Raw genomic sequence first — 57671 nt, forward strand, 5'->3', positions numbered from 1 at the left:
GCGCCTTTTCCACAACCGCTGCGGCGTTCTCGCCATCCTTGGACGTCGCCTTGCGATTCTCCAATGTGTCGACGTGCGTGAACAACTCCTTCTCGAAGTTCTGCAGGAACAACCGCGCACGCGCGCACTGCACCGGATCAGGCGGCATCAACTGCGGATGCGGGAAACGCTCATCGATATATTCGTTGATGATGTTCGACTCATACAGAATCAAATCGCGCTCGACCAGGATGGGTACCTGGCCATAAGGGTTCATCACCGCGATGTCTTCAGGCTTGTTGAACAAGTCCACATCACGAATTTCAAAATCCATGCCCTTTTCAAACAACACCAAACGGCAACGCTGCGAGAACGGGCACGTCGTGCCCGAGTACAAAACCATCATGTCCGGAATCCTCTGAAAACCGAATGGGCGCAGCTATGCCACGGTACGACATCGCTGTGTCACCGTGGTCAACCCGCGCACCTCAGACGCGTATTATGCCTATTTGGTTCGCAAAAGTCGCGCTTTTCCTGCAACGCCCCTTCATCTGCATTCAATTAATATTAAACAACCGACTTTTTGTCGACATTGCGTCATAACGTGATTTTCAGAAAAAGCGGGAATCTGGCCATTTCCCCGTGCCCTGACGCGCCTAACGCACCCGCTAATTTTGTTGATTCGATGGCTTTTTACGACGCCAATATGCGCGTGCAAGTCGCCAGGACGAAAAGCAGAACAGCGCCAGAAACCCGATGACCCACGGCCCGATCCGATGGCGATCGATCATCGACGGATCGGAAATCCATCCAAGATACGCCACCAAATCCGATAACGCATCGTCATATGCGTCAGCAGTCATCGATCCGGGCGCGAGCTGTTTAAAACCCACAAACTTCCTTGTTGGCAACGCACCGGGCGATGCAGCAGCGCCATCCTGCTCGTGAAACACGGCGAGGCGCGGGCCGTGCAAACCCGCCAGGACATCGGGCATTGCGACATCGGGAACAAGCAGATTATTCGCCCCCATCGGTCGCGACGGGTCGGTGTAGAAGCTGCGCAGATAGGTGTACACCCAGTCAGCGCCGCGAGCCTGGACGATCGATGACAAGTCCGGGGGCACCACGCCGAACGCGGCTTGTGCCGCGGAGGCGGGCATCGCCGGCACCATCGGCGCCGACATCGCCGCTCCCGACGGATTCAAGGCCTTCATCACCTCATCGCGACTGAACCCCAAATCCTGTAATTGCCCCACACGGACCGATGACACGGCATGGCAGCCCGCGCAGTACGTCGCATACATCCGTGCCCCGCGACGCAGCGCGGCAAGATCAGCATGCTGGCTTGTCGGTGCCACCAGCGAAATGGGCGCCTGCGCGACGACCGTTGCAGAGGCGGAAACCGACGTACCAACATCGGCGGCATGGCCGTTCGTCAGCGCACCGAGTATCAATCCCATCGCCAGCAGCATTGCCCAGACCGCCCGCGCTGCGCGCGGTCCCGCCACGACACCTCGGGCCTCCGATCGCCGCCAAGCGTCGGACCATGGCAATGCACCTGACACCAACGCCATTGCAAACCGTTCCGCAGTACGACTCACTGTTGCGCCTCCGTGTTCCCCGGGTCTCGCGCATGGGCCGCGCTCCCACCATCGCCGCTAACAAGACGCGTCGGAACCGGTTGGAACGGGCCTCGGACACTCCAGTACGGCATACCCAGGAAGAATGCGAAATACACGCATACCGCCGCCTGCGACAGCACCGTCACCGCCCCCCCTGCCGGCAGGCCGCCAAGGATGCCCAATCCGACGAAGGCCATGGCCACCGCCCCATACCAGATACGTTGATACAGCGGCCGATACCGAATCGAGCGCACCGGCGAACGGTCGAGCCACGGCACGACGCACCACACACCCACCGCGCCGAACATCAGTAAGACACCCCAAAGCTTCGCCTGCGTCGACAGTAGCGCCGCCGCCAGCAACAAGGCAATGACCGCGCGCCTAATGGCGCAACGTCGACCATCCTTGCCGCTGACACGTTTTCCCGTCAGCAGACCCGACACGCCCCACAACGCCGCCACCGCCGTCATGCCCCATTGAAAGGGCTCGGTCACCGCGCGCAACACCGCATAGAACGGCATGAAATACCAGACCGGCGTGATGTCTTCCGGGGTACTTAACGGATCCGCAGGCAGCGCGTTAAGCGGTTCGACGAAGTAACCCTGCATCGTCGGCGCGTAGAAGACGATGACGGCGAAGAGCAACAGGAAGAGCGCCGCCGCGAGCAGGTCCTTTACGACAAAGTACGGATGAAACGGCAGCGTATCCGCCTCCCGCGCGGCACGGCTCGCGGCGTCTTCACCGGACGGTAGATCAATGCCGTCCGGGTTATTCGATCCCACCTGCCGCAACGTGGTGAGGTGCAAGCCGACGATCAGCAGCAAGGCGATCGGCACGGCTACCACGTGAAAAGCGAAAAAACGATTCAGCGTGGCATCGGAAATCGTGGCGCCGCCCCGGAGCCAGGTGGCAAAACCCTCCCCCACGCCCGGAATCGCCGAGAAAAGATGAACGATGACCTGCGCGCCCCAATACGACATCTGCCCCCACGGCAGCAAGTAACCAAAGAACGCCTCGGCCATGACCAGCAAAAACGTCAGGCACCCGGCCAGCCATACCAGCTCGCGAGGCCGCTGATACGAGCCATAGAGCAAACCGCGAAACAGATGGAGGTACAGCACGACGAAGAACAACGATGCGCCCGTGGTATGCACATACCGAATCAACCAGCCCCAACGCACATCGCGCATGATGCGGTCGATCGAGGCGAATGCCAGCCCGGCATCAGGCTTGTAGTGCATCGTCAGAAACAGGCCGCTGACGTACTGGATCACCAGCACCAACGTCGCGAGCGACCCGAACACGTACCAGAAATTGAGATTCCTCGGTACACGATAGTGGCTCATGTGCTTACGCCAGAACGCGCGCACCGGCAAACGCGCATCAACCCAATCGATCAACGCATGCGCCCAGGAACGATCCGGATCACCATCGATTTTCACGCGTCCCCCTGTTCGTCGCGCCCAATCAGCAATCGCGTGGGCGTTTCATACATATGGCGCGGGATATCCAGATTCTGTGGCGCAGGCTTGTTCTTGAATACCCGCCCCGCCAGATCGAACGTCGATCCATGACAGGGACAGAGCCAGCCGCCAGGCCAATCGTTGGGCAGATGGGGCTGCGCGCCCGGCGTGAAACGTGGCGCGGGTGTGCAGCCCAGATGCGTACACACCCCCACCAGCACGATGATCTCCGGATGCTCGGCGCGCGAACGATAAGGGTTGGCGCAGTATGCCGGCAGTGGCATCGAATACGGATGCGCCGTCAACGGGTCCACCAAGTCCGGCACAGCGGCAAGGACGTCTCGCATCATCTCGGGCGTGCGATGCAACACCCACACCGGCACGCCTCGCCAGCGCACCGTCACCATCTTGCCGGGTGCCAGTCCAGCGATATCCACCGTCACCGGACCCGCTGCTTCCTGTGCGGCCTCCGTTGGTGACAGCGATCGCACCAGCGGGATCACTGCAACGACACCGCCAGCAGCCGCGAGCGCGGTCGTGGTGGCCATCCACATCCGACGCGCACGATGGACGCCCTCTATGCGGTCATCATCGCCAGTGCCCCGCGTGCCTTCGGCATGGGGGTCCGGTTGTTCGTGCCGCCGGGGGTCGGGCGATTCATCTGGATACGGCATCAAAGCCCAAAAAGAAAGCAGTGTCGGAAACAGCGCCCACGCACGCGATGTCGCCAGGCCGGGCGCGTCGTCGTGCCGCCGATTCACACCGGATTGAAGACATCGAAGAATTGGTGCGTGACACCAAACATATCGGCGATACGCTCGCCGACAGCCTGCACACCGTAGCGTTCGGTGGCATGATGCCCCGCAGCAATATACGCCACCCCGGTCTCACGTGCGATATGCGTGGTTTGCTCCGAGATTTCGCCGCTGATATAGACATCGACGCCGGCAGCCACCGCCTCGTCGAAATAGCCTTGCGCGCCGCCGGTACACCAGGCCACGCGACGCACCTCCACTTGGGCGTCGCCAATCACCAACGGCGCACGGCCCAGCGTGTTCTCGATGTGCTTCGTCAACGATTCGAGGGTGACCGGAAACGGCAGCGCCGATGACCACCCCATGTCATCCGGCCCGAACCGGCCATCGGCGATCCAGCCAAGGCGCTTGGCCAATTGCACGTTGTTGCCCAGCTCCGGATGCGAATCGAGCGGTAAATGATAGGCAAACAAACTGACGTCCGCCTGCATCAGCCTACGCAGGCGCGCGGCCTTCATACCGGTGATGGCGGGGCGCTCGTTCTTCCAGAAATAGCCGTGGTGCACCAGGATCGCGTCCGCGCCCCATTCGAGCGCCTGGTCCAGCAACTCCATGGACGCCGTGACACCGGTGGCAAGCTTCGCGACCTTGCGGCGGCCTTCAACCTGCAAGCCATTCGGGGCGTAGTCGCGGAACCGCCCGATTTCCAGTAGATTGTTCAGATACAATTCCAGTTCATTTCGGTCCACAATGCCGTCCACGATTCGGTCCTCGATTCGATAAAAGCGTTAATTCGTCAGGTCGGTCATGCCCGAACACCCCGAAATTCAGGTTATTCGTCTCGATGCTCAAGCGCTGCTGGTTATTGTTCGCACAGGCGGTCACCGTCCTGCTGGCCATACTCTTCGTGATCTCCACGTTGAAGCCGGAGTGGCTGCCGCATCGCGGCTGGTCCTCGCATCCCGCCGGTTCCGCTGAAACCGGCCCGGATACGGCCGACACCGCCTCCAGCGCCGCCGGCCGCGTCGGAAACCCTGCGCAAGGGCCACCGTCTCTGGCGGACCAATTGTTGCACGGACGGCAGCGCGCGGACAGCGGTACGTCCTACGCGGACGCGGCGCAGAAAGCCATGCCCGCCGTCGTCAACGTCTATTCCACGAAAGGCGCGCCCAAGAGCAAGGCACACGATCCGCGGTTGAACGATCCGCTGTACCGCTACCTCTACGGCAAGCGCCGCCAGGAACGCGCGCCTTCCGCAAACCTCGGCTCCGGCGTCATCGTCAGCCCAGAAGGATACATCCTGACGAACCAGCACGTGATCGATGGCGCGGACGAAATCGAGATCGCATTGGCCGATGGCCGCAAGACGCACGCCAAAGTCATCGGTTCCGATCCGGATACGGACCTCGCCGTGCTGAAGATCGACCTGCAGCACCTGCCGACCGTCAGTTGGGGCGATCTCGATCACACACGCGTGGGCGACGTCGTGCTCGCCATCGGCAACCCGTTCGCCGTCGGCGAAACGGTAACGATGGGGATCGTCAGCGCGCTCGGCCGCAATCACCTGGGGATCACCCCGTTCGAGAACTTCATCCAGACCGACGCGGCGATCAATCCGGGCAATTCAGGGGGCGCGCTGATCAATACCGACGGCGACGTCATCGGCATCAATACGGCCATCTACTCGCGCAGCGGCGGTTCACTCGGCATTGGTTTCGCTACCCCGGTGACCACGGCACGAATGGTCCTCGACAGCATCATCAAGACCGGAAGCGTGACACGTGGCTGGATCGGTGTCGAACCGCAAGATCTGACGAAGCAAGTCGCGCAAGCGTTTCACCTGGATCAGCATAGCGGCGCCATTGTCGCCGGTTTGCTGCAGGGCGGACCGGCGGACAAGGCCGGCATCCGTCCGGGCGATATTATCGTCGGCGTGAACGACACGAAAGTGACGGAGACCGTTTCCCTGCTCAATGCCGTGGCGCAGATTGCACCGGGCACGGATGCGACGATGCATATCATCCGCAAGGGCAAGCCGATGGATATCACCGTCCAGATCGGCAAGCGCCCACGGCCCTTGAAGAGCAGCAACGACGACGAGTAAGCCATTTGCCGCAATGGAGCGGCACCGATGGCCGTGAGCCGCCACAGCAAAATGCCGCGTCTGGCGCGGCATTTTGCATTGCCCCCCCGATCATCAGCGCTTAGTCACGACGCACGGGCAGGGTTTCCGCAGGTGCGTCATCCCGCTTGGGCACAAAGAAACGCGCGGCTATCAGGCCTACCTCGTAGAGCAACACCAGCGGCACGGCGAGGATCAGTTGGGACACCACGTCAGGCGGCGTTACCACCGCGGCAATGATGAAGGCGCCTACCACGACGTACGCGCGGATTTCCTTCAGCTTCTTCAGCTCGACAAATCCCATCCGCACCAGCAGGACGACGAGAATCGGCACCTCGAACGTCACGCCGAAGCACAGGAACATCGTCAACGCGAAGCTCAGATAGTTGTCGATGTCCGTGGTCATTTCCGCGCCCAATGGTGCGTTGTAATGCGCCATGACACGGAAAATCGTCGGGAACACGACAAAGTAGGCAAATGCCATCCCGCTCAGGAACAAGATGTAGCTGCTGCTGACCAAGGGCATGATCAGCCGCTTTTCGTGCAGGTACAGTCCCGGCGCGACAAAGGCCCACAATTGATACAGGACAATGGGCAGCGCGATGACAAAGGCAACCATCATCGTTACTTTCATCGGCACGAAAAAAGAGCCGGTGACGTCGGTGACGATCATCTTGCCGTCCGCCGGCAGGTTCTGCAGCAATGGCCGCGCCAACAGCTTGAAGATGTCCGGTGCCCAGTAGACCAAACTGACGAAAACGACGATCACGGCGATACCCGCCCGCATGATCCGATCTCGTAATTCGACCAGATGCGAAATGAAACTTTCCTCGCCCACCGAGCCATCGGCGGCAGCGTTCTGCTGCGATGGGTGTTCTGATTTATTCGGGTCGCTCACGCCTGCCTCGCGCCTACTGCAATGCTTTTGGAAACCACGTCTTGAAGACCCCGGTCAGAGAAAACGCGTCGGCGGACGGCTGCTGTCCACCGCGCGATGACGCGCCACGCGCGCGGCACCCGACTGCAGTTGCGAACGGATGCCTTGTGCACGCTTGTACCACACCGGTTGTGTCGCCTGTTTGACGCGCCAATTCCGTCGACGGGCGGGCAGCGGGCCCGCCCTATAGCGCAGACCGTCGTTTTCACGTGCGGCCGCGTCACGCAGGTCGCTGGCAGCCAGGTTCGCCGCATGCTCGGCCGCAGGCAGCGATGATCCACCAAAAGGTATCGTTGCCCCCGTATCCGTCTCGTCATAGACACTATAGCCGGAGGGGTTCAGCCCGCCACCGATGTGGCTCGATTCCCCGGTGTGCGTGGACAGCGCCGCCTGGGTACCGGGAGCGGGGTCGGGGGATAACGATCGCCACGTATCATTCAATGACGATTCCGCCTCTTTCATCGATGCACCGACACCACGCAGCGATTCCTCGGTCGCACGCATATGCGTGTTGACGGAGCCGTGCATGTCCCGGGCCGCGTCTTCAAACTGGGATTTGGCCGCCTTCAGGTCGGACATGTCCATCTCGCGCGCGACCTCGGCCTTGACATCGTTGATATAGCGTTGAGCACGCCCGAGCAACAGGCCTGCCGCGCGTGCCACGCGAGGCAGGCGCTCCGGCCCGATCACGACAAGCGCAACAACGCCGATGATCGCGAGTTTTGACAATCCAAGATCAAGCATGGCGTTTTGTGGCGTTCGTTAGGACGTTGACGTGAGAGGATCATACCTGGGACATTGGCGCGCATGCGGCAAGGCGATCGCGTCGGCCGGTGCGGTCATCGCGTCGTCCACGCAATCAAGCGTCCGAACGGCGATTGCATCTGACCGTGCATCACGCCGCCGGCCCTCGGATCGCCGGCTCACTTGGCCGGCCACCATGCAACAGCCAGTCAAAACCGGGGGAATCGCCCAAAGCGAAGGCGTCCGAAACCACCTCCCACTCGAACACTGCCCTGGCAACCTGGCGTGTGCAGCATGCGACGCCGCCACCCACGCGGCCTGGTGCGACACCACGCCAACGCGCGCGATGGCGCGGGCTGGCGGCAACCGCTTAATGTTGGCTGCTACGCTCTTTCGCGTCGACGTCGACGGTGTCCTTCGCGCGCGCGATCGACTCGCCACGCGGGGGTGCATTTTCGCCGTTTGCTGGCGCGTCGGCGTCTTTCATGCCTTCCTTGAAGCCCTTGACCGCACCGCCGAGGTCGGAACCCATGTTACGGAGTTTCTTCGTGCCGAATACCAACGCCACGATAACCAGCACGATCAGCCAATGCCAAATACTCAGCGAACCCATTACCCTTCTCCGATTACTTCCCGCCGAAAAGGCGGCAAGCCTTACCTGCCATGCGTCGCGGTCCGCCCGTCATACCCGCATCCCGCGACGTCAGGGACTATGCCACAGGGAAAATACCTTGTCGCATGATCGTGTTATGCACACAACGGCCGTCAAACCAGCCTATCCATCGCGCGATGTCAGTTCATTCGCGCCCAGGGACGTGGGCCACCGAGAATATGCGCGTGCAAATGATATACCTCTTGTCCACCATTGGGTCCGGTATTGATGACCGTCCGGAACCCCGTTTCACCGCCCGTATAGGCACATCCCAATTCGGCGGCCAGGCGGGATGTCAGGACCAGCATTCTACCAAGCAACGGCGCGTCGGCATCCGTCACCGCCGAAAGCGTCTCGATGTGCCGTTTCGGAATCACCAGGGCATGGGTCGGTGCGGCAGGCCGGATGTCATGAAATGCATAAAACTCGTCGTCCTCGTAGATCTTCTTGCTCGGAATCTCACCACGGACGATTTTGCAGAAAATGCAGTCGTGTTCGCTCATCGGTTTCTCGCTAAAGCCGGTTTCGTGATTCCCGGTCACATCCGCCGGTCAGAACCAGCGTCCCAACACCGGCTTGCTTTCCAACAGGCGCAACCATCCTTTGACACAGCGGTAGATATACCAGATTGAAACGACAAACAGGAGTCCGGCACCGAAATGGTTCCAAAACATCGACCATCCAACGACACTCCCGACCAGCGTCCACCAGAAGGTTCGGGTCCTCCAGACGGAATGGGATAAATAGACGGTGCCCCGCATCGCGGGCCGACGCACGTAGTCGATGATGAGCGCCACGATGCCGGCCAATCCCCCCGTGAACGGGCTGAAGGCGTATAAGGCGTACAGGATGTGCGATAACGTCCGGAGCGTCGCAATATCCTCGCCTCCGGACGATACGTCACGGTAATCGGCGCCGCCAAGACCTGAGCCACCGCCGCCGAACCGGGCATCAAAGGTGTCATCGCCCGGACCGCGGCCACCAAACCGGCCATCCCCTCGCCCGCCTGGGCCACCCTGCGCCTCCGCGCGCGCTTGCTCGCGTTGGCGGCGAGTCCTATCGTCCAGGACGACTTCACTGACAATCTCGACCGTTTCGGCTTCCTGCTTCCTGCGTTCGAACTCGCTCATCTGCCCCTCGCTTTTGGTCAGTGACCGGATTGCTCTCGTTCCTTGACCTTCCGCAACGCCTTTTCCTCAAGACCCGGCAGGCCTTCGCGTCGCGCCAGTTCCGCCACCACATCCGCCGGGGTCAGGTCGAAACGGGATAGGGCAATCAAGCAATGGAACCACAGATCGGCGACCTCGCCGACCAATCCGGCGGGCGCGGCGCCATGACGCACGTCCTTCGCCGCCATGACCACCTCGCAGGCTTCCTCGCCGATCTTCTTCAGGATCGCGTCATCGCCCTTGTGGAACAGGCGCGCCACGTACGAGGCATCGGGGTCCCCCCCTTTTCTGCCGTCGATCGTCGCGCCGAGGCGCGCCAACACGTCACCCAGCGCGATCTGGGATGATGCCTCCCCCGGCTCGGCGCCCGATATCGTAACGGCCGCAGCCTTGTCATTACTCATTTGTAGATCTGCTCCGGGTCTTTCAGGACAGGGTCGACGCTCACCCAACCACCAGTCTGCGGGTCGCCCTGGAATTGCTGGAAAAAGCAGGAATGCCGTCCGGTATGGCAGGCGATGCCGGATACCTGCTCGACTTTCAGCAGGACGACGTCCTCATCGCAGTCCAGACGCACGTCATGCACATGCTGTACATGGCCGGATTCCTCCCCTTTGAACCACAGCCGTTTGCGTGATCGGGAGTAATACACCGCGCGGCGCAACGCCACCGTCTTCGCAAGTGCCTCGCGGTCCATCCACGCGAACATCAGTACGTCATTGCTCTTATGATCCTGCGCGATCACCGGCACCAGCCCGGCTGCGTCCCATTTGATGCAATCGAGCCAGACAGGAAGCGTCGGCGCGTTGCTCGATACATTTACCGCGGTACGGTTGTCCATCATGTGCTCTCGGAGTCCGGCATGGAGATGTCATGGCCCGTGGGCCTTTAATCGATACTTACAAACGTACCGGAATCCCGCGCTCGGCCATGAAACGCTTCGCCTCGCCGACGGAATATTCGCCGTAATGGAAGATACTCGCGGCCAGCACGGCATCGGCATGACCTTCCGTGATGCCTTCCGCCAGATGCGCAAGATTGCCCACGCCGCCGGAAGCAATCACGGGGACCGATACCGCATCTGAGACAGCGCGTGTCAGTGCGAGATCAAAGCCCCGCTTCGTACCGTCCTGATCCATGCTGGTCAGCAGGATTTCGCCGGCACCCAGTTGCGCCATTTTGACTGCCCACGCGACCGCATCCAGGCCGGTGGCGCGACGACCGCCATGCGTGAAGACTTCCCAGCGCGGCGCAGCATCGACGCCCTCATCGCTTACCCGCTTGGCGTCGATGGCCACGACAATGCATTGGGAGCCGTATTTGTCCGCGGCGTCCGCAACCAGTTGCGGATTGGCGATGGCCGACGAGTTGACGCTGATCTTGTCCGCACCGGCATTCAGCAGGCGACGATAGTCCTCCACCGCGCGCACGCCGCCGCCGACTGTCAGGGGAATGAACACCTGCGAGGCAACGGCCTCGATGATCGGCAGGATCAGGCCGCGCTCATCCGAGCTTGCGGTGATATCGAGGAATGTCAGTTCGTCGGCCCCTTCGGCATCGTAGCGGCGGGCAATCTCCACCGGGTCGCCCGCGTCACGCAACTCGAGGAAGTTGACGCCCTTGACGACGCGACCGGCGTTGACGTCCAGGCACGGGATGATGCGTTTCGCGAGCGCCATCGCCCTCAACTCCCCAAGCCGTTTGCGTCACCCAGTTCGTCCGCGCGCACTTGCGCGGCGGCGAAATCCAGGTCACCCGAATAGATCGCACGGCCGCAGATCACGCCTTGCACGCCTTCCGATTCAACCGCGCACAGCGCATCGATATCCGCCATGTTCGACAGGCCTCCGCTGGCGATCACCGGAATCTTGACCGCTTGCGCCAGTCGTACCGTAGCGTCGATATTGAGCCCCTGCAGCATGCCATCACGGCCAATATCGGTATAGATAATACCCTCGCAGCCGTAATCCTCGAATTTTCGGGCCAGATCCACCACTTCATGGCCGGTCAGCTTGCTCCAGCCATCCGTGGCGACCTTGCCGTCCTTCGCGTCCAGGCCAACGATCACGTGCCCGGCGAAAGCCGTGCAGGCGTCCTTCAGCAGCCCCGGGTTCTTCACCGCGGCAGTGCCGATGATGACGTACGACAGACCGTCATCCAGATAGCGCTCGATCGTGTTCAGATCGCGGATGCCACCCCCTAACTGCACGGGAATGTCACTGCCGACCTCCTGGATAATCGCCCGAATGGCCGCCTCGTTGCGCGGCTTGCCGGCGAATGCGCCGTTCAGATCGACCAGATGGAGTCGACGGGCACCACGGTCCACCCAATGTCGCGCCGCAGCAGCGGGATCTTCGTTGAACACGGTGACCTGGTCCATGTCGCCTTGCTTGAGACGGACGCACTGACCGTCCTTGAGATCGATGGCCGGAATGAGCAGCATAAAATCGGTGAGCGTAGAACGTTGCGGTTCAAAAAATTCCGTCGTCTTCTGCTTTGGCGAAACGCCGGCACCCAAAGGGCACGGCGGCCATTTCAACCACAGGCGACGCGGACAGCAGGGACAGCAGTAACAACGGCGAAGCGCCGGACTGACCCGGCGCTTCGCGCCAGCAGGCTTACCGGTGCGGTTGCCAATCGACGAAATTGCGGTAGAGCCGCAATCCGGCCCCCGCGCTCTTCTCCGGATGGAACTGCGTCGCGAAGATATTGCCGCGCGCCACCGCCGATGTGAAGGGGGCGCCGTACTCGGTCACCCCCACCGCATCCTCGGTATTCGCCGGTACGACATAATAACTGTGGACGAAGTAGAAATACGACTCGTCCGGAATGCCATCCCACAGTGGGTGTGACATCGCCTGGCGCACACGGTTCCATCCCATTTGCGGCGTCTTGAAGCGTGAACCGTCACTCTGCACCTTGCCGTCGAGCTGGAAACGCACCACGCGCCCCGGCAAAAGACCGAGACCCGGCGTGTCGCCCTCGTCACTGCGGTCGAATAGCATCTGCTCACCGATACAGACACCCAGCAACGGTTTATGCTGCGCGGCAGCATAAACCGCTTGCTGCAGACCGGAGTCGCGCAGCGAGCGCATGCAATCGGGCATCGCACCCTGGCCTGGCAATACGATACGGTCGGCGGCCGCGATTTCAGACGGTGCCGTCACCAGGCGGACATCGGCTTCGGGCGCCGCGTGACGCACGGCCTGCGCGACAGAGCGCAGATTGCCGGAGCCATAATCGACAATCGCGATGATCTTGCTCATAGGCTGCCTTTCGTCGACGGGATCTGGCCCGCGGCACGCTCATCCTGGGTAACGGCCATGCGCAATGCGCGGCCAAACGCCTTGAACACGGTTTCCACCTGATGGTGGGCATTCAGGCCACGGATATTGTCGATATGCAAGGTCACGCCCGCATGGTTGACGAAACCACGAAAGAATTCGATCGTCAGGTCGACATCGAATGTCCCGACGCGAGCACGCGTGAACGGCACGTGGAACTCCAGGCCCGGACGACCGGAAAAATCGATGACGACCCGTGACAGGCACTCGTCGAGCGGCACGTAGGCATGACCATAACGGTTGATGCCCTTCCGGTCGCCGATGGCCTGCGCCACTGCCTGGCCGAGCGTGATGCCGACGTCTTCCACGGTGTGATGGTCGTCGATGTGCGTATCGCCCTTCGCCTCCACCTCGAGGTCGACAAGACCATGGCGTGCGATCTGGTCCAGCATATGGTCGAGAAAAGGCACGCCGGAGGCCAAGGCAGGACGGCCCGTGCCGTCCAGGTTCAACTTCACTCGGATTTGCGTCTCGCTGGTATTGCGGACGACTTCGGCGGTACGCATGATCTTCTGCTCAATAAAGGACGACATCAAGGGACGAATTTTGGTGCCGGCGACCCGCTTAAGCTGATATCGGCGGCAGGCCGTGGACACGGATCACGGCTTTATCCATGCATTCTACTTGCTCCGCAGACCTTCAATACGCAACTCTGCGCTGCGCGCGTGGGCTTGCAGACCCTCGCCGTACGCCAGTTCGGCGGCAATGCGGCCCAGCGTCACGGCGCCGCCCTCGCTGACCTGGATCAGGCTCGAGCGCTTGATGAAATCGTATACGCCGAGGGGCGACGAGAATCGGGCCGTGCGCGACGTCGGCAGCACGTGGTTCGGGCCGGCGCAATAATCCCCAATGCTTTCGCTGCTGAAACGGCCGAGAAAGATTGCGCCGGCGTGGCGAATGCGATCGGCCCATTCCTGCGGTGCGGCTGCCGAGATTTCCAAATGTTCGGGCGCAATCTGGTTCGCGATCTCACAGGCTTCCGGCATGTCACGGACCTTGACCAGGGCGCCACGACCTTCGAGCGACGCGCGGATCGTGTCGCGCCGCGGCATGGCGTCAAGCAAGGTATTGAGCGAGGCTTCCACGCGGGCGATATAGGCGTCGTCAGGGCACAGAAGGATCGATTGGGCGAGTTCGTCGTGCTCGGCCTGCGAGAACAGGTCCATCGCCACCCAGTCCGGATCGGTCGTGCCGTCGCAGATCACCAGGATCTCGGACGGTCCTGCGATCATGTCGATACCAACGGTGCCGAATACACGGCGCTTCGCACAAGCGACATAGGCATTGCCCGGCCCTACGATCTTGTCGACCGGAGGCACCGTTTGCGTGCCGTACGCCAATGCGCCGACAGCCTGCGCCCCCCCGATCGTGAAGACGCGGTGCACGCCGCCCAACCGGGCCGCCGCCAACACGAGATCGTTCCGTACGCCGTCCGGCGTCGGCACGACCATGACAATCTCACCGACCCCCGCCACGGACGCCGGAATCGCATTCATCAGCACCGACGACGGATACGCTGCCTTGCCGCCCGGAACGTAGATCCCGACACGGTCCAGCGGGGTGACCTTCTGGCCCAATACCGTGCCGTCGGCTTCGGTGTACTGCCAGCCATGGACGCCACACTCCGCTTTTTGCCGCTCGTGATAGAGGCGCACACGGTTCGCGGCGGTTTCGAGCGCGGTGCGACGCACCGGATCGAGCCCTGCCAGGGCCACCTCCAGCGCCGATTGCGGCAGCTCTAGCGCGGCCATGCCAGGTTCGCCGGTGTTATCCAGCCGGTCGAAACGGCGCGTGTATTCGAGCACGGCGGCGTCGCCACGCGTCTTCACGTCCGCAAGGATGCCGGCCACGGCATCGTCAACGGCCGCGTCGTCGTCCGCCTCGAAGGCGAGGACCGTCGCCAGCGCGGCAAGAAAGTCCGGCGTGCGCGAATCCAGTTTGCGAATTGTCAGTGCCATTGTCGTATCCATCGAGATCGCATTACCCGGTTGAAACCGATCTTGCTAGGCGCCGCGGATCGCCGTCTCAAATGCGGAAAGCAGCGGCGCCAGCGCGTCGCGCTTGATTTTCAACGCCGCCTGGTTCACGACCAGCCGTGACGAGATCTCCATTACCTCTTCCACTTCGACAAGATTGTTCGCACGCAACGTACCGCCCGAACTGACCAGATCGACGATGGCATCAGCCAGGCCGACCAGCGGCGCCAGTTCCATCGAGCCATACAGCTTGATCAAGTCGACGTGCATGCCCTTTGCCGCAAAATGCTCACGCGCCATCTGCACATATTTGGTCGCCACGCGCAAACGGGCGCCCTGTCGTACCGCGCCGGCATAGTCGAATCCCGCTTGCACCGCCACCGACATCCGGCAACGCGCAATCTCGAGGTCGATCGGCTGATAAAGGCCCGCGCCACCATGCTCGAGCAGCACATCCTTGCCGGCCACGCCGAAATCGGCCGCGCCATACTGCACATAAGTGGGGACATCCGTCGCGCGAACCACGATCACGCGCAAATTCGGATTGGTAGTCGGCAGGATCAGCTTGCGCGACGTTTCAGGGTCCTCCGTGACCTCGATGCCGGCCGCCGCCAGCAGCGGCCGCGTTTCCTCGAAAATCCGCCCTTTCGACAGGGCCAGCGTCAGCTTGGCGCCGTTCGATGTGGCGGCATTCCGCGATTCGGTCAACTGCGTCATGCCGGGCTCCCGTCCCCGTGAATACGACGTACGGCGGCGCCGATACCGCTCAGCTTTCGCTCCATCCGGTCATACCCGCGATCGAGGTGATAGATACGATCGATGGTCGTTTCCCCATCGGCAACCAGCGCCGCGATCACCAGGGACGCCGATGCGCGCAAATCCGTCGCCATCACCGTCGCGCCGGACAACGCCTGCACACCACTGACAAAAGCCGTGTTGCCGTCGATCGTGACATTCGCACCCAGGCGGTTCAATTCCTGCACATGCATGAAGCGATTTTCGAAGATCGTCTCCACCACTTGCGCCGCGCCCTCCGCAATACAATTCAACGCCATGAACTGTGCCTGCATGTCGGTCGGGAAGGCCGGGTATTCTGACGTACGGAAGCTTACCGCGCGTGGCCTGCCCTGCATCGCCACACGTAACCAGTTGTCGCCTTTATCGGCGCCACTGCCCCCCGCTTCGATCGTCACCCCCGCCTCGCGCAGCTTTTCGATCACGGCGTCGAGGAGACCCGGGGTCACGTTGCGAAGTGTCACGTCACCACCCGCGGCAGCCACCGCGCAAAGGAAGGTGCCCGCCTCGATACGGTCCGAGATGACCCGATGCTCGGCACCATGCAATTTGTCGACGCCCTGGATCACCAGGCGATCGGTGCCGATGCCCTCGATCTTCGCGCCCATCTTGACCAGCAGATTCGCGAGGTCCGTGACTTCGGGTTCGCGCGCGGCGTTCTCGAGTACGGTCTCACCGTCCGCCAGCGTTGCGGCCATCAGCAAGTTTTCCGTGCCGGTGACAGTGATCATGTCGGTGACGACCAGCGCCCCCTTCAAGCGTGATGCGCGTGCTTCGATATAACCATGTTCGATGGCGATCTCGGCACCCATCGTCTGCAGGCCCTTGATGTGCTGGTCAACCGGCCGTGCGCCAATCGCGCAACCGCCGGGCAGGGACACGCGCGCATGGCCGAAACGCGCCAGCAACGGCCCGAGCACCAGGATCGATGCACGCATCGTCTTGACCAACTCGTACGGCGCCAGGGGGTTGTCCACGGCACCGGCATCCAGCGTCACCGTGTCCACATCGACGGTGACCTTCACGCCCATCTGACGCAGCAACGCGAGGATCGTGCGGACATCGTTCAAGTTGGGAACATTGTGCAGACGCACCGGTTCGGCGCTCAGCAGGGCTGCGCACAGGATCGGCAGCGATGCGTTTTTTGCGCCCGACACGATTACCTCGCCGTGAAGCCGACGTCCGCCTTCGATGCAGAGCTTGTCCATCCGCGTCTCCTCCTGTTGGGTGGCAACCGGCACGGTGTTCCGGATGCGCTCGGGTACAGTGGCAACCGTACCGGGTTTGTCTTCAATCCACACGCTGCTATCCTGTCCTTACATACCCGGCGCGGTCGCCTGGCCGCCTGCGGCAGCGAATTCCGCCGGCGTCAGCGTCTTCATGCTTAGCGCGTGAATCTCCTCGCGCATCCGATCACCCAGCGCGGCATATACCAGCTTGTGACGCGCGATGTGACGCTTGCCCTCGAACGCCGGACTGACGATGGTCGCGAAGAAATGCTGTCCGTCCCCCTCGACATCGAGGTGTTCACAGGACAGGCCGGCCGCGATGTAAGTGCGGATCTGATCAGGCGTCGGCAACATGAGGCGCTCCACCGGTGGGGTTATATTGCGTCGTTAATGCCTGAGCTTGAAACCGCTGGCGAGCATGCGCACGGCCAGTCCGGCAAGCACGACAAAGAAGAAACCGACAATCGACAAACTCAACAACGGCGAGCAGTCTGATTGACCGAAAAAGCCGTAACGGAACCCGTCGATCATGTAGAAAAACGGGTTGAAATGCGACGCATGCCGCCAGAAGGGCGGGAGCGAACGCGTCGAATAGAACACGCCGGACAAGAAGGTCAGCGGCATGATCAGGAAATTCTGGAACGCTGCCAATTGGTCGAACTTACTGGCGACAATGCCGGCAATCAGGCCCAGCACGCCGAGGATGGCGGCACCCAACAGCCCGAATGCGGCGATATAGAGCAGCGACGCGCAATGGAGCGACACGAAGTAGATCGTGACGATGAACACACCGAGCCCCACCACCAGGCCGCGCACGACCGATGCCAGCGTGTACGCGGCAAACAGATCCCAATGCGACAGCGGCGGCAGTAACACGAAAATCAAATTCCCTGTGATTTTCGACTGGATCAACGACGACGAGCTGTTAGCGAACGCATTCTGCAATACGCTCATCATCACAAGGCCGGGCACCAGGAACGAGACGTAATCGATGCCCGCATACACATCAACCCGATGCTGCAACGCATGACCGAAGATGGCCAGGTATAGCAAGGCGGTGATAACAGGTGCGGCAACGGTCTGGAACGAGACCTTCCAGAAACGCAGCAGTTCCTTGTACAACAGCACGCGGAAACCGGTGAACCGACTGTATGGCGCACGCGCCACACCGATGGCGACATCATCGGCGCTCCCACCCCGACCATTGGAAGACGAAGAAACAGGTATCACGATAAAACCTCGCCTGCTTCAGGCTCGCGGGTCAGTTGCAGGAATACGTCCTCGAGATCGGTCTTGCGAATTTCGACATCCTCCAGCACACAGCCGGCCTCGCGGCAGCGCGCCAGCAGCGGCTCGATGTCGTCATAACTGTTCAGACGCAGCACATAATGGCGCGCCTGCGACCCGCCAATGCTAGCCATGCCATGTCCAAGCGCGTCCGTCTGCACGACGGCGCGTGCATCGCCCGCGGCAATCGCGACGGACCCGCTTGCTCCCGCCGCCTCGACTTCCAAGGCGCGCAGACTCTCAGGCAACGCCGCGCCGCGAATGCGCAACGCCAGTTGCAGCCCGGCAAAGCGTTGCAACAGTTGATCGGTGCGCTCCAGCGCCACCACTTCACCGCGCCGCATCATGGCAATTCGATTGCACAGCGACTCCGCTTCCTCGAGATAGTGCGTGGTCAGAATGATTGTGTGACCCGCACGATTCAACCGCGCAATGAACTCCCAGAGCGTCTGGCGCAATTCCACATCAACGCCAGCCGTCGGCTCGTCGAGCACGATGACCGGCGGACGGTGCACAAGCGCCTGCGCCACGAGGACGCGCCGCTTCATGCCGCCGGACAACGCGCGGGTATTGGTATCAGCCTTGTCGGTAAGCCCCAGGTTGTGGAGAATCTCATCGATCCATGCATCGTTGCGGGTCAAGCCAAAATAGCCAGACTGGATGCGCAACGTCTCACGCACGGTAAAAAAAGGATCGAAAACCAGCTCTTGCGGAACAACCCCCACCAGCTGCCGCGCGGCCCGGAAATCGTGCACGACGTCGTGGCCGAGCACTTGGACGGAACCGGCGTCGGCGCGGGCGAGACCGGCCAGGATACTGATCAACGTGGTCTTACCGGCGCCATTCGGGCCGAGGAGACCGAAAAATTCGCCCTGTTCGATCGTGAGGTCAACGCCCTTGAGTGCCTGCAGCGCGTGATAGTGCTTCTTCACGCTACGGATGTCGATGGCAGGAAGCTTGCTGCTGGGCATGGAAAGTGGGGATGAGCGCCTGGCACAAAAATGATGGCGAGGTCTGCGTCTGAAAACCCCGTATTATAAGCGAAAAACGCTTTGCCCTTTCAAAGGCTTGCCGCCCCACCCGCTCGGAGTTGCCCCTACGCCGAAATTGGGGCTACGGAAACAACAAAGGCCCGTCCGGCGTATCCCCGACGAGCCCCGATCTGCCGACATCATCGGCGCCCTCAGTGTCCGAACACCATTGCATCTATTCCATAGGCGCGCGCAAGGCTTTGCAAGGCCGGTGGCGCGTGCTCGACGTGCAGGTCGTCGCCGCGCTGCAGCGCGGCGCGGCGCCACGCCATCAACACCGCGAGCGCGGACGAGTCAAACCGCACGAGACCCTGGCAGTCAAGACGCGTCTCGCCATCGGCAATCCGCTTCAGGCCACGCTGCAACACCGCTTTCGCGACGTCGTGAGTAATGTCCTCACCGGATTCGAACATATCAACCCTTGGCTTGCGCCAATTGCTGGTTACGCGAGGTCAGGAACTGGATCAGTCCGTCGACACCATGTTGCTGGACTTGCTCCGCGAACTGCTGCTGATAGGCCTGGATCAGCCACGCGCCCAGCACGTTCAGGTCATAGACCTTCCAGCCATTTGGCGTCTTGCCCAGACGATAATCGAGCTCGATCGGCTGACCTTGGTTCACCACGCGCGTGCGCACGACTACATCATCTGCCCCCGGGTCCGCGCGGAACGGCAGGTATTCGATCTGCTGGTTACGCACTTGCGCAATGGCGCCAGAGTAGGTACGAATCAACAGCAGCTTGAACTGTTCCACGATCTGCTGCCGTTGCTGCGGCGATGCCTGGCGCCAATAACGTCCCATCACCAGGCGTGTCGTGCGTTCGAAATCCGTATAGGGGAGGATCTTCTGGTTGACCAGCGCGATGATACGGTTAATGTCGCCTGATTGCAGCGCGGGATCGGACTTCACCGCGTTCATCACGTCCGAGGTCACTTGCTTGATCAATGCATCGGGTTGCGCCGATGCCGCGACGGGCGCTGCCTGCGCCACCGACTGTGCAGACGCGGCCACGGGCACGCCCAGCACCAATGCACCCGCCACCATCGCAGCCGCCACGGCAGACATGCGCCGCGACAATTGTGTTGCTTCCTTCATTCGATTCTCCTGATCTTGCCCGAGTACCGCACATCGGCACTCCCGGATCCCGTACCGCTGGACTGCACGCGCCGGACTCCTTCCAATAGTGCCTTATGTTCGCCCGTCTCGTCTCGACGGACAACATCGGTTGCCAACTGTTGCGAACGTTACGCTTCGCGTGAACTCGCGCCCATTCGCCGTTCGGACCGTGGCGGGTACCCGCCACGGATCTCGGCGCACCGGCAAGAGGCGTATCAGCGTGCCGGGGCGGCAGACGCACCCGAGGCACCAGCCGGCGCGGCGGCGGGTGCCACCGTTGCAGACGCAGCGCCAGGGGCCGCCGCGCCACCCTCCGTACCGCCGTCATCACCGTAATCCGGCAGCGCACCCGAATCCTGGTTCTTGCCCAACATGTACTGACGGCGCTGCAGATACGCATTACGCACAAAAGAGTACTGGTCGAGGGCCGCACTTTGCAGCAGGTCCGTTGCATTCAGGTAGGCAGCACGCACGCTGACCGCCTTGACGCCGACCAGCGTGAAGCGAATCCAATTAGGCCGAACATACGTGATCGGGCTCATGTACGCATCCGGCACCATGCCAACGGCGTCACGCACCGTGCTCGGACCGAAGAAAGGCAGCACCAGATAAGGGCCTGCCGGCACGCCATAATGCCCGAGCGTCAAGCCAAAGTCCGCCTGTTGTTTCGGCAACCTCGCCTGCGTCGCGATATCGAATATGCCGCCCAGCCCAAAGACCGTGTTGATCGCGATCCGCATGATCGTCTCCACACCGCCCGTCACATTGCCCTGCAATAGCTTGTTCGCCGCGACGGTGACATCACCAACGTTCGAGAAGACATTGGAAATACCCGTCCGGATCGGCTGCGGCAGTACCCAGTTATAGGCCTTTGCCACCGGGCGGAAAGCATACTGATCGACCTTGTCATTGACAGTGAACATGGTCCGATTGAAGCCTTCCAGCGGATCCTGCTTGATGGGCGTCTGAACCGTCGAGCACGCCGACAGCAGCATTCCCCCGGCCAGCACCGCGACAATGCCGCGCGATTTGATCATGGTGTGTTTACTCTGTTATTCGTTTGCTTGTGATACCGCCGCATCACATTATTTGTTAGAACAAATGTGGTGCGGCGGTATTGTGTCGCTGCCGTCGTCGGCACGTCCTTGGCACGTCCGGCTGGCCTCATTGAGGGATCATTATGGGGCGCTTGCGGCCACCGGGGCACTGGTACCCATTGCCGCCCCCACGCCAGGGAAACCACCGCCATGCGCACCGCTACTGGATGCCGCGCTGGCGCCACCGCCCGCCGCGCCACCACCGCCCCCATTATTGCCACCTGCATCCGCCGCCTTGCTGTACAGAAACTGTCCGATCAGGTTTTCAAGCACGATGGCCGACTGCGTCATCGTTATCGTATCCCCTGACTTCAAATTCTGCTCTGAACCACCCGGTTCAAGCCCGACATACTGCTCGCCCAGCAATCCGGACGTCAGGATCTTTGCCGACGAGTCACTGGGAAACTGGTATTGCTGATCAAGATCCAGCGTGACCAGCGCCTGGAACGTGTGATCATCAAACGTGATCGATTTCACACGACCCACGGTCACGCCCGCGCTCTTGACGGGCGCACTGGCCTTCAGTCCGCCGATATTGTCGAAGCGCATCTTGACCTGATAGGTCGGCTGGAACGAGAACGTGCTCATGTTACCGGCCTTCAGCGCCAGGAACAGCAGCGCCACGAAGCCCAGGATCACGAACAGGCCGACCCAGAAGTCGAGAACAGTTTTCTTCATCCTTACGTCTCTCGTATTCTTTCTCGAAATAAGATTCCTTGCACGGAATCCTACGCTGACTTACTTGCCGAACATCAGCGCAGTCAGCAGGAAATCCAAACCCAACACCGCCAATGACGCGTAGACCACCGTCCGCGTGGTGGCGCGCGAAACCCCTTCGGGTGTCGCCTTTGCCTCGAAACCCTGGAATAGCGCGATGAAGGTGACCGCGAAACCAAACACCACGCTCTTGATCACGCCGTTACCCACATCCCGCCATACATTTACGCCGCCCTGCATCTGCGACCAGAACGCACCAGGGTCCACGCCAATCAGAATGACGCCGACGATATAGCCACCGATGATTCCCACCGCGCTGAAAATGGCAGCCAACAGCGGCATGGCGATAACACCGGCCCAAAAGCGTGGCGCCACGACAAAACGCAACGGATCGACCGCCATCATTTCCATCGCCATCAACTGCTCACCGGCCTTCATCAGTCCGATTTCAGCGGTCAACGACGTACCCGCGCGACCCGCGAACAGCAACGCGGCCACCACGGGACCCAATTCGCGCACCAGCGACAGCGCTACCAGCAATCCCAACGCCTGCTCCGAGCCATAGCGGGCCAGCGTGTAGTACCCCTGCAGCCCGAGCACGAACCCAACGAACAGACCCGACACGGCAATAATCAGCAGTGAATAATTGCCGACGAAGAAAATCTGCCGCGTGACCAGCCGTGGGCGCAGCAGCATCGCGCCAAACAACCCCAGCAAACGGAAGAACATCCGCGTGGCGTGGCCAGTCAATGCAAACAGGCTCAACACCCGACGGCCCAACGCACTGACCATCATGGCCGCCCTCCTTTCCTGTCGCTAGGCGCATCCGGCTCCCGACCTGCCTGCACCGCGCGCTCATAAGCGGCATGGCCCAGCGCGGCCGCTTCGACGAGACCGAAGTCGGCATCGATTGGCTCACCCGGATAGTGGAAGCGGAACGGACCATCCGGCGCGGCATCGATGAATTGCCGCACCGCCGGGTCCTTGGATGCACGCAACTGCTCTGGCGTGCCCTCGGCGGCAATGCCGCCATTGGCAATGAAATAGACGTAGTCGGCAATCGCGAACGATTCAGGCACGTCATGCGTGACCAGGATCGAAGTGGCGCCCAAGGCCTGATTGAACGTACGGATCAGGTTTGCCGTGATTCCGAGCGAAATGGGGTCGAGGCCAGCAAACGGCTCGTCGTACATCATCAACTCGGGATCGAGTGCCGTCGCCCGCGCCAATGCGACACGGCGCGCCATGCCGCCGGAGATTTCAGATGGCAGTAGGTCGCGCGCGCCCCGTAAACCAACGGCATTCAACTTCATCAACACGAGATCGTGGATCAGCGCTTCCGGCAGGTTGGTATGCTCGCGCAACGGAAATGCAACATTCTCGAAGACGGACATATCAGTAAACAGCGCGCCGAACTGGAACAGCATCCCCATCCTGCGGCGCATCCGATACATGGCCTTCGCATTGAAGCCGCCGATGTCGTCTCCATTGACGAGAACCTGCCCACTGCTCGCGCGCACGAGGCCACCGATCAGTTTCAGCACCGTGGTCTTGCCGCAACCGGAGCCCCCCATCACCGCGACGACCTGGCCGCGCTGAAAGCGCATATTCAGCCCCGACAGGACGGGGCGATCACCATAGCCGAATGCGACATCGCGCAATTCTAGGACGGTTTCGGAACTAACGATGGGCACGGCGCGGACCATTCCTCATTACGGTTCAAATAACAATAAAAAAGCGAAAAATGCTCAATGCGCCAGCAGTCTCGTCTCAATGACCAACAATACGCATGAGTGCGGCATTATAGGCCATCAGCCAATTTCCGACTCCGCGCCTGCCTGGGGGTCACGTCTGTCAGACCACCCCACTTCCCATTTAGCACAACGCCACATGCGTCCAGACGGAGCGCTTTACGTCGTATCGCCATGGTGGACGGCCTGGTTGGTCACGGACTCAGCCCAAAACGGTCACTTACATCATCGCCACCACCTCGATTGCCGCCCATGCTGCGGCGCGGCGAGAGTCTTATTATCCGTTGAAAGCGACTTGTAGTGCTAAGACCGTTTCCTTTAGTGCATTTCGGTCGATTTCAGTGACGGAATTGACGACGGCACCAACAACCGCCGCCGACGCGGCTCCCGTGGCACGCACCGCCGTCACGTTTGCCAGACCAATGCCGCCGATGGCGACCGCCGGGACCGGGGGTACGGCATCCCGAAGCAATCGACAGTACGCTGCAAGTCGACGCACCCCTTGCGGCGGCACCGCAACCGACTTTGTTGTCGTGGCAAACACAGGACCGCACGCGATGTAGCTGGGTCGGAATCGCAGCGCCAACAACATCTCGTAATATCCGTGCGTTGAGAGGCCAAGCCGCAAACCCGCCGTTGCGATGGCGTCGAGCGCGAAAGCCGGTAGCGCCGCCAAATCCTCCTGTCCAAGGTGCACCCCATAAGCATCGGCCTCGATGGCCAGATGCCAATGGTCGTTGATGAACAGCTGCACCGGTACGGGTGCCTGCTTGCAATAGGCGACGGCGCGGTGGATTTCATCGCGCAACCTCGCTTGCGAGGAGGCGATGCGATCGGAACTGAAAGATGGCTTATCCGATGCCGTGTCCGGCGGGGCTAAGTCGCTCGCGGCATGGGGCGCAACATCGGCATGCGTATACGGCGTTTTGATCCGCAACTGGATCGTACGGGCACCCGCTTCGACAAGGCGACGTACCCACTCGGCGCTTGGTGCGATCGGATATATTCCTAGCACGTCCGTGCAACGCGGAAAGGCCGTCAGCACCGACGATGGTGTCGGTGTCGGTGTCGGTGTCGCCGGCATCCTCGCTTCGGATGCGGGCGCCATCGGAAAGCCGCCGGTCCCGGCAACCGTTTCATCAAATGGCGAGTCGGGGACGCCCGCGGCGACACCGTCGGTGATGCGGCACGGCGCCATGACATCCGGAAACGCCGCGAGCGGGGGCACGGGGCGCATGACGACATCACGACGCACGTCGCCGAGATCATCGTCGACGCCGGTGGCCCAGCCTTCGACGCGCGGCTCCCCATTGGTGCCTCGCGGGACGCGACGGCCCGATGACGCCATGCCTGCCACGTGCGCCAGCGCCAGGCACAGCGCATCATGCAACGCAAAACCGTCTTCCACGAACGCCGCGCACACGCCGAGCCAGGCGTCATCGGCATCTCGCGTTGCCGCGTAAAAAAAATCCCACCCATCCCGCAACAACCGGGTCCGGCCGGGAGCCGATGCGTCGATCACCGCGCAGGCCCCAGCTTGCCTCCCATTTTGCCGTCCGAGATACAACGACCGGGCCGACACGCCTGCGGCGACAACCACCAGAACGTCCCGTACCCCCGTCGCCTCGCCGCTTTCGGCCAATGCAGTGGCCTGCCTCGGCTCAACTGGCCAGGCGTCGCGAAAAAAGCGCGTGATGCGACCAGAGGGTTCCCTGACCTGCAAGGGGCGCACCGGCATCTCGGGCAAAGCGCGAGTCATGCGTCGGCGTCCGGCTGGTGCCAGAACGGCATGCCAACCATCGGCGTACTGGCGTGTGCGGCTTCGCGCACCGGCATCGGTCCCGCCCGCCAAGCGACGCGCCCAGCGTCGACGGCTGCGGCAAACGCAGCCGCCATGCGCACTGGATCATCGGCTTGAGACACCGCAGTGTTGAGCAGCACACCGTCGAACCCCCACTCCATGACCTGACATGCATGCGATGGCACGCCAAGACCGGCATCGACGATTAACGGCATATCGACAGGCAAGCGATCGCGCAATTGCCGCATCGCATGGGGATTCGCCACGCCGCGCCCGGTTCCGATGGGGGCCGCCCAGGGCATCAATGCCTGGCAACCGGCATCGATCAGGCGACGAGCGACCACCAGATCCTCGGTGCAGTACGGCAGGACACGAAACCCATCATCGATCAAAATCCGCGCCGCCTCGATCAACGCAACCGAATCCGGCTGCAGCGTAACATCGTCACCGATCAACTCCAGCTTGACCCAATCGGTCTCGAACAACTCCCGCGCCATCCGCGCGGTGGTAACCGCCTCGTCAACCGATTGACACCCGGCGGTATTCGGCAGCAACGGCACGCCGGTGCGACGCAACGCCGCATAAAAATCGGCACCTTGAGGCGCCGCGTCACCCTCGTCTCGCGCCGGCTCGGCCGCGCCAATACCGGACATCTGCCGTCGTAATGCCACCGTGATCATCGCGGGGCGCGACACCGAGACCGCCTGAAGCAGGATCGCCAATGACGGATAGCGCGCGGTGCCCAATAAAAGACGACTGTGGAAAGCCTCGCCGTACAGCACGAACCCCTCGGGCGAAGGCTCTGGCGCGATCCCTGACGGTAGGTGGAAAGATTCGGACATGTCAGCCTCCTGTGACCGGTTGCACGACATCAAGCCGATCGTTTTGAGACAGCGCTTGCGCGGTATAGCGGTTGCGCGCGACGAATTGTCCGTTCAGGGCAACCGCGAACGGCGGCTTGGCTCCAAAGGCTTGCAGCGCATCGACGACCTTCGCGCCCTCGGCGATGTCGAACACCCGTTGATTGATCACGATATTCATGGCTTAGCGCAATGCGATAGCAGAAAAAAGGGCCGGAGGGGAGCACGCGGTGGGCACTGATGGCGATACGTTCGCATTATCAAGTGGCACCGATGATGCGACGCGGACGGCCTCGCCACGACGTTCGGCGGCGGCAGCATCATGAGAACAGGTGCCGAACAGGGCAGGCCATGGCGACGTCTCACGCTGCGCAACCCAGATCGCCTGGGCGGCCGCGGCGTCCGATGCACTGCTAGGATCGGCTAATAGTGCCTGCACCAGTGCAACGGCCGTCGTCACCACCTCGGGAGCGATCATGAAGCCGTGCCGATAGAGTCCGTTGATCGCCACTCGACCCGAGGCCATCGAAATGGCCGGGCGATGGTGATCCAGCGTCGGGCGGCATTGCACGTTGAGTTCGGCGATGCGCGCCTCGCCGAACGCCGGATGCACGGCAAACGCCGCGGACAGCAGCTCGAGCGCGGATCGCACGCTCATCGGCGATGTGTCGTCACTCTCGATCTCGGTCGCGCCGATGACAAAGCGACCATTTTCCTTCGGCGCGATATAAATCGGATAACGAGGATGAAGCAATCGCACAGGACGTTGCAGTGCGATGGACTGCGTATCCACCCGCACCACTTCGCCACGCACGCCGCGCAGCCCACGCCACGCGGACTTGGCCCCCAACCCGCGGCAATCGACGCAAACCGCCGCCGTGGGCCATCGGTTCTCGCCGATCGTCTCGCCGTACAGGCGCTGGACACCGGCATCATCCAGCGCCTGGTCGAGCGCATTCAGCAAGGCCCGATTATCGAGTTGCCCTTCGTGCGGCATCCACCACCCTTGCTGGAAACGCCCGCGCAACGCGGGTTCCAGCGCGGTGATGCCGGCACCGTCGAGTGCACGCATGCCGTCGCGCAGCAGGTCTCGTGGCGCGTTCGCGCCGACGCGGCGTTCGAACAGGGTGGCCTCCGCACGATCAGCGGCATGCCAGAGGACCAAGGTGCCGCTTTGTTGAAAAAAGACCGGTAACGGCAAATCGGCCAGCCACCCCGGCCAGCGGCGCAATGACGCGACACCCAAGGCCGCGAGCAACGGCTCGGCAACCGCGGCCTCCGTGACCGGTGCCAGCATCGACGCCGCGACCCACGCCGCGGCGCCACTGTTCGCCTGGCTTGCAGCGGCACGCTCATACAAGGTCACCCTGACGCCATCGCGCGCCAGCCGCCACGCCAACAACCGCCCGACCAGGCCTGCGCCGATCACGGCGACATCGGGTGGCACGGTCGCGGTAGCACCGGCAATCGCCGTGTGCGCGGTCAAAGGGGCATGGGGCAGGGCCTCACGCCGCGGAAATGTGGTAAGCATCGGCTCGTCCGGCGGGGGCATCGGTCGCGGGCGACAATCGCAAACGCACCGGCGGCAGTACGAGAAGGGACCACGGATGAGAGTGTCGAACCGACGATGGCCGCGTGCGGGCACGCGAGTGGACGTACGCGGATAGACTACACGCACACCGCGCAGCGGCGGCGCCAAGCACGTCATGGCGTACGATGGAAAACTCCCCTCGCCGGTATTATCCGGATCGGGTGCCAAGGGACTCTCTCAGCCGCGTCCCGTCGCTTGCATCGCGCCGTCCGCAGCACCCCTGTTTCATCTCCCCGTATTACAGCACAATTCTGGCGGGACCGACAGCGTAAATGCGGTGCCATCGACCCGTCGGCTGCGACCCGCCATATTCATTTCTAACAAACGATCTTAATTTTCAATTAAGAATCCGGTCCAACAATGGCCCAACAGTTATTCTGTTGCGAACGCCTGGCTCGGAATGCTCCGGCCTGGATACCAGTCGTCGGGTTCGTGGCATGGCTGGGGGCGCTGCGCCCCGTACTTACAGAACCCTTTCGCCTGCACGACACAACATCGTGTGGGCACGCAAGACGGTTGCTGACTTTACCCCTGTCATCATCACTCGCTGGAGGATATGAATATCGTGCAGGACAAACCAATCTCCGCATGGAGCCTGATACGGCCTTTCTGGGTCTCCGAACAGCGTTGGTCCGCACGCGGATTGCTGGCCCTGGTCATCGCCATGAACATGACGATGGTGTGGTTGAGCGTCCAGTTCAACAGTTGGAACGCAACCTTCTACGATGCGATCCAGCGCAAGGACGCCAACGCCTTCTGGCATGCCCTGTTGGTCTTCTGCTACCTCGTCTTCCCGATGATCCTGATTGCGATCTATCGGATCTATTTCCGCCAGATGCTCGAATTCAAATGGCGGCAATGGTTGACCAACCAGTACATGCGGCGTTGGTTGAAGGACCATGCGTTCTATCGCATAGAACGCGATCGTCTCGCCGACAATCCTGATCAGCGCATCACCGATGACCTGCAAAGCCTGGCGCACGCGACCCTTACCCTATCGCTCGATTTTCTCTCGACGCTGGTCACGCTGTTCTCGTTCACGACCATCTTGTGGAACGTCGCCGGCGCGCTGTCCTTCTCCCTCGGTGGCGTGCAGTGGCATATTCCCGGCTATATGGTGTGGGTTGCCTTGCTGTACGCGATAGTCGGCACGTTCATCATGTTTCGCGCCGGCCGTCCACTGGTCACGATCAGTTACCAGCAACAGCGTGTGGAAGCGGACTTCCGTTTCTCCCTGGTCCGCCTGCGCGAAAACGCCGAACAGATTGCGCTCTACGATGGTGCCGCAACCGAATGCGGGCACGCGGCGACCGCGTTCTCCCGTATTCGCGACAACTGGCGCATGATCATGCGCGTGACAAAGCGCCTGACGCTGGTCAACTCGCTATACGCGCAGATCGCAATCATCTTCCCGATCGTCGCGGCCGCGCCGCAGTACTTCGCCGGCGCCTTCACCCTGGGCACGCTGATGCAGATCTCCAGTGCATTCGGCACCGTCAGCGATTCGATGTCCTGGTTCATCAGCAGTTACGGCACGCTGGCGAACTGGCGCGCGACGGTGAACCGGCTGCGCGAGTTTCATCGGGCCATCGACGATCAGCATTTCCTCGAAGCCGAATCGCCTGCGACGCTGGCCGGTGGCATCAATCTGCATCGCACCGCGAATACGTCGATCGATACGAAGGACCTCTCGCTCGCGCTGCCCAACGGCAGCACGCTGACGCACGTCCCGGACCTGCATATCGCGCCCGGCACGCGCTGGCTCGTTCGCGGCGAATCCGGCTGCGGGAAAAGCACGCTGCTGCGGGCAATGGCCGGCCTGTGGGCGTTCGGTGACGGCGTGATAGAAGTGCCATCCGGGGCCAGGCTGTTCTTCGTGCCACAGCAAAGCTATATGCCGATCGATACGTTCAAGGCCGCGCTGAGCTATCCATCCGATCAGGAAGCGTTTACCGATGCCCAATGCCGTGAAGCATTGGCACTGTGTCAAATGGAAGAATATGCGGCGCATCTCGCCGAGTCCTCGCACTGGGCGCGCCGTCTGTCACCGGGCGAACAGCAACGGATCGCTTTCGCCCGTGTCCTGCTGCAAGCTCCGGACGTGGTTTTCCTGGACGAAGTCAGCAGTGCGTTGGATACGAAGACCGAAACGATGCTGTATCAGATGCTCATCGATCGCTTGCCGAACACAACGATCGTCAGTGTTGGCCATCGCGATACCCTGGTGACCTTCCATCAGCAGTTCGTTGATCTGAAGGCGGCGCACGACGGCGGGCCAGACGAGGACAAAACCGCGCAATTCACGGTTTGAACGAAAAAACGTCATGGGCGCGCGGATAGCACCCATGACGATATTCCCGCCGGACCGTATCGACACGGCACGGCGTCATGCACCAACGGTTTAACGCGGCAGTTCCGTCGCCCCCATCAGGAAGATATCGACCGCGCGGGCGGCCTGACGACCTTCACGAATCGCCCACACCACCAACGACTGGCCACGACGCATATCGCCCGCGGCAAACACGCCCGGCACATTCGTCGCATACGCCAGCACACCATCGGCGTCCTCGGTACGAGCCTTTGCGTTGCCGCGCGGATCGCGCTCGACGCCGAAGGCATCCAGCACCGCCTGCACCGGCGACACGAATCCCATCGCCAGCAACACCAGGTCAGCCTTCATCTCGAATTCGGAGCCCGGCACTTCCTGCATCTTGCCGTCCTTCCATTCGACACGTGCGGCCACCAACTTCTCGACTTTGCCATTCTTGCCTTCGAAACGCTTCGTCGCCACCGACCAGTCCCGATCGCACCCTTCGTCATGCGACGACGACGTGCGCAACTTTGTCGGCCAGTACGGCCAGACCAGCGGTTTGTTGGCCTCTTCCGGCGGACGTGGCATCAATTCGAACTGCGCCACGCTGGTCGCGCCGTGCCGGTTCGAGGTACCCACGCAGTCCGATCCGGTATCGCCCCCGCCGATCACGACAACGTGCTTGCCGGTTGCCAGCGTCTGGTCCGCCAGCTTGTCGCCAGCCTCCACCCGGTTTTGCTGCGGCAGGAATTCCATCGCGAAGTAAACGCCTTCCAGATCGCGCCCGGGTACCGGCAAATCACGCGGCGTTTCGCTCCCGCCCGAGATCACGACCGCGTCGAACTGCTCGCGCAGTTGATCCGGCGTGATGGTTTCACGCGCGTTGTTGGCAATCGTCGCCGGCAGCGGGTCCTTGCCGATGAACGTGCTGGTCTTGAAGACCACGCCTTCGGCTTCCATCTGGCGCACGCGGCGATCGATCAGCCACTTCTCCAGCTTGAAGTCCGGAATGCCGTAGCGCAGCAACCCGCCGATCCGGTCGTTCTTTTCGAAGACGGTGACGTCATGGCCCGCACGCGCCAGTTGTTGCGCGGCGGCCAACCCCGAGGGACCGGACCCGACCACAGCGACCTTCTTGCCGGTCTTCACGGCCGGTGGTTGCGGCGCGACCCAGCCTTCCGCCCAGGCACGATCGATGATCGCGTGTTCGATCGACTTGATACCTACCGGGTCATTATTGATGCCCAATGTACACGCCGCCTCGCACGGCGCCGGACAAATGCGGCCCGTGAACTCGGGAAAATTGTTCGTCGAGTGCAGCACCTGGATCGCGGACTTCCAATCCTGGCGATACACCAGATCGTTAAAGTCCGGGATGATATTGTTCACCGGGCAGCCGTTGTTGCAGAACGGAATACCGCAGTCCATGCACCGCGCGCCCTGCTGCTTGGCCTCGTCATCCTTCAGTGCGAAGACGAATTCCTTGTAGTGCTTCACGCGCGCCTGCGGCGCTTCATAGTGTTCGCTGAGTCGGTCGAACTCGAGAAAACCGGTTGCCTTGCCCATTTTTTTCTCAATCAATACAGGTCATGCGTTGTGCTGGTACGGTCCACCACGCGCGAAGGACGGGTGACAGGCGATGCGTGCTGACACGCTCGGATGTCGCCTCGTTCGTCGCGCCCGGATTGCCCCGGATTTCCGGAGGGCACCGACGTCCGTTTTCGGTACGCCGGCACGCAGTGGTCACGCGCTTTCTTTGAGGGATCGTGGGGATCGCTTCAGGAGCCGGTCGAGGCTCCGGACGTTACACCACTACCGTCGACTTGCCGGTCTTGCCCGACTTGCCACCCTTATCCGCTTTCGCCGGGGCGCTGTCGTCCGCGTCGGCCTTGTCGGCCGCCGCCGCGGCGCGTCGTGCGTTCAACTCGCCCAACGCACGACGGTACTCGGTCGGGAATACCTTGACGAATTGACGACGCGCCGCATCCCAGTCCTCCAGCAGGCTCTTTGCCCGCAGTGAACCCGTGAACTGGAAGTGACGCTCGACCAGGTCCTTCAGCAATGCCTCATCGGTCTGGTCGGCATGCCACAACGCCTTGTCCACCGTCCGCTCCTGCTCGCCCCGCGGCAGAATCGGATCCAATGCGACCATCGCCGTATTGCAGCGGATCGGGAATGCGCCCTCGGGATCGTAGACATACGCCACGCCGCCGGACATCCCCGCCGCGAAGTTCCGTCCCGTTTCGCCCAGTACGACCACGGTACCGCCCGTCATGTATTCACAGCCGTGATCGCCGGTGCCTTCGACCACCGCCGTGGCACCGGAGTTACGCACCGCGAAGCGCTCGCCGGCCACGCCACGGAAGAACGCCTCCCCTTCGATGGCACCGTACAGGACCGTGTTGCCGCAAATGATGTTCTCTTCGGCCTTCGCACGGAAGTCGTTGGTCGGGCGCACGATGATCCGGCCACCCGACAAGCCCTTGCCAACGTAGTCGTTCGCCTCACCCACCAGATCCAGCGTCACGCCGCGCGACAGGAACGCGCCGAAACTTTGTCCCGCCGTGCCCTTCAACTGGATATGCAGCGTGTCATCCGGCAAGCCTTCGTGACCGAAGCGCTTGGCGATCACGCCGGACAGCATCGCGCCCACCGTCCGGTTCCGGTTACGCACCGGCTGGATGAACGAGACATGCTCCCGCTTCTGCAACGCCGCCTGGGCCTTCTCGATCAATACATGATCGAGCGCCTTGTCGAGACCGTGGTCCTGGTTTTCGCGATGCAGACGCGGCACATCCGCCGGCACTGCCGGTTCCGTGAAAATCTTCGCGAAATCCAGACCCTTCGCCTTCCAGTGTTCGACGCCCTTGCGGGTATCGAGCAGGTCGACGCGACCAATCATTTCCTCGAAAGTGCGGAAGCCCAGCTGCGCCATGATTTCACGCACTTCCTCCGCGATGAAGAAGAAGAAGTTGATCACGTGCTCCGGCTGGCCGGTGAACTTCGCTCGCAGCGTTTCATCCTGCGTCGCAACCCCTACCGGGCAGGTGTTCAGATGGCACTTGCGCATCATGATGCAGCCCTGCGTGACCAGCGGCGCGGTCGCGAAACCAAACTCGTCGGCGCCCAGCAGTGCACCAATCATCACATCACGGCCGGTCTTCATCTGACCGTCCGCCTGCACGCGAATCCGCGAACGCAGGCGGTTCAATACCAGCGTCTGCTGCGTTTCCGCCAGCCCCAACTCCCACGGCGACCCCGCGTACTTGATCGATGACAGCGGCGACGCACCGGTGCCGCCGTCATGGCCCGCCACCACCACGTGGTCGGCCTTCGCCTTCGCCACCCCCGCCGCCACCGTACCCACGCCCACTTCGGACACCAGCTTCACCGAAATGTCCGACGATGGGTTCACGTTCTTCAGGTCGTGGATCAGTTGCGCCAGATCCTCGATCGAATAGATGTCATGATGCGGCGGCGGCGAGATCAAGCCCACGCCCGGAACCGAATACCGCAGCTTGCCGATATAGTCGCTGACCTTGTGGCCCGGCAACTGCCCACCTTCGCCGGGCTTCGCGCCTTGCGCCATCTTGATCTGGATCTGATCCGCAGACACCAGATACTCCGCGGTAACGCCGAAACGGCCCGATGCCACCTGCTTGATCTTCGAGCGCAGCGAATCCCCTTCCTGCAGCGGGATATCGCGCACGACGGCATCCTTGCCGATGATGCCGGCCAGCGTTTCGCCCGACTTGATGGGAATGCCGCGCAGCTCGTTGCGATAGCGTCGCTCGTCCTCGCCGCCTTCACCAGTGTTCGACTTGCCGCCGATCCGGTTCATCGCGATAGCAAGGCTGGTATGCGCCTCGGTGCTGATCGAGCCCATCGACATCGCGCCGGTTGCGAAGCGCTTGACGATTTCCTTCGCCGGCTCCACTTCATCCAGCGGAATCGCGCGGGTTGGGTCCACCTTGAACTCGAACAGACCGCGCAGCGTCATATGACGCTTGCTTTGATCGTTGATCAGTTGCGCGTATTCCTTGTACGTTTGATACGAATTGGCGCGTGCCGAGTGCTGCAGCTTCGCGACCGCATCCGGCGTCCACATATGGTCTTCACCGCGGATCCGGAAAGCGTACTCACCGCCGGCATCCAGCATGCTCGCCATCACCGGATCGGCACCATAGGCCTTCTGGTGCATCCGCACCGCTTCCTCTGCCACTTCGAAGATGCCGATACCGCCGACGTTCGATGCCGTGCCGCGGAAATATTGCGAGATCAGTTGCTGGGACAGGCCGATCGCCTCGAAAATCTGTGCACCGGTGTAGGACATGTACGTCGAAATACCCATCTTCGACATGACCTTCATCAAGCCCTTGCCCACGGCTTTCGTGAAGTTCTTGATCGCCTTCTCGGCAGACAACTCACCAGGCAGTTCACGCGCCAGGGATACCATCGTTTCCATCGCCAGATACGGGTGCACTGCTTCCGCGCCATAGCCCGCCAGCAACGCGAAGTGGTGCACTTCCCGCGCGGAACCCGTTTCGACGACCAGCCCCGTGCTCGTGCGCAGCCCCTTGCCCACCAAGTGGCTATGCACGGCGGAGGTCGCCAGCAGTGCCGGAATCGCGACGTTTTCCGCGCTGATCTGCTTGTCCGAGATGATCAGGATGTTGAAGCCGGAACGCACCGCGTCCACCGCTTCCGCACACAGGGACGCCAGACGCGCCTCGATCCCTTCCTTGCCCCATGCCACCGGATAGCAGATATCCAGCACATACGAACGGAACTTGTGCCCGCTGTACTGCTCGATATTGCGAATCTTCTCGATATCCTCGAAGTCCAACACCGGTTGCGACACTTCCAGCCGCATCGGCGGGTTCACATTGTTGGTGTCGAGCAGGTTCGGTTTCGGACCAATGAACGACACCAGCGACATCACCATGTTTTCGCGGATCGGATCGATCGGCGGGTTGGTGACCTGCGCAAATAATTGGCGGAAATAGTGATAAAGCGTCTTGTCCTTGTTCGACATGATCGCCAGCGGCGAGTCATTGCCCATCGAGCCAATGGCTTCCTCACCCGTCTGCGCCATCGGCGCCAACAGGAACTTCAAGTCCTCCTGCGTATAGCCAAAAGCCTGCTGACGATCGAGCAGTACCGGCGCATCGGAGGCGACCGCGGCAATTGCGGGTCCTTTCAGATCGATCTCGTCGATATTGATGCGAACCGCCTCGATCCAGCTCTTGTACGGCTTTGCATTCGACAGGTTGTCCTTCAACTCCTTGTCGCCGATGATACGGCCCTGCTCCATATCGATCAGGAACATCTTGCCCGGCTGCAAGCGCCATTTCTTGACGATCTTCGATTCCGGAATCGGCAGCGTGCCGGCTTCCGACGCCATGATCACGACGTCATCGTCGGTGATGCAATAGCGCGCCGGACGCAGGCCGTTACGGTCCAACGTCGCGCCAATCTGTCGACCGTCGGTAAAGGCGATGGCGGCCGGGCCATCCCACGGCTCCATCATCGCAGCATGGTATTCGTAGAAAGCGCGGCGGTTCGCATCCATCTCCGCGTGCTGTTCCCATGCTTCCGGGATCATCATCATTACCGCGTGAACCAGCGGATAGCCGGCCATCACGAGCAACTCGAGGCAGTTGTCGAACGACGCGGTATCGGACTGGCCCGGGTAGATCAGCGGCCACAGCTTCTTCAGATCGTCACCAAGCACGGCGCTTGAAATCGCGCCGGTACGGGCCGACAGCCAGTTCACATTACCCTTGACCGTATTGATTTCGCCGTTGTGGGCGATCATCCGGTAGGGGTGCGCCAACTCCCAGGCGGGGAAGGTGTTCGTCGAGAAACGCTGGTGCACGAGCGCCAGCGCCGAAACGCTGCGCGCGTCCTGCAGATCGCGGTAATACACGCCGACCTGATCCGCCAGCAGCAGCCCCTTATAGACAATCGTGCGCGCCGACATCGACGGCACGAAGTATTCCTTGCCGTGCTTCAGTTGCAATGCCTGGATGCGGTGGCTTGCGGTCTTGCGGATCACGTACAGCTTGCGCTCCAACGCGTCCGTGACGATCACATCCTGACCACGACCGATGAATATCTGACGGATCAACGGCTCGCTGGTACGTACCGTCGGCGACATCGGCATTGTGGTATCGACAGGCACGTCGCGCCAGCCCAGTACGACCTGGCCTTCGGCCTTCACCGTACGTTCGAGTTCCTGCTGGCAGGCAAGGCGCGATGCATGCTCCTTCGGCAGGAAGATCATCCCTACGCCGTACTCACCGGCGGGCGGCAGCGCGATGCCCTGCTTCGCCATTTCCTCGCGATAGAACGCATCCGGAATCTGGATCAGGATGCCGGCGCCATCCCCCATCAGCGCATCCGCACCAACAGCGCCCCGGTGATCCAGATTCTCCAGGATCTTCAGGCCCTGCTGAATGATATCGTGGCTTTTCCGGCCCTTGATGTGGGCGACGAAGCCGACACCGCAGGCGTCGTGTTCGTTCGCTGGATCGTAAAGGCCGGAGGCGGTCGGCAATCCGACCTGCGGTTGCGTTTGATCGTTCATTGGGGACACCGTATTGGAGGCCGACGCCGCGCACAGCAACATCATCGGGGACGGCCGTTTATATCAACACCCGGACCGGATGCGCGAAGGCGCCCGTGGGAACTCGCAATATAAGCGATCAACTACCGGAGTACAAAAGATTTTTCATGGTCTGACCCTATTAATGCATTTGCCCCAAAGTGGCGCATCATTAATTAGGGTCACATCATTTCGCAATGTCATCGTTCACTTTTTTGGGGCGTCCGCGCTTCAAGGGGGTGAGCCGGCGATTCGCTTGCCGCTCGCAGCGTTGCATGAATGCATTGTCGCCACGCAGCCAGCCTTTATGCGCCGCGTTCAACGCGGCCGCGCAGGTAGCGGGATCCAGGGGCTGTTCAGCGAGCGCCCGGTACTTGCGGTGTCGCTCGAAAGGAGTGTTGCCGAGCGCCCAGTACAAAGCGTGGTCGGTGATCGCTGGATCGATCGCCAGGCCTGCATGATGCGGATAACTCGAACGACGCGGGCCGATGCGTGCGTCTGGCGGCGGCGCGGCGAACGCAATGAGTGGGCCAGGCATCCCCGATGGCGGGACGTCGACGGCGTGCGCCGTTTCCAGGTCCCGATGCGCGGCGACCTGCGGCAACCCGGGCTCCGCGGCAGCTTCTATCAACACGCTGGTGGACAGCAAAAACGCGTCGGGGTCGATTACGGTTGCCCGATACCGGCCATCCCATAATGCCCCTTCCATGCCATGGCGCCGATTGAACCATGCGACATAGCGCCGCCCGACTGCTTGTACGGTGCGCGACACGCTGTCCGCGTCGTGCGGCGTCCCCAGCAAATGAACGATTGCCGGCGTCAACGCATACGCGTGAATGGCGAACCCATGGGCGCGGGCGGCACCGCGTAATGTTTCCATGAAAAACCGGACATCGTCATCCGCACGAAAGGCGCCCAGGCCAGTACGCACGGGCAGGATGACATGCTGCGGCATGCCGGGAACATGGAGACGGACTAGACGGGCCATCGGCTGAAATCGAATAAGCGGTGTGGGTAAAGCATAGCCCGATTTGACTGAGATAAGTCCTAGATTGCGCGGTCTATATTAAAAATGGTGCCGTGTCCCATCGCTCCAGATAATCGGTGAAAACAACATGACAAAACACACCGAGAAAAGACAGGAGACAGATGATGAGAAAAGAGCACGCGTTGACGCGTTCGCACGCGCGTCATGGGAACGTACATGACAGCCTTCCCTCATGTGCGGATGTCACCGAGCAGCAAGGCCGGCAAAGACCGACGGGCAGGACGACTGCACGCACGCGAACGCGCTTGATCGGATCGGTCGCGATAGGTGCGACACTGATCGTTGGGGCCCTTCAACAAGCGCAAGCGCAAAAGGCCGGAGACCTCATCATTGGCACAGGCTGGTTGCATGTCGCACCGCAGGTCAGCACGGGACCGATGAACACGAACGGCAACCTCGCGACACCATTAGGGCCAATGCCATTCAGCCGTAGCGACGGCGCGGCGACCGCCGGCGTCAGCGCCGCCAATACGATTGGACTGACCGCGACGTATTTCATTACTGACCATATCGCCGCGGAAACCGTCGCCGGCCTGCCGCCCAAATTCAATATCAATGGTACCGGCACCAACACGCCATTCGGCAAGATCGGTAGCGCTCGCATGTGGAGCCCTACGCTTCTTTTAAAATATTATTTCAGACAACCGACCGCCAAACTCCGACCCTTCATCGGCGTGGGCGTGACTTATGTCTGGTTCACCGGGGCGCAGATCACGAATGGTGAGTTTTCGCGGACCAAGCTGTATGGCGATACGTCCGTCCATGCGAGTCGCGGCTTCGCGCCGGTGTTCAATGCTGGTTTGTCGTATAACGTCGACAAGAACTGGTTCGTCGGCGCCTCCATCTCGTACATTCCACTCGCGAGCACGCTGACGATGAATACGCCCAATATGCGGAATGTCCCCACGCCATCGGGCGCACGCGTCTCGGGCTCCAGCACCACAACGGTGCGCGCCAGATTGAATCCGATCGTCACCTACGTCAATATCGGTTATCGCTTCTGACGGTCAGGCCCCGGAGGGTTCACCGACAGCGTACCCGGCACGCTTCGGTACGACGTCTCGGCACTGGCAAGGGTCTGTTGCCACAACCGGCCGGGTGCCATCAGCCCTGTTCATCATCCACGACGAACAGGCGCCGATACTCCTTCAGCGCATACCGATCGGTCATTCCCGCGATGTAGTGCGCGATCAGACGTGGCTGCCGCGCTGCGTCGCTGGATTGATACGGCGGCGGCAACAGGCGCGGATCACTGGAGAACGCGTCGAACATGCCGGTAATCACTCGCTGCGCCTTATTTGCCATGCGCATCACCTGGTAGTGTCGATACAGGTGCTTGAACAGGAACTGCTTCAATTCCCGCGCCTGCGTCAACATCGCCTCGCTGCTTCCCACAAGCGCTCGCGCATTGCGCACGTCCTCGACGGACCGCACGCCTGTCTCTTGAAGACGACGCGTGGTTTCGTTCGTCAGATCGATGATCAAGGTATTGATCATCGATCGCACCGTCTCATGAATCAAGCGGCGGCCAGGCAACTCGCCGTAGCGGTTTCGTGCGACAAGGTAATGATCGCGCCAGAGCGTCACCTCCTCCAACTGCCCGATGGTGATCAGGCCCGAGCGCAAGCCATCATCGATATCATGATTGTTGTAGGCGATCTCGTCAGCGATATTCGCCAACTGTGCTTCGAGCGACGGCTGCTTTCCCTGGAGAAAACGCTGGCCCAGCGCACCGAGTTCCTTCGCGTTTTCACGCGAACAGTGCTTGAGAATACCTTCTCGTGTTTCATAGCACAGGTTCAGGCCATCGAATTCGGCGTAGCGTTCTTCCAGCTCGTCCACCACCGCCAGGCTTTGCAGATTGTGCTCGAATCCCCCGTGGTCGCGCATGCAGGCGTGCAGCGCATCCTGCCCGGCATGGCCAAATGGGGTGTGCCCGAGGTCGTGCGCCAGGGAGATCGCCTCGACCAGGTCTTCGTTGAGACGCAAACTACGCGCAACGGATCGCGCAATCTGCGCCACCTCGAGACTATGCGTCAAACGCGTGCGAAACAAGTCACCTTCGTGATTAACGAATACCTGGGTTTTATATTCAAGACGGCGGAATGCAGTCGAGTGCACGATTCGATCGCGGTCGCGCTGGAACTGGCTTCGCGCATTCGGCGGCGGCTCCGCGTATCGCCTTCCCAGCGTTTCCGCCGATCGGCATGCATAGGGCGCAAGGCCGGACTCAAAGGCGTTGTCGATGGAAAGCGGCGGCGTGTGTGACATTATTGCTCCGGTGCGATCGTCGCCGCCAGCGTCGCCCGGAGATCGGCATCGGGGACCGATGTAATCACCGCCTCGCCCAACGATTTCAACAAAATGAATTTGATTTCCCCGCCTTCCGTCTTCTTATCGCCCAACATCAGGTCGATATAGCGGTCGGCATCGGCACGAACCCGGTTGGCGGCATCGGCATTCGCTGAATCCCCATCCGCATCCGCGCTCGCATGGACCGCCACCGGCTTTACCGCGGCGCGCGTCAATGATGGCGCCCGCGTTGGTAGCATCGCTTTGGCGGTGACCTGTTCGAGGCGTTCGCGCGACGCGTCGTCGAGCAATCCCAGGCGGGCCGACAGATCCGCTGCCATCACCATGCCGCATCCCACCGCCTCGCCATGCAGCCATGCGCCAAAACCCAGACCGGCTTCAATTGCATGCCCAAACGTGTGCCCGAAATTCAGTATCGCGCGCAACCCACCCTCGCGCTCGTCGGCGGCGACCACGCGCGCCTTCACCGCGCACGAACGCAGCACCGCGTCCGCCAGTGCGGCCTCGTCATAGCCGGACAATGCCGCAACGTTCTCCGCAACCCAATCGAAAAACGCCGCATCGGCTACCGCGGCGGTTTTAATGACTTCGGCAATACCCGCCGCCAGTTCGCGGGGCGGTAACGATGTCAGCACCGCCGTATCGGCAATCACCGCCTGCGGCTGGTAGAACGCGCCAATCATGTTCTTTCCGCGCGGATGGTTGATGCCAGTCTTCCCTCCGACCGAGGAATCGACCTGCGCCAACAAGGTGGTGGGAATCTGCACGAACGGCACGCCGCGCATATAGGTGGCCGCGGCGAAACCGGTCATGTCTCCTACGACGCCACCGCCCAAGGCGATCAGCGTCGTCTTGCGGTCAGCGCGGATTTCTAGCAACCGATCGAAAATCAGGTTCAGTGTTTCCCAATGCTTGAACGATTCGCCGTCGGGCAGCACGATCGTCTCGACCCGCGCGCCCAGCGGACGTAACGCATACCGCAGCCGTTCGCCGTAAAGCGCCTCGACGGTCGTGTTCGTGACAATCACAAACAGGCCCTTGCCCGCTGCGGCCACCTTGGGCAAACCGGCTTGCAGCACATCACTACGATCGATCAAACCGGAGCCGATCTGGATAGGGTAGGCACGATCGCCCAATGCGACGGAGAGGCTTTTCATAAAGGCATTATGGCGCAGACCGCACGCCGGCGTTGGGAACGGGGGCATCTACGGACCCGTCGTCGCGCTCGACGTCAAAAGGGAGCGCCGCCTGCACCGGTGTCCGGGACGACGTCGGTGTCGGTAATGGCGCCGCACCGGTGCCCGCGGAAAGGGGCACGGACGTCGTTGGCGGATTCGCGCGGGCCTGATGTACGGCTTCGGTGGCGATCCGCTCATCATCCAGACCAAGCTGCGCGATGATGGACGCGGTAAGGCTGTTGATCGACGGGCGACCTGTCTCCATGACGCAGTGCGCGGTCTCACGATAGATCGGATCACGGATCGTGAACAAGGCCTCGAGGCGGCCGCGGGGATCTTCTGTCTGCAAAAGCGGCCGGCTCTTGTCGCGACGGGTGCGCAGCCACAAGTCGTGCGGGTGGGCGCACAGGTACACCACCGTTCCGCGAGACATCAGGCGTACACGGTTTTCCGGGCGAAGCACAGCGCCCCCACCGGTTGCCAGGACAATGCCATCGCGTTGCGTCAGATCGTCAATCACTTCGGCTTCGCGTGTCCGGAAACCATCCTCGCCTTCGTGCTCGAAGATCGTGGGAATCTTGACACCCGTGCGAGCCTCTATCTCATGGTCAGAGTCGAAAAATGTGCGACCCAGCTTACGCGCGAGCGCGCGCCCGACGGTGGTTTTACCCGCCCCCATCAAGCCCACCAGAATGACATTGCCGCGGCGCTTTTCCTGTCCCATCCGATTCATCTGATTCTTTCGTCGCGCAACAGCCTGTGAATCCAGCCCGCCACGGGCTCACGCAGCCTCGCGGCGTCTCGCGCAGCTTACGGGGAAACAGGGGCAATTGTCGAGCGGCACGCTGGCCTTTCGCGCGAAATTACTATTTTCCCATCACAATATGCGCTTTTCCCGCATTCTTGTCGCTAAACGGGCACATCTGCTTCATCCTGAACGCTTGCCCGTTTCGCTCCGGGCACGGAAAAACGCGTGATGTCGGCGTCAACAACCGTGGGCGTCAGCAAGATCACCAGTTCGATTTTGCGCTCTGTTTCGGTCGTGCGCCGGAAGAGTGCGCCAAGAAACGGAATACGTTGCAACAACGGGACTCCGACGACATCACGGCGCGTTTCACGCGAGAAAATACCGCCGATAGATACCGTGCCGCCATCCTCGACCTCCACCTGGGTACGTACCTGCTTCGTATCGATGGCATGGCCCGCGTCGGTCACCACGCCCAATGTGTCTTTTGCAACGTCGACCTCGAGCAGAACGCGTCGGTCTGGCGTGATATGCGGCGTCACCTCCAACCGTAACGAGGCACGCTTGAATTGCACGCTGCCGCTCCGCGCCCCACCACTGTCATCCCCGCGTCGTGACGCCCGCCGTCCTTGATACGGCAGCTCGGTACCCTGCTCGATCGTGGCCTTGTGCCGATCGGTGGTAACCACGCGCGGGCTCGACAGCACCTTGCCCCGCCCCTCGGACTCCAGGGCGCTCAATTCCAGCGAGATCAACCTGTCCGCGCCCGCCTTGAACAACGTGAATGCCGCGCTGGCTGCCGTCACACCTAACAACGGCAGCGCACCGGCGTCGTACAGGGTGCCGCCCGGTATCTGGACCGCATCTGTCTTGGCTCCACCGCCCAGGCGCAGCCGCGCGCCAAGTTGCTGGGAAAAGCCGGCGTCGGCCTCGACGATCCGCGCTTCTATCAGCACTTGCCGCGCCGGCAGATCGAATGCCGTGACGAGTTCGGCGATATGCGCAAGGCGTGCCGGCGTATCGGTCACGAACAAGCGGTTCGTGCGCATGTCGGCGCTCAATGCCCCGCGCTTGGACAACAGCAACTGACCGTCCCCGGCGATCAGCTTGCGCATGTCGTCGGCACGCTGGTAATGCAGCTCGAACAATCGGCTCGCAAGCGGTGCGTTATCAGCCTGTTTGGCCAGCGCGTCGTCCTGGTCCCGGGCGCGTTTCTCTATTTCAGCGGCAGGTGCCACCCACATCACACCATGCGCGTCCTGTCGCGCGAGGCCCCGCGATCGCAGCAGCGCGGCAAACGCATCCTGCCAGCGTACGTCGATCACATGCATCGACACCTCGCCCTTTACGCCATCGGATGTGACGATGTCCATCCCGGCGAATTGGGCAAATCCCTGAAGGACCTCCCGCAGCGGTGCACGATCGACATGCAGGTTCATGCGGCCGGATGACGGATGCGGTCCTTGCGATGACGTTGCCTTTAGCGGCAAACTCGGAGACGGGACGGCATCCTCGATCCCCGGCAAGGGTGGCGCAAGCGTCAGCGCGTCTGGCGCGTGCTGCTGCGCGGATACCATCGGCATGGCTGCGCACCCGGCCAGAAGCAACACAACAAACCAGAGACGTTCCATCGATCTCGTCATCGAGCATGCCCCGTGTCATCCCGCCGCAGATGCACGACGTGCTCGGCACCGCCCAGCAAGGGTCGCAGCCGCACCGTACTGCCCTCAACGGCGATCAGGTCCGCGTCGGCAAACGTTTCACCGGGACGCACCAATGCGACTTCCATTCCACCGGATGATCCGCCCCCGCGTTGCACAGCCCCGCTAGTAACACGCCGCGCCAACAGGGCGGCACGCCGCCCCCCCGACACGAAAGTGGCCAGCACGACGATATCGGTTTGCGCCTGTCCACGACGTCGGAATGGATTGGCCGGCACCGCGGCATCCGATGCGGCGCGCATGGCGACATCGGCCGCCTTGCCACCGCCAAGCGCCCCTGCGCCGGGCAAAGCAGGTTTTGCCAACCCCGTTCCGGCGCGTGCAATCGATCGATCCGGCACACCAGCGCGCATCACGCGTGGCTTATCCGGATCGAGGAATACCAGCATGGCTTGCAGTTGCAGCCGCGTACCATTGCTGTCGTGGTCCGGCATGATCCGGGCCGCCCGCACGATTACCGGTGGCTGCGTGGCACCCAGGGCTGCAACGAATGCGGCCAGCGGTTCGAACCCGCCCCGCGCCACCATCCGCGCCGTCCGATGCGGCCATGCCCCCAGTACCTCGCTGCCCCCAAAGGCCGACGAACCTGGCAAGGCATCAGCGTCAACACGAGCCGATGGATTGTCGTACGCCGTCGCATCGGCGCGCGCAACTGCAAAGTCGGTCGCCGAGGCAATGCGTGAGGGGTCGCGAGACATCGCATCAGGTAAGGTGGGTACGTCGCGCTGCGATGCGGACCGATCGTCGATCGCAAAAAGATCGATGGCGACATCGCGCCGTTGCCCGATCTCTGAAATCCACTGCGACCACCCCGCATCCACGCGCACCATCGAAGTCGCGTCGGCCACACTGCCAGCATCGTACGCGGCGGCGTTATTCGCCTCACCGACAGGTTCGCTGGCTGCCGGCCGCACCACGTTCGCGTTGACACCGAGGGAACGCCCACGTGCTTGCAACCCGGGCATCGCCAACGCCGCACGCTCTCCGGCGGCGATGGCCGCGTACAACTCGGGGGCGGTCAACGACGCCCACTCCGGAGGAACGGTCGCCGCACCGTCCCCCGCCGTGGCGGCGCGCGCGCCAGGGGTCGTCGCGTGGGTATCGCCTTGCAGCAGGCGCAAACCAGACGGGGAGAGTCCATCGGTTAATGTCAGGACGCGATCAGAAGCGCCGATCCCGGCTTCTGCAAAAGCCTCGTCCTGAAACAGCGCCGACGAGGAACTGACAAGACCGGCAGGCGCGCCCGCATGGTCAAGCGACAATGCGGCCCTGTCATTTGCCGGCGTACGATGCCATGCGCGGCCACCCATCCAGGCATGGCCCATCAGCGCCAAGGCGAGCGCGGCGATACTCGCTATCACCACCCGTCCGGTCAAGGGCCAGGCATGCAAGGCTACCGGCGCGGCAAACCAAGGCAGTCGGTCCGCCAACCAGGCAAATCGGGGCAACAATGCCGTCGACCATGATTGGCCTTCAATGTCGGCTTTGAAGCCAGCATCGCGCCACGGTGTCCCGGTCATCGCGGCACCGCGGTTGCGCCGCGCGCGAACACGTTGACGCGAAAGCGTACCAGTGCCGAGGCACGCGCAGCGGGGGCCGACAAGCGGCTTGCCCCAAGGCGCCATGCATCGATCGTCACGGCACCCACGCGAGGATCACGTTGCAGGCGCGCCATCCACGCCCGCAACGCGGCATCGTCGTCGGCTATCCCTTGAGCACCAAGCGCAAACGCCGCCGTCCCCGGGACCGTGTCGTCGATCACGTGCATCCAACCCGCGGTATCCGACGCCAAGCCTTCCTCCGTGGTCGCGACATCTGTCAAGCGGACAGGTGCCTCGTCGGCTTGACGTGGCGCCTCGTGCATCGCAGCGGCGCCATCGCGCGTCACGTCGGCCGGCCACCGGGGTTGGCCCGCCATATGAAAATGCAGACGTTGCAAGGCCAACGCCGGCGTTCCCGCACGTGATAGCGCATCGAGCAAATCGTGCAACGCCCAACGCGGCCCATCGAATCCCGCGAGCACGTGCTGGCGTGCCGCCTCTCTTTCAAGCATGGCGGTCAGCCCCATTGCATCTCGCCAAACCGGCGCCACGGCTCGAACACGCGCCAGCAACCGCACGCGATGGTCGCGCTGATCCTGCGCGGCTATCCGCACGCGCCACGCGCCGATCGCCTCCAACGCGAGCAGCAGTAGCAAGGCGCTCAACGCCGCCGCCAGCCATTCGATCAGATGGCGCCGCCGTGCCGCCGCCAGGCGACGCGCGCGTGGCAAGGCGAGCAGGTCGAAGCCGGCCAAGCCTGGCGTCACATTGCGGACCGTACTCCCCGCCGTCATGAGGTGACGCACGGCGTCCGCCAATGTCGGCCGCGCCACCACCGTCACGACGTCACGCTCCCGAGCAAACCGTGCAACGCCGCGCCCAGCGCCACCGCACAGTCCATGGCCAACGCCGCAGGCATCACTGCGGCATGGACGTCGCACGCGCTGACGTCGAAACGGATGACCGGATAGCCGCACTTCGCGGACAATGCGGACAGGCCGCCGATCGCATCCATGGCCGCGTCATGCCCGCAGACGATCACCAGCGACGGCAGATGTTGCGGGCTCCGCAACGCGACATGCAGTGCATCGATCCAAGCATCGGCACTGACCGTATCGATCGCGGGCAATGCGCATGACACCGCGGCAACATCGGGTCGATGCGCGGCAAAGGTCCACGCCGCCGCCGCGGTCTCGCTGCACCACACGCATGCGATGCGCATCGGTAACGGACGTTCTTCACCGGTCTCGCCGTCGTCACGGCACTCGGCGCCCACCGACGCGCCCCCCTCTCCGATCGACGTGCTCCGTGCCTGATCGTCTCCCCCTCGCAGACACTGACCGACGACGAAACGGCAGGCGCGCAACGCCGACTCGCCGGCATCGATCACACCTTGCAACGTGGCGCCCGCATGCGCCGCCCCCCCTTCACGGACCGCCAGATAATGCGTTTGCGCCGCCGTCAACCGCAGCAGCGTCCGATCGCGCGTCGACGGTTGCCAATCCACCAGCAAGTCGGCGTCGTCGAGCCCACTGATCCGCTGCGCATGCCAGCGTACCCACGGCCCCAACGCATCGATGACATCTTCCGTTTGCGGACGGGTGACGGTATAACCCGGTAACAGCGAGGTCCAGGGAACGTCGCGCGACAGCACGACCGAGGGGCACAGCGCCATCGACAATCCTGGTGCGTCGCCATCCTGGTGCGCCGCCAACGCTGCCCGCAAGATGTGCCCCACCGCGTCCGGCGCAACGATATCGCTGCCGTCGACCAGGCCCGGTGGCAACGCCACATGCCGTATGTCGTCGATACGCACGCGAGGCCCGTCCCCGGGTGCGTTGCTCGCGCCGGAAACGCAGACCAGATGCAAGGCATGGCGATCCAGCTCCACGCCCCATGCGCGCGATATCCGTACGCCTGCGTTCGGCAGTACCCGCGCGGTGCGCACCACACGCTCACGCACGCCCTGCAGCCAGTGCGGCGCATCGCGCCGACTCTTACCCCTATCTGGTCTCACACGTCCTCCGTCCGTCTTGTGGATCGATCGACACGCCAATCGATGCAGCCATTGTCGCGGGCGGCAAGGAAACAAGACAGCTGGCCCGAAGGCGGATGCGAAACGGGATAGGACGATACGACGCGGCGAACCGCGCGCGACGGCTTCCATGGGAGGCGATTCGCATCGCCGTTACTCATGAGCGGGTCAGCCGTGTCACCCGACCATCCCATCCATCACAAACGAGACGGTGTTGACCTAAGACGGACTATAATGACCCTCCAATCTTACAATTTGTAATGTCAAATAATTCAGACCGCAGCGACGATCGTCCCGCGAACGAGGCAAGGACGTCCAGATCGCGCCCAGACGGATCGGGACAGGGGGACGGCAACTCGTCGCCGCACGGCCGTCAGCGCGCGCCACGTCGATCGGCCGGCGCACGGCTGGCGCTAGCACTTGGCCTTTTGTTCGCGGGATTCGCCGGTATCGTGGGATTGATCGGCGCGTTCGTCGTGGTGCTGTGCGTCCAACGACTGCCAACGCTCGAGGTGGTAACCGACTACCAGCCGAAGATCCCGATGCGCATCTACAGCGCCGATCACGTGCTGCTGGGCGAGTTTGGTGAGGAACGCCGGGAATTCATTCATCTGGAGGACGTCCCGATGCCGCTGCGCGAAGCCGTGCTGGCGATCGAGGACGACCGCTTCTACGCACATGGCGGCGTCGACTACACCGGCATCGCGCGGGCGATCGTCGCAAATCTCACGCATGGCAGCCGTCAGGGCGGCAGCACGATCACGATGCAGGTTGCGCGCAACTTCTTCCTGTCGAGCGAAAAGACCTACACACGCAAGGCTTACGAGATCCTGCTGGCGATGAAAATCGAGGCGGCCTTGTCGAAGGACCAGATCCTGGAGCTTTACCTGAACCAGATCTACCTGGGGCAGCGCGCCTATGGTTTTGCCGCCGCGGCGCGCGTGTACTTCGGCAAACCATTGAAAGACCTGTCACTGCCGCAGATGGCGATGCTGGCAGGCTTGCCGAAAGCCCCCTCGACAACCAACCCGATCACCAACCCCGTACGTGCCGAACAGCGCCAACGCGTGGTGCTGAAACGGATGGTCGACCTCGGCTACATCGATCAGCGCGGATATGACGCCGCGCTTGCCGCGCCGCTTGCCTTACGGCCCGCTCCCACGGAAACCCGGGTGGAAGCCAGCTATGTACTCGAACTGATCCGCCAGCAGATGTTGGCGCGCTACCCCCAAGACGCCTATACGCGTGGCTATACGGTGACGACGACCTTGGTTGCCGGCGACCAGGAAGCAGCAAACGAGGCGGTGCGCAAAGCGGTCGATCGCTATGACGGCCGCGTCGGCCCCAAGCAGTCGGCCACGCAAACGCCCGCCACGCCGCGTCCGCCCGGCGTCGAGGCGGCTTTGATCGCGATCACCCCGCAGACCGGGGCCATCCGCGCGATGGTGGGCGGCGCCGACTTCGCGCGAAACCAGTTCAACCATGTGACGCAAGCGTGGCGACAACCCGGCTCCGCGTTTAAGCCATTCATCTATGCGGCGGCGCTGGAGCACGGCATCGGTCCCGCGACGCTGGTTGACGACGGGCCATTCGAACTCGTCGCGGACAAGGCGGGTGGCAAGGCCTGGCGCCCCAAGAACTACGGCGGTACGTTTGGCGAACAGACACCGCTTCGCACCGCACTGATGAAGTCACGCAACCTGGTCACGGTGCGCGTGATGCAGCAGATCGGACCACGCGAGGCGCAGGAGTACGTGGCCCGCTTCGGCTTCGATCCGCAGCGCAATCCCGCGTATTTGTCGACGGCGCTGGGCGCGGGGGCGACCACGCCGCTGCAATTGGCCTCCGCCTACGCGGTGCTGGCCAATGGCGGCTATCGCGTCAATCCATACCTGATCAGCGAAGTGACCACCAATGACGGCACCGTCGTGCTGCAAGCCGCGCCCCATGTCGCGGGCTTCAACGCCCCTCGCGTAATCCCTTCCGGCATCGCCTACATCATCCAGGACATGTTGCACGACACGGCAACGCGTGGGACGGCCGCCGGCACGAATGTACTGCGTCGCACCGACCTGGCGGCCAAGACCGGAACCACGAACGATTCGCGTGACACCTGGTTCGCCGGCTTCCAGCCATCGCTGGTGGCGGTGTCATGGATGGGTTTCGATCAGCCTCGTTCCCTGGGACGACGCGCGACCGGCGCGGGACTCGCGCTGCCAATCTGGAACGACTACATGGCCGCCGCATTGCGGGGCAAGCCGGCCGAGTCGGTGCCAATGCCGTCGGACGTCACCCGCCTCCATGGCGAGCTGTACTATGACGGCAAGGTACCCGGGGCGGGCTTCATCGCCAGCATACCGTTGCCTGGCGCGACGGCGTTCGCCGGGGACACGTTCGCAGGCGCCCAGTCCCCCCCGGCTGCCGCGACGGATGCAGAACGTGCCGACGTGATACGACAGTTCAGTGCGGATCTGCTGGACTGATCAGTTGCCGATCGACGCATCGGGCACGCGGCACGACGGCGCGCCCGCGGCGGGACGCCGCCGCCACCGAACCGCCTCCACGCTCCTTAATCGGCAGCTTGGAACGACACGTCCTCACCGGCGATCTGTGTGGCTTCACGTGACAACACCGCAAAAAACTCGTCGCCGGAGCGGGTATCACGCCACAGCGCCCCGTCGAACTTGAAGTGATAGCCACCGGTCTTCGAGGCGATCCAGATTTCGTGCATCGGCTGCTGCAGGTTGACGATGATCTTCGCGCCGCGCTCGAATTCAAGCGACAGCACATTGCCGCTGCGCTCGCATTCGATGTCCGCTTCGACATCGTCCGCGCCCTGTTCGATTGCCGCCAGAACCGCCTCGGCACGGGCCATATATTCGGTATCGGTCATGCTACACTCCACGCTTGGTTTTTCTGACCATCCAATCATGCGACCCGCCGTGTTCCGTTCCCGCTTCCCCGCCCCCGCCAAGACCCCGAAGGCCCCCAGCCTGAACGTCGCGCAAACCGTTGGCGCGCTGCGCCGCATGTCATCAGCCGCGATTGTAGCCGCTGCGGCATTGCCCCTGCTGGCGGCATGTGGCCAGCGCGGTCCGTTGTACCTGCCCACGGTGCCGCCGTTGCCCGCGCCGCCGCAGGACAGTGCCTACAGCACGCCGAATAACGCCGCTCGCGACGGCAGCGATGAGCCAGGATCATCCGCCTCTGGAACGTCTGGCGCGTCCGGCACGGTGGCGCAACCCACGGGAGCACGGTAATGGCGGGCGCGACATTCACGCCGGGTTTCGACTCGCGCGACGGCACGTTGTACGTCGAGGACTGCCGGGCCGAGACGCTGGCGGAGCAATTCGGCACGCCGCTGTATGTCTACTCGCGCCAGGCGCTGACGCAGGCCTATCAGGCTTATGCGCGCGCCTGCGAAGGCCGTCGAGCCACGGTGCATTATGCGATCAAGGCCAATAGCAACCTGGCCGTCTTGAATGTCTTCGCGCGCCTGGGCGCGGGCTTCGACATCGTTTCGGCAGGTGAAATGGCCCGCGTGCTGGCCGCTGGCGGCACCGCGGACCGGATCGTGTTCTCCGGCGTCGGCAAGCATCGCGACGAAATGCGCGCGGCGCTGGAAGCCGGCGTCAAATGCTTCAATGTCGAGTCGGTCCCGGAACTGCATCGCCTGCAATCGGTCGCTGCGTCGATGGGCGTGCATGCGCCAGTGTCGCTCCGTGTGAACCCGGACGTCGATCCCAAGACGCATCCTTATATTTCCACCGGGCTGAAAGGGAATAAATTCGGTGTCGCTTTCGCCGATGCCCGCGCGGTCTACCGCGAAGCCGGCGCCATGCCGAATCTCCGTGTGGTAGGGATCGATTGCCATATCGGCTCGCAGATCACCGAACCATCGCCCTATCTGGACGCCATCGATCGCATCTGCGCACTGGTCTCGGAAATCGAAGCCGACGGTGCACGCATCGCGCATATCGATGTAGGCGGCGGTTTGGGTATCTGCTACAACGATGAAACGCCGCCCGATATCGGCGCGTTCGTCACGATGGTACTCGACCGTCTGACCGAACGCGGTCACGGGCACCGGGAAGTCGTGTTCGAACCGGGCCGGTCACTGGTGGGGAATGCCGGCGTGCTATTGACGCGCGTCGAATACCTGAAGCCGGGCGAGACGAAGAACTTCGCGATCGTCGATGCGGCGATGAACGATCTGGCGCGTCCCGCGATGTACCAGGCGTATCATGCGATCGACCCTGTGACCCCGCGCGGTACCAGCACCACATGCTATGACGTGGTGGGTCCGGTCTGTGAAAGCGGTGACTGGCTCGGTCGCGACCGCGATCTGGCCCTCGCCGAAGGTGACCTGCTTGCGGTGCGCTCGGCTGGCGCCTACGCGTTCACGATGAGCTCGAACTACAACACACGCCCGCGCGCCGCGGAGATTCTTGTCGACGGTAGCCAGGCGCACGTCGCCCGTGCACGCGAAACGGTGCAGTCGCTATTTGCCGGTGAGCACATCCTGCCGGACTGAGTATCAGTTTCGGCGCACAGCGTGATGGCATCGCGATCACGCTGCGCCGCCGCCTTGATCAAGGCCGTCGCGCGCCCGGCGTGCGGTGCATCAATGCCCATCCCACCCTGAACAGCAGCAATACGGCAACGACGATCAGGTAGATCTTCGGTTGCGACAAGTCGTTCTTTCCCGCCTTCATCCACCAGAAGTGCAGCACGGCGAAACCTGCCCCCGCGTACACGGCGCGATGCAAGGTCAACCAACGTCGTCCGAGTTGACGCACCACCGCCTTCGGTGACGTTGCCGCAAGCACCAGCAAGATCACGAACGAGACAAAGCCAACCAGGATGAACGGCCGCTGCACGACGTCGCGCACCATTGACGAGAGATCGAAGAATTCGTCGAACCACACGTAGGTGATAAGGTGCAGCAACGCGTAGAAAAACGCAAACAAGCCGATCATCCGGCGTAACCGCAATAGCCAGGTCCATCCGGTGAGATGACGCGCCGGCGTCACCGCCAGCGTGATGCAGATCCAGACCAGCGACCAGGTGCCGGTCGAATACTGGATGAACTGCACGGGATTCGCGGTCAAGCCGTCGGTGAAGCCCAACGTGACGAGTCGCATCAGCGGGTAGAGCCCGAAGAGAAAAACCAAGGGCTTGAGCCAACGCATGCGCAGATCCGTCCGAGACGGCGCGCGCCGCGTAGCCGGTACGCGTTGCGGTGTCGCGGCGCTGTTTTTCACAGCGCGTGTATCGCCAGTCCGGTCTGCCGGTGCGAGAGTCGATTCCTGTTTTGTCATGCGGCCCCCGGCGTCAGAAGTTCTTCCGCAGATCCATGCCCTGATACAACGACGCTACCTGGTCATAGCCGTTGTACATCAGCGTCGGCCGCTTCGGCGTGAACAGCCCCCCCTCGCCAATGCGCCGCTCCGTTGCCTGACTCCAGCGTGGGTGATCGACGTGCGGATTCACATTCGAATAGAAACCGTACTCCTGGGGCGCCAGCTGATGCCACGACGTGGCCGGTTCACGATCGACAAAGCGAATCGCCACGATCGACTTCGCACTCTTGAAGCCGTATTTCCATGGCACGACGATCCGCACCGGCGCGCCATCCTGCTTCGGCAGCACCTCGCCGTAGAGACCAAACGTCAACAGTGTCAGTGGATGCATGGCTTCGTCCATCCGCAGCCCTTCGACATATGGCCATTGCAGGATATCGGCGCTCAATCCTGGCATCTGCTTCGGGTCGTTCAGCGTCACGAACTGTACGTATTTCGCATCGTTGGTTGGCTGTACCTGCTTGATCAGCGCCGCCAGCGGGTAGCCGATCCATGGGATCACCATCGACCAGCCCTCCACGCAGCGCATCCGATAGATGCGCTCTTCTTGCGGCGCCAGTTTCACCAACTTGTCGATGTCATAGGTACCGGGACGCGCCACCAGCCCTTCTACCCTGACCGTCCAGGGCCGCGTCTGCAGCGTATGCGCATTACGCGCTGGATCGGCCTTGTCCGTGCCGAACTCGTAAAAATTGTTGTAGCTGGTGATGTCCTTGAACGATGTGACGTTGTCCGTCACCCGATACGTCGCATTCGGTATCGCCGGCAATTTCTGCGCACCGGAATTCGCTTGCAATCCTTGGGCCGCCGCCGCATTGGCCAGTGACGGCAGCATCCCTGCAGCGGATGTCAACGCCCCCGCTCCCGCGAGTTGCAACGCCTGCCGGATAACCTGGCGACGGGACTGGAACAACGCCTGCGGGGTGATTTCACTGCGGGGAATATCGTCGCCGCGTAATGCGGCGATGTCGCGCCTGCTGGTCATGGCCAAGGCTCCTCGCACCGCTCGCGTGGCGCGGCGCAATGCAAAACGGCGATGCCGAAGCATCGCCGCGAGTTCGGAATGACCCTAGCTTACCGCAGTTGCCCGCGTCGATGGATGACATTCATGTCATCCACTCGGGGAGCGTTCACCGTGTCGTTTTCCGGTCGCCGCGTTGCGTTTCGCCTACAGCTTGCCGTAACTATGCAAACCCGACAGGAACATGTTCACGCCTAGGAAGGCAAAGGTCGTGACGACCAGTCCCGTCAACGCCCACCACGCCGCAGGTGCGCCGCGCAGGCCCTTCATCAGCCGCATATGCAACCAGGCCGCGTAGTTCAGCCAGACGATCAGCGCCCACGTTTCCTTCGGGTCCCAGCTCCAATAGCCGCCCCATGCCTGCGCCGCCCACAAAGCGCCCAGGATCGTCGCAATCGTGAAGAACGTGAAACCGATGGCGATCGATTTGTACATCAGATCGTCCAGCAGATCGAACGATGGCAGGCGATCGGCCAGCACGCCGCGCGCCTTCAGCAGCCATGCCACCGAGACCATCGCGGACAATGCAAACGAGCCATAACCGATGAAGTTCGCCGGCACGTGAATCTTCATCCACCAGCTTTGCAGCGCCGGCACCAGCGGCTGAATCTGGCCCGCGTCACGCGCAACCGAATACCACATCAGAAAACCGACGGCGGCCGAGATCACCAGCAGCACGAACGCACCCAGCGCCCGCGTGTTGTATAACCCTTCGTAGTAGAGGTAGAACAACGACGTGATCAGGCAGAACAGCACGAACACTTCGTACAGGTTCGAGATGGGGATATGTCCGACATCGGTGCCGATCAGGTAAGACTCGTACCACCGCACCATCAGGCCGACAAAACCCGCCAGTACCGCGACCCACAGCATCCGCGACGCAATCGCCGATGACGACGGTGCACGGAACAGCAGGCCCAGCCAGTAGAACACCGTCGAGAGCACCAGCAAGGCGCTCATCCAGAGAATTGCCGATTGGCTCGACAGCAGGTACTTGAGCAGGAACAGTTGGTCCGCATTCGCCAGATTGCCCTGATACAGCTGAATTGCCGACAACGCGAACCCTGCAATCAGCACGACCAGCAATCGGACCGGCTTCCAGAACCACCCGAGCGTGATGACGGCAGGCGTCGCGCACACCAGCACGGCCTTGTCATAGTAGTTCGTGTACGCGTGGAAGCGATAAATCGAAAAGCCCGCGCCCGCGACCAGCAACAGCGCATAGACGATGTCGACCACGCTCAGGCGGCGCCAGAACGCATCCCGCGCAAAGGGGAGCGGCTGGTTCGGATCGTTCAAGGGTGACCCCGACGGGGTACCGGACTGATCGCGCCCGAGCGGTGCGCTCGAACTGGAGGTAGGGTGTGAGGCCATGATCTCTGCGAGGTAGGTCACTTCGTTGTCGTATCGGACGCCGCATCGCTCGCGTCCGAAGGCGTATGCGACGGGGTGTCCGAATCAGGCGTCGCCGCGGGGATTGCCGCATCGTCATGCGCGTCGGGAGCCACGGTCTGGCGCACCGCGTCGCGCATGCGCACGTATTCTTTCTCGAAATCCATCGTCCGCCGCGCGGTCGACATCGCCATCAGCACATGCGTGCGCGTATCGCCGGCCGGACGCAGCCAGATCCAGACACGGCGCTCGCGAACGTAGAACATGGCAAAAATGCCGAGCACCAGCATGAGCGAACCGAGGTACACGATACGCTCGCCCGGCGCCCGTGTCAGTTGGAATACCGACGCCTGCACCTGGTGGAAATTATCCAACTGCAGGAAAACCGGGGCGCCGTAGTAAAAGCTGTCGGAAAGCGCGTTGATCGTGTTCTGGACAAACCGCATGTGCGGCGCGTCGGGTTGCAGCGGCGGTTCGCCTGCCTTTGCGCGGGCGAGTTGCCACAAGTCCCAGACGCTGCCCTCCAGCATCCGCAACAACAGGCCTGCCGCCTTCTCCCGGTCCGGCGCCGGCACGGACCCTTCGATGAAGTTTGCAACGGCCGGAAAGCCGCCGGCTGCCTGTACCGGCTGTCCCGCGAGCGGCGAGCCGTCGGCCTGCACGCCGGCGAACAGGTTCAGCACACGAATCGCACTCTCGCGCAAATTGTCCGCCAGTTGCGCATTGGCGGCGTTGGGCGCGGCGCCGGCTCCCACCGACCGATCGGCGAAAGCACGTGCGGCCGCCCCGCGCAACGCCGGGTCCTGCAGCGCCGCGCGCACCAGCATCCACTGCTTCACCGAACTTTCGTCGTCAGCCGGAATCCGTAGGTATCGGAACGGCGCATCCGGCTGTTCCCGCATGCCGGCGAGGAACATCGGCGCGCCATTGACCAACGTCGGCACCATGTAGTTGTTGAACTCACGGGCTTGTCCGGCACTGTCGCGAATCTTGTACTGGATGGACGGACCTATATTGTGCAGGTTTTCCGACGTCACGCTCTTCGCGCCGGAGCCGAGCCGCTCATCCAGCGCATGCTGGAAACCCGACTGTCGCGCCACGCCGCGCGCATCGGTCTTGCCGCTGCCGTCGGTCAGGTTTTCCACGTTGATGGCGCGGAAGTCCGAGAACTCGATCGTATCGCCGTCGGGCAAGGTTGTCGTGCCGCCGATGGTGCCCTTGTATGGCGCGGCCTTCACGGCGGTGCCTTGCATCGGATAGCCGGTCAGCTCGAGCGTCGTTCCGCCATCCTCGAAGCTCGACTGATAGATCGATACCCCGTCGTAGGTGAACGGCTTGTTCACCTCGACGCGGGCCGGCGTGCGCTTACCGGTCTGGCGATCGATCACGACGATATCGCTGGCGAACAGCTTTGGCATTCCCGTCGAATAGTAATCGACGATGAATTTGTTCAACTGGATCGAAAACGGTAGGTCCTGCAGCAGGATGCCGTCTTTTTCATTCAGAATCGCCGTGGAAACGTATTGACCTTCAGGCACCCACGCATAGCCGCGAAAACTCGGATTTTGCGGCCAGAGGCGGTGTTCGGGACCGATCTGCGCGATGGGCGCATTGGTCACCACCGGCGACTTGCCGAACAGCCAAACCTGCATCCGCACCATCAGGCCGCTGTCGAGCAAGCCGCCGATACAGATGACCACAATAGCCAGGTGGGCCAGGATATAGCCCACGCGCGTGAACGCGCCCCGCTTCGCGGAGATCAGCGTGGCACCGCTGTCGGTGCCCTCCGCTTCGCGCGTCCTCGTCTTGTAACCGGCGCGAACAAGCAACTGCTCGCAGGCATGCACGGCATCGCGCTGGACGGCCGGCGACGCGTATTCGTCGTGATGATGGAAGGCGCGCAGGCTGTTTTCGCGCACCCTGTCCTTCCAATTGCGCGTGTCGGCGATCATCTTCGGCCCGTTGCGCGTGACGCACAGCGAGATCGAGATGATCAGGAACGCCAGAATCAACATGAACCACCAGGCGCTGTACACGTTGTACATGTCCAGCGAACGGAAGATATCGGCCCAGAAAGGACCGAACTGGTTCACATAATTCGGATAAGGATCATTCTGCTTGATCACGGTGCCGATGATGCTGGCAATGGCCAGGATCGTCAGCAACGCGATGGCGAACCGCATCGATGCAAAAAGATCGATGAGGCTACGCCGCGTCCGGTCAAACCGCGAGGAACGGGCGCTGGCTGGGGTGGAACGCATTCAAACTCCGCGAGACAAAATCGGGCGCAACCACGGGGCGTACCCACCGCGTCATGAAGCCGCGAGCGCCTACGCCACGGTTACCAAAAAAAGCGCG

49 protein-coding genes, 5 pseudogenes and 1 riboswitch (1 of these 55 cut by a window edge) are annotated in these 57671 nt (G+C 62.2%); of the genes and pseudogenes, 6 read left to right on the forward strand and 48 right to left on the reverse strand.

The annotated features are described in order from the left end of the window. The 5 genes from SJQ66_RS28040 to SJQ66_RS28060 all read right to left on the reverse strand — a co-directional run. A protein-coding gene (locus SJQ66_RS28040; protein ID WP_024901919.1) for a glutathione S-transferase N-terminal domain-containing protein crosses the window boundary here: on the reverse strand, positions 1-385 show its 5' portion. The gene continues 254 nt to the left of window position 1, outside the view; only the first 385 of its 639 coding nucleotides appear in the window; the start codon lies at positions 383-385; its stop codon lies beyond the left edge, outside the window. Between the two features lie 262 nt (positions 386-647). Beyond that, entirely contained in the window at positions 648-1580 is a 933-nt protein-coding gene (locus SJQ66_RS28045; protein WP_320534822.1) for a cytochrome c1, read from the reverse strand. Then, positions 1577-3037 (reverse strand): cytochrome b, encoded by a 1461-nt coding sequence (locus SJQ66_RS28050; protein ID WP_407691581.1) that lies wholly within the window; start codon positions 3035-3037, stop codon positions 1577-1579. Before SJQ66_RS28050 ends, SJQ66_RS28045 begins: the two co-directional genes overlap by 4 nt. Positions 3038-3039: 2 nt before the next feature. Continuing rightward, complete coding sequence (gene petA / locus SJQ66_RS28055) at positions 3040-3618, reverse strand: ubiquinol-cytochrome c reductase iron-sulfur subunit (RefSeq protein ID WP_046153622.1); 579 nt, start codon at positions 3616-3618, stop codon at positions 3040-3042. 203 nt (positions 3619-3821) lie between these two features. Next, positions 3822-4568 (reverse strand): Nif3-like dinuclear metal center hexameric protein, encoded by a 747-nt coding sequence (locus SJQ66_RS28060; RefSeq protein ID WP_024901923.1) that lies wholly within the window; start codon positions 4566-4568, stop codon positions 3822-3824. Between the two features lie 95 nt (positions 4569-4663). Between SJQ66_RS28060 and SJQ66_RS28065 the strand changes: the two genes are divergently transcribed. Then, the gene (locus SJQ66_RS28065; protein WP_036007445.1) at positions 4664-5923 is read left to right on the forward strand and encodes a Do family serine endopeptidase; all 1260 of its coding nucleotides are present in this window, start codon (positions 4664-4666) and stop codon (positions 5921-5923) included. A 100-nt stretch (positions 5924-6023) separates the two neighbouring features. Here SJQ66_RS28065 and tatC read toward each other — a convergent pair whose 3' ends face one another. The 28 genes and pseudogenes from tatC to SJQ66_RS28200 form a co-directional block, all read right to left on the reverse strand. Continuing rightward, on the reverse strand, positions 6024-6839 hold the full coding sequence (gene tatC, locus SJQ66_RS28070; RefSeq protein ID WP_024901924.1) for a twin-arginine translocase subunit TatC: 816 nt from the start codon (positions 6837-6839) through the stop codon (positions 6024-6026). Between the two features lie 54 nt (positions 6840-6893). Beyond that, positions 6894-7622, reverse strand: a complete 729-nt coding sequence (gene tatB / locus SJQ66_RS28075) for a Sec-independent protein translocase protein TatB (RefSeq protein WP_046153605.1) — start codon at positions 7620-7622, stop codon at positions 6894-6896. A 370-nt stretch (positions 7623-7992) separates the two neighbouring features. After that, the gene (gene tatA, locus SJQ66_RS28080; RefSeq protein WP_024901927.1) at positions 7993-8235 is read right to left on the reverse strand and encodes a Sec-independent protein translocase subunit TatA; all 243 of its coding nucleotides are present in this window, start codon (positions 8233-8235) and stop codon (positions 7993-7995) included. A gap of 179 nt (positions 8236-8414) precedes the next feature. After that, positions 8415-8777, reverse strand: coding sequence for a histidine triad nucleotide-binding protein (locus SJQ66_RS28085; protein WP_024901928.1), 363 nt, complete (start codon positions 8775-8777; stop codon positions 8415-8417). Positions 8778-8825: 48 nt separating this feature from the next. Continuing rightward, entirely contained in the window at positions 8826-9404 is a 579-nt protein-coding gene (locus SJQ66_RS28090) for a DUF4870 family protein (protein ID WP_024901929.1), read from the reverse strand. A gap of 17 nt (positions 9405-9421) precedes the next feature. Beyond that, entirely contained in the window at positions 9422-9847 is a 426-nt protein-coding gene (locus tag SJQ66_RS28095) for a phosphoribosyl-ATP diphosphatase (protein WP_082102933.1), read from the reverse strand. Further along, positions 9844-10284 carry a phosphoribosyl-AMP cyclohydrolase gene (gene hisI / locus SJQ66_RS28100; RefSeq protein ID WP_024901931.1) on the reverse strand — a complete coding sequence of 147 codons (441 nt, stop codon included), beginning with the start codon at positions 10282-10284 and terminating at the stop codon, positions 9844-9846. The genes SJQ66_RS28095 and hisI overlap by 4 nt, the downstream gene beginning before the upstream one ends. A gap of 58 nt (positions 10285-10342) precedes the next feature. After that, positions 10343-11122, reverse strand: a complete 780-nt coding sequence (gene hisF / locus SJQ66_RS28105) for an imidazole glycerol phosphate synthase subunit HisF (RefSeq protein ID WP_024901932.1) — start codon at positions 11120-11122, stop codon at positions 10343-10345. Positions 11123-11127: 5 nt separating this feature from the next. Next, positions 11128-11886, reverse strand: a complete 759-nt coding sequence (hisA, locus tag SJQ66_RS28110) for a 1-(5-phosphoribosyl)-5-[(5-phosphoribosylamino)methylideneamino]imidazole-4-carboxamide isomerase (RefSeq protein ID WP_024901933.1) — start codon at positions 11884-11886, stop codon at positions 11128-11130. Positions 11887-12061: 175 nt separating this feature from the next. Beyond that, positions 12062-12709 carry an imidazole glycerol phosphate synthase subunit HisH gene (gene hisH, locus SJQ66_RS28115; RefSeq protein WP_320534823.1) on the reverse strand — a complete coding sequence of 216 codons (648 nt, stop codon included), beginning with the start codon at positions 12707-12709 and terminating at the stop codon, positions 12062-12064. Continuing rightward, complete coding sequence (gene hisB / locus SJQ66_RS28120; protein ID WP_024901935.1) at positions 12706-13293, reverse strand: imidazoleglycerol-phosphate dehydratase HisB; 588 nt, start codon at positions 13291-13293, stop codon at positions 12706-12708. The genes hisH and hisB overlap by 4 nt, the downstream gene beginning before the upstream one ends. A 114-nt stretch (positions 13294-13407) precedes the next feature. Then, entirely contained in the window at positions 13408-14745 is a 1338-nt protein-coding gene (gene hisD, locus SJQ66_RS28125) for a histidinol dehydrogenase (RefSeq protein WP_024901936.1), read from the reverse strand. Positions 14746-14790: 45 nt separating this feature from the next. Continuing rightward, entirely contained in the window at positions 14791-15480 is a 690-nt protein-coding gene (hisG, locus tag SJQ66_RS28130) for an ATP phosphoribosyltransferase (protein WP_024901937.1), read from the reverse strand. Continuing rightward, the gene (gene murA, locus SJQ66_RS28135) at positions 15477-16766 is read right to left on the reverse strand and encodes a UDP-N-acetylglucosamine 1-carboxyvinyltransferase (protein WP_046153618.1); all 1290 of its coding nucleotides are present in this window, start codon (positions 16764-16766) and stop codon (positions 15477-15479) included. Before murA ends, hisG begins: the two co-directional genes overlap by 4 nt. A 108-nt stretch (positions 16767-16874) precedes the next feature. Then, on the reverse strand, positions 16875-17141 hold the full coding sequence (locus SJQ66_RS28140) for a BolA family protein (protein WP_024901939.1): 267 nt from the start codon (positions 17139-17141) through the stop codon (positions 16875-16877). A 33-nt stretch (positions 17142-17174) separates the two neighbouring features. After that, positions 17175-17954 carry an ABC transporter permease gene (locus tag SJQ66_RS28145; RefSeq protein ID WP_036007495.1) on the reverse strand — a complete coding sequence of 260 codons (780 nt, stop codon included), beginning with the start codon at positions 17952-17954 and terminating at the stop codon, positions 17175-17177. A 59-nt stretch (positions 17955-18013) separates the two neighbouring features. Further along, a pseudogene (locus SJQ66_RS29825) lies at positions 18014-18184 on the reverse strand (ABC transporter ATP-binding protein); the annotation flags it as partial. Between the two features lie 101 nt (positions 18185-18285). Continuing rightward, positions 18286-19045, reverse strand: a pseudogene (locus tag SJQ66_RS28150) (ABC transporter ATP-binding protein); the annotation flags it as partial. 212 nt (positions 19046-19257) lie between these two features. Further along, positions 19258-19518, reverse strand: a complete 261-nt coding sequence (locus SJQ66_RS28155; protein WP_024901942.1) for an STAS domain-containing protein — start codon at positions 19516-19518, stop codon at positions 19258-19260. A gap of 1 nt (position 19519) precedes the next feature. Continuing rightward, the gene (locus tag SJQ66_RS28160; RefSeq protein ID WP_046153616.1) at positions 19520-20149 is read right to left on the reverse strand and encodes an MlaC/ttg2D family ABC transporter substrate-binding protein; all 630 of its coding nucleotides are present in this window, start codon (positions 20147-20149) and stop codon (positions 19520-19522) included. Between the two features lie 287 nt (positions 20150-20436). Next, entirely contained in the window at positions 20437-21258 is an 822-nt protein-coding gene (locus SJQ66_RS28165; protein ID WP_046153602.1) for an MlaA family lipoprotein, read from the reverse strand. 141 nt (positions 21259-21399) lie between these two features. Then, positions 21400-21996 carry an outer membrane lipid asymmetry maintenance protein MlaD gene (mlaD, locus tag SJQ66_RS28170; RefSeq protein ID WP_024901945.1) on the reverse strand — a complete coding sequence of 199 codons (597 nt, stop codon included), beginning with the start codon at positions 21994-21996 and terminating at the stop codon, positions 21400-21402. 60 nt (positions 21997-22056) lie between these two features. Then, positions 22057-22827 carry a lipid asymmetry maintenance ABC transporter permease subunit MlaE gene (mlaE, locus tag SJQ66_RS28175; protein WP_024901946.1) on the reverse strand — a complete coding sequence of 257 codons (771 nt, stop codon included), beginning with the start codon at positions 22825-22827 and terminating at the stop codon, positions 22057-22059. A 98-nt stretch (positions 22828-22925) separates the two neighbouring features. Then, positions 22926-23741, reverse strand: a pseudogene (locus tag SJQ66_RS28180) (ABC transporter ATP-binding protein); the annotation flags it as partial. Positions 23742-24063: 322 nt separating this feature from the next. Next, positions 24064-25545 (reverse strand): thiamine phosphate synthase, encoded by a 1482-nt coding sequence (locus tag SJQ66_RS28185; protein WP_320534825.1) that lies wholly within the window; start codon positions 25543-25545, stop codon positions 24064-24066. Beyond that, positions 25542-26399, reverse strand: coding sequence for a thiazole synthase (locus SJQ66_RS28190; RefSeq protein ID WP_407691582.1), 858 nt, complete (start codon positions 26397-26399; stop codon positions 25542-25544). Before SJQ66_RS28190 ends, SJQ66_RS28185 begins: the two co-directional genes overlap by 4 nt. Positions 26400-26430: 31 nt before the next feature. Further along, complete coding sequence (thiS, locus tag SJQ66_RS28195; RefSeq protein ID WP_024901950.1) at positions 26431-26628, reverse strand: sulfur carrier protein ThiS; 198 nt, start codon at positions 26626-26628, stop codon at positions 26431-26433. Positions 26629-26631: 3 nt separating this feature from the next. After that, positions 26632-27978: an FAD-dependent oxidoreductase gene (locus SJQ66_RS28200; protein WP_081764767.1), complete on the reverse strand. Its 1347-nt coding sequence runs from the start codon at positions 27976-27978 to the stop codon at positions 26632-26634. 177 nt (positions 27979-28155) lie between these two features. Next, a riboswitch (TPP riboswitch) is annotated at positions 28156-28270 on the reverse strand. A gap of 324 nt (positions 28271-28594) precedes the next feature. On the opposite strand from SJQ66_RS28200, the gene SJQ66_RS28205 reads away from it, so the two are divergent. Next, positions 28595-30349 carry an ABC transporter ATP-binding protein/permease gene (locus tag SJQ66_RS28205; protein ID WP_024901952.1) on the forward strand — a complete coding sequence of 585 codons (1755 nt, stop codon included), beginning with the start codon at positions 28595-28597 and terminating at the stop codon, positions 30347-30349. A gap of 90 nt (positions 30350-30439) precedes the next feature. Here SJQ66_RS28205 and SJQ66_RS28210 read toward each other — a convergent pair whose 3' ends face one another. The 3 genes and pseudogenes from SJQ66_RS28210 to SJQ66_RS28220 form a co-directional block, all read right to left on the reverse strand. Next, positions 30440-31915 (reverse strand): glutamate synthase subunit beta, encoded by a 1476-nt coding sequence (locus tag SJQ66_RS28210; RefSeq protein WP_024901953.1) that lies wholly within the window; start codon positions 31913-31915, stop codon positions 30440-30442. Between the two features lie 337 nt (positions 31916-32252). Beyond that, positions 32253-36938: pseudogene (locus SJQ66_RS28215) on the reverse strand (glutamate synthase-related protein); the annotation flags it as partial. A 205-nt stretch (positions 36939-37143) separates the two neighbouring features. Next, complete coding sequence (locus SJQ66_RS28220) at positions 37144-37944, reverse strand: transposase (RefSeq protein ID WP_024901955.1); 801 nt, start codon at positions 37942-37944, stop codon at positions 37144-37146. A 161-nt stretch (positions 37945-38105) separates the two neighbouring features. Between SJQ66_RS28220 and SJQ66_RS28225 the strand changes: the two genes are divergently transcribed. Continuing rightward, on the forward strand, positions 38106-39008 hold the full coding sequence (locus SJQ66_RS28225) for an OmpW/AlkL family protein (protein ID WP_024901956.1): 903 nt from the start codon (positions 38106-38108) through the stop codon (positions 39006-39008). A 100-nt stretch (positions 39009-39108) separates the two neighbouring features. Here SJQ66_RS28225 and SJQ66_RS28230 read toward each other — a convergent pair whose 3' ends face one another. The 7 genes and pseudogenes from SJQ66_RS28230 to SJQ66_RS28260 all read right to left on the reverse strand — a co-directional run bounded on the left by SJQ66_RS28230 (position 39109) and on the right by SJQ66_RS28260 (position 47519). Further along, the gene (locus SJQ66_RS28230; RefSeq protein WP_024901957.1) at positions 39109-40275 is read right to left on the reverse strand and encodes a deoxyguanosinetriphosphate triphosphohydrolase; all 1167 of its coding nucleotides are present in this window, start codon (positions 40273-40275) and stop codon (positions 39109-39111) included. Then, entirely contained in the window at positions 40275-41474 is a 1200-nt protein-coding gene (gene aroB, locus SJQ66_RS28235) for a 3-dehydroquinate synthase (RefSeq protein ID WP_046153596.1), read from the reverse strand. Before aroB ends, SJQ66_RS28230 begins: the two co-directional genes overlap by 1 nt. A 223-nt stretch (positions 41475-41697) precedes the next feature. Continuing rightward, positions 41698-42219: pseudogene (locus SJQ66_RS28240) on the reverse strand (shikimate kinase); the annotation flags it as partial. Between the two features lie 185 nt (positions 42220-42404). Next, positions 42405-43871, reverse strand: coding sequence for a type IV pilus secretin PilQ (locus SJQ66_RS28245; protein ID WP_236693584.1), 1467 nt, complete (start codon positions 43869-43871; stop codon positions 42405-42407). Between the two features lie 8 nt (positions 43872-43879). Further along, positions 43880-45481: a hypothetical protein gene (locus SJQ66_RS28250; RefSeq protein WP_320534827.1), complete on the reverse strand. Its 1602-nt coding sequence runs from the start codon at positions 45479-45481 to the stop codon at positions 43880-43882. Next, positions 45478-46344 (reverse strand): hypothetical protein, encoded by an 867-nt coding sequence (locus SJQ66_RS28255; protein WP_320534828.1) that lies wholly within the window; start codon positions 46342-46344, stop codon positions 45478-45480. Before SJQ66_RS28255 ends, SJQ66_RS28250 begins: the two co-directional genes overlap by 4 nt. Then, positions 46341-47519 carry a type IV pilus biogenesis protein PilM gene (locus SJQ66_RS28260; RefSeq protein WP_320534829.1) on the reverse strand — a complete coding sequence of 393 codons (1179 nt, stop codon included), beginning with the start codon at positions 47517-47519 and terminating at the stop codon, positions 46341-46343. Before SJQ66_RS28260 ends, SJQ66_RS28255 begins: the two co-directional genes overlap by 4 nt. 278 nt (positions 47520-47797) lie before the next feature. Here SJQ66_RS28260 and SJQ66_RS28265 point away from each other — a divergent pair, with 278 nt between their 5' ends. Then, positions 47798-50020: a penicillin-binding protein 1A gene (locus SJQ66_RS28265; protein ID WP_052738397.1), complete on the forward strand. Its 2223-nt coding sequence runs from the start codon at positions 47798-47800 to the stop codon at positions 50018-50020. A gap of 86 nt (positions 50021-50106) precedes the next feature. Here the strand turns inward: SJQ66_RS28265 and cyaY are convergent, their stop codons facing one another. Beyond that, complete coding sequence (gene cyaY, locus SJQ66_RS28270; protein ID WP_024901965.1) at positions 50107-50430, reverse strand: iron donor protein CyaY; 324 nt, start codon at positions 50428-50430, stop codon at positions 50107-50109. Positions 50431-50566: 136 nt separating this feature from the next. On the opposite strand from cyaY, the gene lptM reads away from it, so the two are divergent. Together lptM and lysA are read left to right on the forward strand one after the other, a co-directional pair. Then, a complete protein-coding gene (lptM, locus tag SJQ66_RS29830) occupies positions 50567-50797 on the forward strand; it encodes an LPS translocon maturation chaperone LptM (protein WP_046153610.1) in 231 nt (76 codons plus the stop codon). Then, positions 50797-52071: a diaminopimelate decarboxylase gene (gene lysA / locus SJQ66_RS28280; RefSeq protein WP_024901967.1), complete on the forward strand. Its 1275-nt coding sequence runs from the start codon at positions 50797-50799 to the stop codon at positions 52069-52071. Before lptM ends, lysA begins: the two co-directional genes overlap by 1 nt. Before the next feature lie 58 nt (positions 52072-52129). Here lysA and SJQ66_RS28285 read toward each other — a convergent pair whose 3' ends face one another. The 4 genes from SJQ66_RS28285 to SJQ66_RS28300 all read right to left on the reverse strand — a co-directional run bounded on the left by SJQ66_RS28285 (position 52130) and on the right by SJQ66_RS28300 (position 57574). Beyond that, entirely contained in the window at positions 52130-52858 is a 729-nt protein-coding gene (locus SJQ66_RS28285; protein WP_407691531.1) for a protein-methionine-sulfoxide reductase heme-binding subunit MsrQ, read from the reverse strand. Between the two features lie 13 nt (positions 52859-52871). Then, entirely contained in the window at positions 52872-53885 is a 1014-nt protein-coding gene (msrP, locus tag SJQ66_RS28290; protein WP_024901969.1) for a protein-methionine-sulfoxide reductase catalytic subunit MsrP, read from the reverse strand. Between the two features lie 183 nt (positions 53886-54068). Beyond that, a complete protein-coding gene (gene ccsB, locus SJQ66_RS28295; protein WP_036007533.1) occupies positions 54069-55295 on the reverse strand; it encodes a c-type cytochrome biogenesis protein CcsB in 1227 nt (408 codons plus the stop codon). 17 nt (positions 55296-55312) lie between these two features. Further along, positions 55313-57574: a cytochrome c biogenesis protein ResB gene (locus tag SJQ66_RS28300; protein WP_024901971.1), complete on the reverse strand. Its 2262-nt coding sequence runs from the start codon at positions 57572-57574 to the stop codon at positions 55313-55315. Positions 57575-57671 lie beyond the last annotated feature (97 nt).

Source organism: Robbsia andropogonis (assembly GCF_034047095.1).
GTDB classification, from domain to species: domain Bacteria; phylum Pseudomonadota; class Gammaproteobacteria; order Burkholderiales; family Burkholderiaceae; genus Robbsia; species Robbsia andropogonis.

What these genes read in the sequence shown, in the direction of transcription:
- petA (WP_046153622.1), bottom strand. Translation starts at nt 3,618, where the DNA reads ATGTGGATGGCCACCACGACCGCGCTCGCGGCTGCTGGCGGTGTCGTT.
- SJQ66_RS28065 (WP_036007445.1), top strand. Translation starts at nt 4,664, where the DNA reads ATGCTCAAGCGCTGCTGGTTATTGTTCGCACAGGCGGTCACCGTCCTG.
- tatB (WP_046153605.1), bottom strand. Translation starts at nt 7,622, where the DNA reads ATGCTTGATCTTGGATTGTCAAAACTCGCGATCATCGGCGTTGTTGCG.
- tatA (WP_024901927.1), bottom strand. Translation starts at nt 8,235, where the DNA reads ATGGGTTCGCTGAGTATTTGGCATTGGCTGATCGTGCTGGTTATCGTG.
- SJQ66_RS28085 (WP_024901928.1), bottom strand. Translation starts at nt 8,777, where the DNA reads ATGAGCGAACACGACTGCATTTTCTGCAAAATCGTCCGTGGTGAGATT.
- SJQ66_RS28090 (WP_024901929.1), bottom strand. Translation starts at nt 9,404, where the DNA reads ATGAGCGAGTTCGAACGCAGGAAGCAGGAAGCCGAAACGGTCGAGATT.
- SJQ66_RS28095 (WP_082102933.1), bottom strand. Translation starts at nt 9,847, where the DNA reads ATGAGTAATGACAAGGCTGCGGCCGTTACGATATCGGGCGCCGAGCCG.
- hisI (WP_024901931.1), bottom strand. Translation starts at nt 10,284, where the DNA reads ATGGACAACCGTACCGCGGTAAATGTATCGAGCAACGCGCCGACGCTT.
- hisF (WP_024901932.1), bottom strand. Translation starts at nt 11,122, where the DNA reads ATGGCGCTCGCGAAACGCATCATCCCGTGCCTGGACGTCAACGCCGGT.
- hisA (WP_024901933.1), bottom strand. Translation starts at nt 11,886, where the DNA reads ATGCTGCTCATTCCGGCCATCGATCTCAAGGACGGTCAGTGCGTCCGT.
- hisH (WP_320534823.1), bottom strand. Translation starts at nt 12,709, where the DNA reads ATGAGCAAGATCATCGCGATTGTCGATTATGGCTCCGGCAATCTGCGC.
- hisB (WP_024901935.1), bottom strand. Translation starts at nt 13,293, where the DNA reads ATGCGTACCGCCGAAGTCGTCCGCAATACCAGCGAGACGCAAATCCGA.
- hisD (WP_024901936.1), bottom strand. Translation starts at nt 14,745, where the DNA reads ATGGCACTGACAATTCGCAAACTGGATTCGCGCACGCCGGACTTTCTT.
- hisG (WP_024901937.1), bottom strand. Translation starts at nt 15,480, where the DNA reads ATGACGCAGTTGACCGAATCGCGGAATGCCGCCACATCGAACGGCGCC.
- murA (WP_046153618.1), bottom strand. Translation starts at nt 16,766, where the DNA reads ATGGACAAGCTCTGCATCGAAGGCGGACGTCGGCTTCACGGCGAGGTA.
- SJQ66_RS28140 (WP_024901939.1), bottom strand. Translation starts at nt 17,141, where the DNA reads ATGTTGCCGACGCCTGATCAGATCCGCACTTACATCGCGGCCGGCCTG.
- SJQ66_RS28155 (WP_024901942.1), bottom strand. Translation starts at nt 19,518, where the DNA reads ATGTTCGAATCCGGTGAGGACATTACTCACGACGTCGCGAAAGCGGTG.
- SJQ66_RS28160 (WP_046153616.1), bottom strand. Translation starts at nt 20,149, where the DNA reads ATGGTGGCGGGTGCATTGGTGCTGGGCGTGCCCGTGGCCGCGTCTGCA.
- SJQ66_RS28165 (WP_046153602.1), bottom strand. Translation starts at nt 21,258, where the DNA reads ATGATCAAATCGCGCGGCATTGTCGCGGTGCTGGCCGGGGGAATGCTG.
- mlaD (WP_024901945.1), bottom strand. Translation starts at nt 21,996, where the DNA reads ATGAAGAAAACTGTTCTCGACTTCTGGGTCGGCCTGTTCGTGATCCTG.
- mlaE (WP_024901946.1), bottom strand. Translation starts at nt 22,827, where the DNA reads ATGGTCAGTGCGTTGGGCCGTCGGGTGTTGAGCCTGTTTGCATTGACT.
- SJQ66_RS28185 (WP_320534825.1), bottom strand. Translation starts at nt 25,545, where the DNA reads ATGACTCGCGCTTTGCCCGAGATGCCGGTGCGCCCCTTGCAGGTCAGG.
- thiS (WP_024901950.1), bottom strand. Translation starts at nt 26,628, where the DNA reads ATGAATATCGTGATCAATCAACGGGTGTTCGACATCGCCGAGGGCGCG.
- SJQ66_RS28200 (WP_081764767.1), bottom strand. Translation starts at nt 27,978, where the DNA reads ATGCTTACCACATTTCCGCGGCGTGAGGCCCTGCCCCATGCCCCTTTG.
- SJQ66_RS28205 (WP_024901952.1), top strand. Translation starts at nt 28,595, where the DNA reads ATGAATATCGTGCAGGACAAACCAATCTCCGCATGGAGCCTGATACGG.
- SJQ66_RS28210 (WP_024901953.1), bottom strand. Translation starts at nt 31,915, where the DNA reads ATGGGCAAGGCAACCGGTTTTCTCGAGTTCGACCGACTCAGCGAACAC.
- SJQ66_RS28220 (WP_024901955.1), bottom strand. Translation starts at nt 37,944, where the DNA reads ATGGCCCGTCTAGTCCGTCTCCATGTTCCCGGCATGCCGCAGCATGTC.
- SJQ66_RS28225 (WP_024901956.1), top strand. Translation starts at nt 38,106, where the DNA reads ATGATGAGAAAAGAGCACGCGTTGACGCGTTCGCACGCGCGTCATGGG.
- SJQ66_RS28230 (WP_024901957.1), bottom strand. Translation starts at nt 40,275, where the DNA reads ATGTCACACACGCCGCCGCTTTCCATCGACAACGCCTTTGAGTCCGGC.
- aroB (WP_046153596.1), bottom strand. Translation starts at nt 41,474, where the DNA reads ATGAAAAGCCTCTCCGTCGCATTGGGCGATCGTGCCTACCCTATCCAG.
- SJQ66_RS28245 (WP_236693584.1), bottom strand. Translation starts at nt 43,871, where the DNA reads ATGGAACGTCTCTGGTTTGTTGTGTTGCTTCTGGCCGGGTGCGCAGCC.
- SJQ66_RS28250 (WP_320534827.1), bottom strand. Translation starts at nt 45,481, where the DNA reads ATGACCGGGACACCGTGGCGCGATGCTGGCTTCAAAGCCGACATTGAA.
- SJQ66_RS28265 (WP_052738397.1), top strand. Translation starts at nt 47,798, where the DNA reads ATGTCAAATAATTCAGACCGCAGCGACGATCGTCCCGCGAACGAGGCA.
- cyaY (WP_024901965.1), bottom strand. Translation starts at nt 50,430, where the DNA reads ATGACCGATACCGAATATATGGCCCGTGCCGAGGCGGTTCTGGCGGCA.
- lptM (WP_046153610.1), top strand. Translation starts at nt 50,567, where the DNA reads ATGTCATCAGCCGCGATTGTAGCCGCTGCGGCATTGCCCCTGCTGGCG.
- lysA (WP_024901967.1), top strand. Translation starts at nt 50,797, where the DNA reads ATGGCGGGCGCGACATTCACGCCGGGTTTCGACTCGCGCGACGGCACG.
- SJQ66_RS28285 (WP_407691531.1), bottom strand. Translation starts at nt 52,858, where the DNA reads ATGACAAAACAGGAATCGACTCTCGCACCGGCAGACCGGACTGGCGAT.
- msrP (WP_024901969.1), bottom strand. Translation starts at nt 53,885, where the DNA reads ATGACCAGCAGGCGCGACATCGCCGCATTACGCGGCGACGATATTCCC.
- ccsB (WP_036007533.1), bottom strand. Translation starts at nt 55,295, where the DNA reads ATGGCCTCACACCCTACCTCCAGTTCGAGCGCACCGCTCGGGCGCGAT.
- SJQ66_RS28300 (WP_024901971.1), bottom strand. Translation starts at nt 57,574, where the DNA reads ATGCGTTCCACCCCAGCCAGCGCCCGTTCCTCGCGGTTTGACCGGACG.